The sequence below is a fragment of the Dyella koreensis genome (genome assembly GCF_044904565.1).
Lineage (GTDB): Bacteria > Pseudomonadota > Gammaproteobacteria > Xanthomonadales > Rhodanobacteraceae > Dyella_D > Dyella_D koreensis.
On the sequence record NZ_JADIKD010000007.1, the window covers coordinates 112385 to 167596 of the forward strand.

The following is a 55212-nucleotide window of genomic DNA, read 5'->3' on the forward strand; positions in this document are numbered from 1 at the left end:
CGACTGGCGCCGTCGGAAAGGCGAAAACGCTGACGCACGATCTGGCCCAGCGAGATTTGCAGATCGCTACCCTGCACCGGCAAACTCATGCTCAGATGCAAGGGCAGACTCGCTTCCGCCGGCTTCTTCATCGGCGTCGGCGCATCCAGCGTCATGCCGGCAAGGGTCGAGTCGAGCGTCAGTGTCTGCGACGCATTCGCCACCGTTTCCGGACGCACGATGTCGAAGCCGACGGTGAAGTCGCTGCGTCCTGTTGCGATCTCCTTCAACCAGTCCAGCTCCGAGAAGCCCTGCACCAGCTCGGCCACGCCATAGCGGCCAGTGAGACGCGCGGAGAACATCGTGTCCGGCCGTCCCGTGGCACTCGCTATAGCGACATCCAGTTTGGACGGCTGTCCGCGAAAACCGGTATCGAGCGGGCCGGCATGGAAACCGTGCCCGTCGAACGCGGCCGGACCATTGATCTTATCCAGCTTGAGGTTCCAGTCGGGTGCGTTGAGATCGGCATCCTTGAGCTGTGCCGTGCCGGCCAGGGTGAAGTCCTTGGAGTCCTTCACCGGCAGCACCAGATGGAAATCGAAGTCGCCCGTGCCGCCCAGGCTCAGCTTGGCCAGCGCGTCAGCTTGATGGCTGCCGATCGGGCTGCGCCGCACGAATTCCATCAGGTTGGCACCGGCACCCGAACCGCGCACATTGAGATCGAGAGTGCTGTTGGCGAAATCGGGAATCAGCGCCACCGCCCGCTCCACCTTGACGCCCAGCGACTGGCCCCCGCTCGCCTCCACCAGCATGCCGTTGTTGACGAAGTTGGCGACCGCCGAGACACCTTCCGCGCGTGGCCAATCCTTGCCGTATTCCAGGATGAGATCACTGATCTCCGTGCGCGCCTCGAAACGGCCTTCGTTATGCAGGAAAGGCCAGTCCGCCAGATCGCCGTGCACCACCACCGAACCGTTATCGATCTTGCCCGCCACCAAGGCGCGATCCAGCCAATCGATCGCCGCCGGCGACATGGAGTCGATCGGCCAGAACAGCTTGGCTGCCTCCACGTCAGCGTGGCTCAACGCCGCATAGATATCGAGGAAGGGGCGCCCGCCGGCATCATGCAGCGCGATCTCGCCACGCACCTGGCCACCGTAACCGGCGCCCAGGAAGTCCAGCGGCGCGATGCCGATGTGCCAGTCGCCATCCGCATGCCAGAACGCGAACGTGCCGCCCAATTGCGACATCACGAACGGCTTGCGGAACGTGTGCGGGAAATTCAGCACCGTCGCCTGGGTGGGCAGCTCAAGCGAGAGTGCCTGCGTATCGCCGCGCAGTTCACCATCCAGCCGCTCGATGCCAGGCAGCTTGCCGGCCGCGTCGATACCGAGACCACTGAAGCCCGCATCGATGAATTCAATACCCTGCGCCCGCGTCCAGCGCAGTGCCGCATGGCTCAGCTTGCCGCGCGGCTTGCCGGCACCGACCCATTGCGCCAGTCCCGGCGAAAGCTGTGGCTTGAGCGCCAGCCAAGGCAACAGCGGCTCCAGTTGCAGATCGCGCGCGGCAACATCGACCCGCGCCTGCTCACCACTCAACTGATGCAGATCGGCGGCAAGGGCGCTGCCGTCATCCGTCGCCCAACGCAACTGGAAGCCATCCTGTCCTTTGCGCATTTCGGCGAGCGTATGCAGCGATGACACATGCGCCTTGTTGCCCTCCGGGCTGACCAGCACCACGTCGCTCAGATCGAAACGTGTCAGGCTGCGCACCACCCTCGCATCGCGCCAGTCCAGCCAGCTGGCGAAACTACCGTGTCCGCTTTCGGCCGCATAGCCGCCCATATCGACACCGGCGGTCAAGCTATGCAGATCGATGTTGTTGCCCGCCAGCCACAGGCGACCATCCGCGCCGTCCTCGCGGAAACTGCCTGCACCGCGCAGCTCGCCGGCTACGCCCTCGCGTTGCAGGATGGCGCCGACGCGGATGCGTCCGCCCTGCTTGCTCATACGCAATTGCCTGGCGAGCAGCGAGTAATGTTTGTCGACACGCGCGTCGGTGATGTCCAGCCGCAGGTCGCTCAGCCGCAGCTCCACCGACAGCCCGCGGAAGGAAGCGCTCTGCCGATCCTGGCCGCCGGCCACGCCGATGCCATTGATATGCCAGGTGCCATCGGCATCACGGCTCAGGTCCAGCTGGAGGCCGCGCGCACGCAGATTGAGCAGATGACGCGACGGCAGCAGCCAGCCACCCAAGTCCAGCTTGAGCTCGGTCTCGGGAATATGCAGCGGGCTGCCCGACTCGCCCGGACCGATGGTGACGTCGCGCATGACGAACAGCGGGCCGGAAGCCTCCCAGCGCCCTTCCATCGAGGCGAATGATACCGGCCGGTGCAACTGCTGACTAAGTTGCGCGGCGACCCATTGCGGATGATTGGCCAGTGTCGGCAGCACTAGCTGGATCAGGCCCGCCAGCACCGCGAGGCTGATCAAGGCCACGCCCGCGATCCAGCCCGCCGCGCGGACAATAAAGTGCATGCGCTGGCGCCAAACCACCTTCACTGGCAGCTCGCGCCGCGCAGCGAATCACAAAAGAACGACATCGAACTGTTCCTGCGAATAATGCTCTTCGGCCTGAAAGCGTATGCTTTTGGAGATGAACTCTTCCAATTCCGCCACCGCGGTGGACTCCTCCTCCAGGATGCGCCCCACCACTTTCGGGCTGGCCATCACCAACAACTTCTCCGCATTGAACTGACGCACCGCTCGGGTGATCTCGCGGAAGATTTCGTAGGTCACCGTTTCGGCCGTTTTTACGGCGCCACGGCCGGCGCAGGCCGGACAGGGTTCGCACAACTGGCGCTCCAGGCTTTCGGTGGTGCGCTTGCGCGTCATCTCCACCAGCCCCAGGGCCGACATCGGGTACACCGTGGTCTTGGCGTGATCGCGCAGCAGGCCTTTCTCCAGCATGCGCAGGACCTGGCGCTTGTGCTCTTCGTCCGTCATGTCGATGAAGTCGATGATCACAATGCCGCCGAGATTGCGCAGCCGCAGCTGCCGCGCCGCTGCCTGTGCCGCTTCCAGATTGGTGCGGTAAACGGTTTCCTCGAGATTGCGTGTACCCAGATAGCCACCGGTGTTGACGTCAATGGTGGTCATCGCCTCGGTCTGGTCGACGATCAGGTAGCCGCCGGACTTGAGTGGCACTTCCTTCTTCAGCGCGCGCTGGATTTCGTCCTCGACGCCGTACAGATCGAAGATCGGTCGCTCACCGGCATAGTGCTCGATGCGGTCGTCCAGGCTGGGCATGAACTTGTGCACGAACTTGACGACCTTCTCGTAGGTCTCGCGCGAATCCACCCGCACTTTTTCGATATCGTCGTTGAGCATGTCGCGCAGACTGCGCAGCGGCAGCGAGAGTTCCTCGTACACGCGTTCGCCGACCTTGGCTTTGGCGATGTTTTCCTGCACCACGCGCCATACTTTACTGAGATACGTCACGTCGAAGGCGAGCGATTCCGCGGTCTGCTCTTCCGCGTTGGTGCGCACGATGTAACCCAGCGGGATGTTGCCGGTAACGTCCGCGCCGATGAGCGAGGTCATCACCTCTTTCAGGCGCTGGCGTTCGGCCTCGTCCTCGATGCGCGCGGAAATGCCCAGCGTGCGCGCGTGCGGCAGCAACACCAGGTAGCGCGAAGGAATCGACAGGTGCGTGGACAAGCGCGCGCCCTTGGTACCGATCGGGTCCTTCACCACCTGCACCACAATCTCCTGGCCCTCGTGCACCAGTTCGCTGATCGACGGGGTGTTGCCATTGCCGGCCGGCACCACTTCGGCACCATCCATCGATGCCGGCAGCGTGGGACGCACGATGTCCGAGGCGTGCAGGAACGCTGCGCGCTCCAGTCCGATCTCCACGAAGACCGCTTGCATGCCCGGCATCACGCGCTGCACGCGGCCTTTGTATACGTTGCCCACATAGCCGCGGCGGGAGGCTCGCTCGACATGCACTTCCTGCAGCATGCCGTTTTCCACCACGCCGACGCGGGTTTCGCGCGGCGTTACGTTGATCAGGATCTCTTCACTCACCGAACACTCCCCTTACGAAAAGTCTTTATAGCGGCTGCGGACGCGGGCGTCGATGCGCCAGTACACAGCCCAAGCAACCGCTCAGCCGGGTCCGTTAAGCTGGGGCTTTGAGACGCGACGGAGGTGCCATGAAGTTGCTGCTGGTGGAGGACTCCGAGCGTCTGCGGCAAACCCTGAGACATGGCCTGCAGGGCGCAGGTTTCACCGTGGACGCGGCACAGGACGGCGTGGAAGCCAAGGGCTTCCTGAGCAGCTACGACTATGAGCTGGTGGTGCTGGACCTGATGCTGCCGCGGCTTGATGGCATTGCTGTACTGCGCAGTCTGCCATCCGGCGGTCGGCGTCCCCGCGTGCTGGTGCTGTCCGCGCGCGATCAGGTGGCCGACCGCATCGAGGCGCTGAACGCTGGCGCCGACGACTATCTGGTCAAGCCGTTTGCCTTCGATGAACTGGTGGCTCGCCTGCACGCGCTGTCGCGCCGGCCGCAGCAGGCGCAGCCGGTGGTGCTGACCCATGGCGCGTTGTCCTGGGATCCGCTGTCGCAAAGCGCCACAGTGGACGGTCACCCGCTGGGGCTGACGCCGCGTGAATTCGCGGTACTGGGCCTGTTGCTGCGCCACCGCGGCCGCGCCTTCACCCGCCTGGAAATTCTGGAACGCACCGCCGGCAGCGACACCGAGGTCTCCGACCGCAGCGTGGAGGTGCTGGTCTTCGGCCTGCGCCGCAAGCTCGACGCCACCGGGCTGCAGGGCATGATCGAAACCCGCCGCGGGGCCGGCTACCTGATTCCATGAAACCGGCCTCGCTCTCCGCCCGCATCACCCTGCTGTTACTGGTGACCAGCCTGGCCGTACTGGGCGGCGGAGCCATGGTGATGGACTGGCGCATCGACCGCGAAATGGAAGCGCGCTACCGGCAGACCCTGCTGACCCAGGCGCGCGCCGTGGCGGCGATGACCGAGCTGGAGCAGGACACCCCGAACGCCCCCGATGTGTCGTTCCTGCAGGCTGGCCTGTTCGGCGGCGAGGGCCCCGTGTACTACGAACTGCGCTGCGCCGGCATGCCTCCCCTGCGCAGTGATCCACCGCCGCCCGTCGCGCCGCCGGGCTGGCCGGCGGCGGCCGGCATGGAGCCCCAGTACAGCCGCCTCAAGTTTCACGGCAAGCGGATGGGCACGGTCATGTTCGCTTTCCGCGCCACGGCTGGCGAAGCGCGGGCGGCGGGAGATGGCGCGCCCCCCCCATCGGCGGGCAACGCACGCGACTGTGTGCTGTTCTTCCAGCAGGACCGGCGCCCGTTCGAGCAGATCCTGCTCGCCATGGACTGGATCCTGGCGCTGGGCCCCCTCCTTGCGCTTGCCATTGCCCTGGTCGCCGTGCCGCTGATCGTGCGCCGCGGCCTGCGCCCGGTACGCTTCCTAGTCGCCCGCATGGGCGACATTGGCCCCAATGCCCCGGGCGAGCGCCTGGACCCCAGCGGCCTGCGCGAGCTCGACCCGCTGATCCGCCGCTTCAACGGCGTGCTCGACCGCATGGACGAAGGCCTGGCCCGCGAGCGCCAGTTCGCCAGCGGCCTGGCCCACGAAACCCGCACGCGCCTGGCCGAACTGCGCGCCCTGGCCGAAGTCGAGGCCCGCTACCCCAGCGGCCGCAGCCTGCCGCAGCTGATGGGTGAGGTCGGCAGCATCAGCGCGGAACTGGAAGGCACGGTCACCGCCCTGCTGTTGCTGACCCGCCTGCAGGGCGGCCTGGAGCATCCACAACCCCAGCCGCTGGCTCTGGGACCCTGGCTGGAGAAAACCGCGCAGCGCTTTCGCTACAACGCCAGTGAGCGGCATGTAGCCCTTGAACTGCACAGCGGTGGCGACACCGTGCTCCATACTGACCCGGCCCTGCTCGAAGTGGTGATCGGCAATCTGCTGGGCAACGCGTGCGCTTACGCACCCGCTGGCGACACCGTGCATGTAGCTATCGAAACCCACGCCGTTCATATCCATAACGCGGCCCCCAACCTCCACCCCGACGACCTCCCCCGCCTGGGCCAACGCTTCTGGCGCAAACAGACCGAGCACGCGGGACATGCGGGACTGGGCCTGGCACTGGCCTATGCCGCTGCCGCCGCGCTGGACATGAAGCTCGAACACCGTCTCGACGATGCGCGCCGATTGCATGCGCGGCTGACGTGGCCATCCAAAGTCGGGTGAGCCAATGACGCGTCCGGACTGCACCGGAACGAAAATCACGCTACGCCTTCGTGCGCAGCGTGCTCCAGCCGCATCACTGGCAGGCACTCCGGATATTCCCGCTGCACGAACCCGATCAGTCCTTCGCGAACGCGACATCGCAAATCCCAGCCTTGCCCAGAATCCGCCGAGCTGACCAGCGCACGCAGTTGCATGGCGCGCTCACCCGCCTCTACCACCTGCAAGACACAAACCCGCCCATCCCATTCCGGTGCCTCTCGGCATAGCCGCTCCAGTTCGGTACGCAGTGGCGCCAGCGGCAGCCGGTAATCCACCCAGAGGAACACCGTGCCGATCAGCCGGGCGGTACGCCGCGTCCAGTTCTCGAACGGGTTCTCAATGAAGTAATTCAGCGGCACCACCAGTCGCCGCTCGTCCCAGATACGCACTACTACATAGGTACCGGTGATCTCTTCGATGCGGCCCCATTCGCCTTTGATGATCACCACATCGTCCAGCCGGATCGGCTGCGTCAGTGCGATCTGCAGACCGGCGATCAGATTGCTCAGCACCGGCTTGGCAGCGATACCGATGGCAAGTCCCGCCAGACCAGCCGAAGCCAACAGGCTGGCACCGAACTGGCGCACACCCGGGATCGTCATCAGCACCGCCGCCAGGCCGGCAAGTACCACGATGACCATCCCGGTGCGGCTGAGCACTCGCACCTGAGTCACGACGCTGCGGGCACGCAGATTGTCGGCGCCGTCGATCGGATACAGGCGCATGGCCAGATCCTCCAGCGCGCCAATGCAGCGCAGCGCCAGCCACGTGCATACGGCGATCAGAGCCACCAGCAACAGGTGATTGAAGCTCTCCTGCCCGCGTAGTGATTCCAGGTCCGGCACCACGCGCAGCGCGATAGCTACGGTGAGCAATGGCATCAGCCATTCCATGGGCGCATTCGCCCGGCTGAGCATGCTGGTGATCACCGGATGGCCGCGCGCAAGCCGGCGCATCGCGACGTAGGCGGTGCAGCGGAGGATGAAAGCGACGCCGAGGGCAACGGCGACGGTCAGCGCCCATCGCCCCCAAGGGTGATCGCTCCAGAAACTGGCGAAATCAGTAAACATGGCCGGCCACATCGACAATGCGGCCTACCCTGCCGCACGTGATGTCCATGCCACGTGGTCATTGCATGAACTTCGCTTAAAGTAAGCCCATGCAACCTGTCCCGATCCTGCTGGCGTGGAGTGGTGGCAAGGACTGTCTGATGGCGCTGCAGCATCTGCTGCACGATCCGCGCTGGCAGCCTGTGGGCCTGCTCACCACGGTCAATCGCACCTATCAGCGCGTCGCCATGCATGGCACGCGGCAAGAGGTGCTGCAGGCGCAGGCTGATACCCTCGGATTGCCATTGCTCGAAGTGACACTCGACTGGCCTGGCGGTAATGAGGCCTATGAGGAAGCGCATGCCCTCGCTCTGGCTGAGGCGCGCATGCGCTGGCCGGGCCTGCGTCATTGCGCGTTCGGTGACCTGTTTCTGGAGGATGTGCGCGATTACCGCGTGCGCCAGCTCGGCCGCGAAGGCTGGCGGGCGGTGTTTCCATTGTGGGGCGAAGATACGGCGGTGCTGGCGCGACGCTTTGTTGGCGAAGGCCATCGCGCCGTGCTGTGTTGCGTCGATACGCAGCAACTCGACGCCAGCTATTGCGGCCGCCCCTTCGACAACGCCTTGCTCGATGGATTGCCTACTGGCGTCGACCCCTGCGGTGAACGCGGCGAGTTTCACACACTGTGCCACGCTGGCCCGTTGTTCCGGCGGCCGCTTGCGCTACGCCGCGGCGAATCGACTTTGCGCGATGGCCGCTTCCAGTACACCGATTTTCTGCTGAGCCGCGATGCTGTCTGAACTGCCGCACATCCTTCCCGATGTTCTGCAGCCCGGCCTCTCGCTGGTGTTTTGCGGCACAGCGGCTGGTAAGCGCTCTGCCGCCGAGCGCGCCTATTACGCGCATCCGGGCAACATGTTCTGGCGCGCATTGCATGCATCCGGACTGACGCCGCGCCTGCTCGCACCGACTGAATTCCCACTACTCCTTCAATACGGTATCGGCCTCACCGATCTGGCCAAACGACACTCGGGCAATGATGACGAACTGCCCCGCGATGCATTCGACGTGCCCGCGCTGCAGGAAAAACTCGAACGCTTCAAACCGGGCCTGATTGCCTTCACCAGCAAAACCGCAGCGCGCGCAGCTTTAGGCTACGCGGCGGATTACGGCCTTCAAGCCGCACCGATCGATCAGACCCGGGTCTACGTGTTGCCATCACCGTCGGGACAGGCTCGCGGGCATTGGAACCTGGCGCCGTGGCAGGCGCTTGCTAACGATGTCATGTCGGAGCATCGAAATCGCAACGCACTATGATGTCCCGTCTATCCGTGTCGCTACTGGAGTAAGGCCCATGCTCAAGGGAAGTTGCCATTGCGGCCAGATCACCTTCGAGGTGGAAGGCGCGCCATCGCAAGTCATCGAATGCAATTGCTCGCATTGCAGCCGCAAGGGTTATCTGTTGTGGTTTGTGCCGCGCGGGCAGCTGCAGCTCCATGCCGACCCGGCAGCGCTATCGACCTACCACTTCAACAAGCATGTCATCGATCATCACTTCTGCGCGCGGTGTGGATGCGCTCCCCTCGGTTTCGGCACGGGCCCGGACGGCACGGCCATGGCAGCGGTAAATGTGCGTTGTTTGGAAGACATCGATCTGGCCACGATCAAACGCATTCCGTACGACGGCCGTACCCGCTGAATGGATCGCGTCAGGTGATCCGCCTGAGCGAATCGGCGCCGTCCCTGCTGGACCGGCGCGCACTCAACCGCGCCACGCTCGCACGCCAGCTGTTGCTGCGCCGCGATGAGCGAAGTGCATTGCAAGCTATCGAACACCTGGCAGGCCTGCAGGCGCAGGCACCCAATCCGCCGTACATCGGCTTGTGGACGCGGCTGCGGGATTTTCGCTTCGATGCACTCACCGGACATATCTGCGAGCGTCAGGTGGTGCGCTGTGCCGCCATGCGCTCGACTCTGCATTTGCTATCCGCCGCAGACTTGCTTGCGTTTCGTCCTCTGTTGCAACCCGTGCATGCACGAGGCGTGCAAGCAGCTTACGGACGCCAACTGGCTGGGGTAGATCTGGCATCGTTGGCGAGCGCCGGGCGCAACCTGCTTGATGCGCAGCCGTTGACGAGTGCCGAACTGGGCCGCCGCCTGGCCGAACGCTGGCCTGACCACGACCCGCAGGCGCTCGCGCAAGCCGTACGCGCGCAGGTGGCGTTGATCCACATTCCGCCAGCAGGCACCTGGGACTCGCATCGCCCGGCGGCGCTGGCGACAGCCGCGCACTGGCTGGGATCGCCGGGCATCGAAGCCGCTACGCCGGAGGTGCTGATTCGCCGTTACCTGGCTGCGTTCGGTCCTGCCAGTGCCAAAGATGTATCGGTGTGGTCCGGCCTGACCGGTCTTGCCGGCACCTTGAAACAGATGCCCGATCTGATCACGTTTTCGGACGAGGACGGCGCGGTGCTGTTCGATCTGTCCGAAGCGCCACGACCCGGGCCCGATGTACCGGCTCCACCGCGCCTGCTGCCCGAGTACGACAATCTTCTGCTTGCTCATGCCGATCGCCGGCGCATGATCGCGGACGCGCATCGGGCGAAGGTCTATACCAACAACGGCATCATCCGCGCCTGTGTACTCATCGACGGCTTTGTCGCCGGCATCTGGAAGCTGTTCTCCACGGACGCCGTCGCCCAGGTGCGTATCGAACTCTTCCATGACGATGTGCGGAAAAAAGATCGCCTCGATCTGGAGACCGAGGCGATGTCCTTGCTGATGGCGGCATCACCCTCCGCGAAAACACGCGAAGTGGTGTTCGGCACGTTGTCGTCGTAGAGCTGCCCGGGCGTAACCGCCGCGCGCGTCCGCCGCGACGCGTCAGTTGACCGGTGTCTGGCGATATTTGATAACGTCGCGCTCCTGCACCAGCGGCGCCTTGTTGCCCCAGGCCTGGCGGATATAAGTAACCACCGCAGCGACATCGCTGTCGCTGAGCTGTTGCGCGAAGGGCGGCATCGAATAGGGACGCGGATTGCCCTTGGTTGCGGGAGGAAAGCCGCCGAGCAACACCACGCGGATGGCGTTGATACCGGTGGGTTCATTGACCGATGAATTGCCGTTGAGTGGCGGATAGACACCGGCCACGCCATTGCCGTCCTTGCCGTGGCAACCAGCACAACGATCCGCGTACGTCTTCGCACCCTGATTGACCATGCTGGTGATGTCGAGTGGCGACTTCTCCAACGCCACCTGCGGACGGGCCGGCAACGACTGCAGATACGTCGCAATGGCCTGCAGATCGTCATCGGTCATGTGCTGCGTGCTTTGCGCCACGACCTCAGCCATCGGACCGAAGGCCGTACCCTTGGCGGAATGACCGGTCTTGAGCAGCTCGACAATGTCCTGCCCGGTCCAGCCTTCCAGACCACCGTTGGCCTGCGTGCTAAGATCCGGTGCGTACCAGTTCTGCACCGGAATCTGCCCGCCGGACAACGCCTGGTCGCTGCGCATGCCCCCCAGCGAATCGCGCGCGATATGGCACTCATTGCAGTGACCAAGGCCTTGCACGAGATAGGCACCACGGTTCCATGCCGCCGACTTGGCCGGGTCCGCTTGATACTCGCCTTCCTTGAAGTACAGCGCGCGCCACGCCTTCAGGCTGTTGCGCACGTTGTAGGGAAACTCCAGACCCAGCGGTTTTGACGTCTGGTGCACCGGCGCCAAGGATTGCAGGTAAGCGAAGATCGCCAATGCATCGTCGCGGCTGACCTTGGTGTACGAGGTGTAGGAGAACGCGGGATAGAGCAGCTCACCCTGGCGGCCGATACCTGCATGCAATGCCTGCCAAAAGGCTTCGAAGCTCCAATCGCCCAATCCTGTCTCGCGATCCGGCGTGAGGTTGGGCGCAGGGATATCACCGAATGGCGTGCCCACCACGCGGCCACCCGCGAAATGCGCACCGCCTTGCGCGGTATGGCAGGACGCACAGTCGCCCACGGTGGTCAGGTACTGGCCTTTGGCGATCAGCACGGGATCTTTCAGCGAGGCCGCATCGACCTTGCTCGCCTCGCGCGACACCGGCGGCGTTCCGTTGCTGCGCAGGAACAGCCAGGCACCCAACGCAATGCCAAGCAACACCACGACTATCACGACACGACGCAGCTTCTTCATGCGCCATCTCCCGTGGCGCCAAGTACGCCGCAATGCATGGGCGGCGTAATGGAACCGGCAGATTGCGCGTGCATATCCGAAGGCAATTCACGCCCCGCCAGCCACGCGGACACCGCACTGATGTCCGATGCGCTGAGGCGATTGGCGATCTCTGCCATGCAATCGGGCGCCACCGTGGCACGCGTCTTGGTGCGCCAGGAGCCGAGCTGCGAACTGAGATAGTCATACGGCAGACCGACCAGGCCGGGGACGTTCGGCTGCACACCTGTCAGCTGGGTACCGTGGCAGGCAATGCAGGCGGGAACTTCGCGTGACGGATCGCCCTTGGTGGCCAGTTCTTCGCCGCGCTTGAGCGCTTCAGGCGAAACGCGCGGCAGGGGTGAGCGTGCGTACGGCACCTCCTGGGCGGCGAAGTAGTCGGCGATCTCGTGCATGTATTCCGGGCTCAGATGACGCACGGTGTATTCCATCGGGCCGTACTTGCGCAGGCCGTCCTGGAAGTCCTTCAACTGACGCGCCAGATAACCGGCCGGCTTGCCAGCCAGGCGCGGGAAGAAGCCGCTTTCGGGAGTGCCCTCGCCGTGCACGCCATGGCAAGCGGCGCAGGAAGCGATACGTTGCTGAAGGGTGTCAGGCACCTTCAGCGCGCCGGCTTCCTGGGCGCGCGCCGCGCCGCCAGCTGTAATGAGAGCGAACAACAGGACGGCGGAAAACACACGCCTGGCCTGGCACAGCTTGGCTATCGTATCCATCCCGGGATTATAGGCGCGCCCCTGCTTCACGCCGATGTGGAAGCGGCTAAGCTGCGGCTTCGCGACATCATGCCGCACGCCTCCGGAGACCCTCGTGAATCGCCTGCCGCTCTCGCTCTCCCTGCTCGCCATCGCCTTGTTCGCCAGCACGGCCTTGCCCGCCAAGGACACTGATCCGGCGCTGGCCTGGGCCTCGATCAAGGATATCCACCAGCGCATGGATGCCGGTCAGCTCACCAGCGAAACGCTGGCCCGGCAGTTCCTTGAACGGATCCGGCAGATCGATCAGTCGGGGCCGAGTTTGAAGGCCGTCCTCGAAACCAATCCCGACGTGTTGAAGCTCGCCACCGAGCTGGACCGCAAGCATGCCGGCGGTGCACTGCATGGCATTCCGGTGTTGCTGAAAGACAACATCGACACCGGTGATCGCATGCTCACGACGGCCGGCTCCCTGGCTCTTGCCGATGCACCGCCTGCGCCGCGGGACGCCGGCCTGGTCGCGCGCCTGCGTAAAAGCGGCGCACTGATACTCGGCAAGACCAACCTCAGCGAGTGGGCCAATATGCGCTCCAATCACGCCAGCAGCGGGTGGAGCGCACGTGGCGGGCAGACACGTAATCCGTATGTGCTTGATCGCAATCCTTGCGGCTCCAGCGCCGGCTCCGGCGCCGCCGTGGCTGCCGGTCTCGCCACCGTGGCGATCGGCTCGGAAACCGACGGCTCCATTATTTGCCCGGCCGCAGCCAATGGCATTGTCGGCATCAAGCCCACGCTGGGCCTGGTCAGTCGCAGCGGCATGGTGCCGATCAGTCACAACCAGGACACCGCCGGCCCGATGGCACGCAACGTCGCCGACGCCGCCACCGTACTCAGTGTGATCGCTGGCAGCGACCCGCGCGACCCGGCCACAGTCGACGCCGACAAGCACGCCACCGACTACACGCGCTTTCTCGATCCGAATGGACTCAAGGGCAAGCGCATCGGCGTTGTGCGCCAGCTGGCTGGCGCGGAACCGAACGCTGATCGGGTGCTGGAACAATCAATCGCGCTGATGAAAGCGCAAGGCGCCATCATCGTGGACCCGGTGGAGATCCCGCATTTGAAAGAGCTTGGCGATGTGGAGCTGACCGTGCTGCTCTACGACCTCAAGCACGACATGCAGGCTTACCTCGCCACGCGCCCCGGTTCGAAGATGAAAACGCTGGCCGACTTGATTGCTTTCAACCGACGCGAAGCGCAACGCGAAATGCCGTGGTTCGGGCAGGAGTTGTTTGAGCAGGCCGAGGCCAAGGGCCCACTGACCGATAAGGCGTATGTGGAAGCGCAGGCGAAAGCCAAGCGCCTGGCCGGCCCCGAAGGCATCGACGCGGCACTGGCCAAGCAGCATCTGGATGCGTTGCTTTCGCCGTCCTGGGGGCCCACTTTCGTCACCGATCTGGTGCTTGGCGATCATGTGGTCAGCGGCGATCCGACGGTAGGCGGCGCATCGCAACCGGCGGCGGTGGCCGGCTATCCGTCGATCACGGTACCTGCGGGTTTTGCACACGATCTGCCGGTAGGCATTGTGCTGTTCGGCGCGAAATGGAGCGAACCTACGCTGATTTCCATCGCCTATGGCTTCGAGCAGCACGCGAAGGCATGGCAGCCACCGTCGTTCCTGGAGACAGTCGGCGGAAAGCCGGTACCGGCTTCGCCTTGAGTAACGACTGATGCGACACGGGATGAGCACACGCTCATCCCGTGCAAGCCTTATCCCTGACCGCCCACCGATTTGCGCACGATCAGCATCGCCAGCTCGAGCGACTGCTCATAGTTGAGGCGCGGATCCACCATCGACTTGTACGCGCGGTCGAGATCGGCTTCGCTGAGGTCGCGCGCACCGCCCATGCATTCCGTGACGTCTTCGCCGGTGAGCTCGAGATGCACGCCACCGAGGCGCGTGCCGGCGGCGGCGTGGATGTCAAAGGCCTGATCCAGCTCGCCGCGGATATTGTCGAAGCGGCGAGTCTTGTAGCCGTTGGAGGTGCTTTCGGTATTGCCGTGCATCGGATCGGCGACCCACAGCACGCGGCGCCCTTCACGCTTCACGGCTTCAAGCAGCGGCGGCAGTGCCGTACCGATCTGACTGTTCCCCATGCGATGGATCAGCGTGAGGCGGCCCGGTTCGTCCTGCGGGTTCAGCGCTTCGATCAACGGCAATAGCTGATCCGGCTTGACCGAGGGACCGACCTTGACGGCGATGGGATTGCGGATGCCGCGGAAGTACTCCACATGCGCGCCGTCCAATGCAGCGGTGCGCATGCCGATCCATGGGAAATGCGTGGACAGGTTGAACCAGCCACGATGGCGCGGCACCTGGCGGGTCAGCGCTTCCTCGTAATGCAACAGCAGGGCTTCGTGCGAGGTGAAGAAGTCCACTCGGGTGAAGCCTGCAATCGGGCCAGCCAGCGTTTCCATAAAGCGCAGCGAGTCACCGATGCCGGCGACCATGCGACGGTACTCGGCCGCCAATGGCGAGTGTTCTACCCAGGCCAGATCCCAATACTCGGGATGGTGCAGATCGGCAAAACCACCGTCGATCAGGGCGCGCACGAAGTTCATGGTCAACGCGGAATGCGCGTGCGCCTGGATCAGCCGTTGTGGATCGGCGCGCCGTGCTTCCGGCGTGAATGCCGGTCCGTTGACCACATCGCCACGGAAGCTCGGCAATGTCACGCCATCGCGTGTTTCAGTGTCGGCCGAACGCGGCTTGGCGTACTGGCCAGCGAAACGGCCCACGCGCAGTACAGGTTTCTTCAGCCCGTGCACCAGCACCAGGCTCATCTGCAGCAGCACCTTGAGCCGGTTGGAAATGATGGGGCTGGTGCAGTCGGCGAAACTCTCCGCGCAATCGCCACCCTGCAGCAAGAAGCGCTGCCCTTCCTGGGCCTCGGCCAGCGCCTGCTTCAGCGCCAGCACCTCCCAGGACGTAACCAGCGGGGGCAACTGGGCAAGATGCGTGGTGGTCCGGGCCAGTTCTTCGCTGTTCTCGTACAGCGGCTGCTGCAGCGCGGTGCGTTGCTGCCAGGAGCCGGGCGTCCAGTTGGCGGATTCAACAGGCATGGAAGCGTTGGCGTTCATAGTGACGGCACCCCATCGGGCCGTGAGTGTTCCCGTGGTCATCCGGACTCAGCTCCGTCGACTGGCTGCGGCGCGGATCGCCAGCACGGCCAGCAGCACGAACCACAACAAGGTCCAGGCCGGCATCGGCAAGCCCAGGATCGGCTCGAGCTTGGCGCACTCACCAGAGCCGGTGAAGACCATCTTGAGTACCTTCGCCATCGGGAAGGCATCCATCATGTAACCAAGATTGGGGCCGCAAGAGGGCACCTGATCGGCCGGCAAGGTTTGCAGCCACAAGTGGCGCGCCGCCGTCGCCATACCCGCCAGCGCCCCCAGAACCACCCCGGATGCATAGAACCAACGGCCGCCTTTGCCACGGGGACCATGGATCGCGCCGACCAGGAAGAACACCGCCATAAACAGGAACGCGATGCGCTGGAAGATGCACAGCGGGCAAGGAATCATCGCAAGCACGTGCTCGGCATATAGCGCGAAGCCCAACAGACCTACGCAGATCAGGAAGCCGACGAGATAGGTGACTCGGTATGACCAACGGAAAGGGTTCATGGCTCGGTTGTTGCGTTGCGGAACCGGGACATTACCCGCTCGCGGGGGGCGCTGTCAGCACGCGGCAGGTTGCCGCGGCCTGTTTCGGGAAAAATGGAGAAGTGCCCAATCGATCCAGTCGCGACGGCTACCGACACCTCCTGAAAAACAAAACCCCAGCAGGTTGCCCGGCCGGGGTTTCGTGTTTCAGCGGAACTGACGCTTATTCGGCGTCGACAGCTTCAACCTGCGGGCGATCCACCAGCTCGACATAAGCCATCGGGGCGTTGTCGCCCGGACGGAAGCCACACTTGAGGATGCGCAGGTAACCGCCGGGACGCTCGCGGTAACGCGGGCCCAGCTCGACGAATAGCTTGCCCACGGCCTGCTTGTCGCGCAGACGCGCAAACGCGAGGCGGCGGTTGGCAACGCCATCGGTCTTGGCGAGCGTGATCAGCGGCTCGGCGACGCGACGGAGTTCCTTGGCCTTGGGCAACGTGGTACGGATCAGCTCATGCTTGATCAGCGACGCAGCCATGTTCTTGAACATCGCTTCGCGATGGCTGCTCGTGCGGTTGAGCTTGCGACCGGATTTCTGGTGGCGCATGGTAATTACTCTCTAGTCTGTTGTTATGAAAAGCCGGTCACTTTGATCCGACTTCCCGCGGTTGCCCGCTATTCAAGGCTCTAAGAACGCCTTGTTATAAGAGTGCGGCCTCTACGAACCGCATCTACCAACCAGAGGAAATGCATTGCATTTCCTCCAGGTTATTCAGCGTAGAGGGCGATCGAAACCGATCGCCCTCTTGTACATCAGCCCAGCTGCATGCCGTGCGAGAGGCCCGGCGGCGGCCAGTTTTCAAGCTTCATGCCGAGTGCGAGACCACGCCCGCCCAGGACATCCTTGATTTCGGTCAGCGACTTCTTGCCCAGGTTCGGGGTCTTGAGCAGCTCGACTTCGGTCTTCTGCACCAGATCGCCGATGTAGTAGATGCTCTCGGCCTTCAGGCAGTTCGCCGAACGCACGGTGAGCTCAAGATCGTCGATCGGACGCAGCAGCAGCGGGTCGAAACCGCCCTTCTCCGCCTTGTCGGTAGCGCTCTCGCGACGCGAGAAGTCACCAAACACCGACAGCTGGTCGTTGAGGATCTCGGCGGCCTTGCGGACCGCGTCTTCCGCACCGATGGTGCCGTTGGTCTCGATGTCGAGCACGAGCTTGTCGAGGTTGGTGCGCTGCTCGACACGAGCTGCGTCCACTTCGTAAGCCACGCGCAGCACCGGCGCGAACGAGGCATCGAGCTGCAGGCGACCGATCGGACGAGCTTCCTCGTCCGGATGCTGGCGCGAACTGGCCGGCTGGTAGCCGACACCGCGACGCACCTTCAGGCGCATGTTGAGCGCGATGTCCTTGGTCAGGTGGCAGATCACATGCTCGGGGTTGATGATTTCCACCGAGTGGTCGACGGCGATGTCGCCGGCGGTGACCACGCCCTTACCCTTCTTGGACAAGGTCAGGGTGACTTCATCACCCGTGTGCTGACGAATCGCCACATCCTTGAGGTTGAGCAGGACTTCAATCACGTCCTCCTGCAGACCTTCCAGAGTGGTGTACTCATGAAGCACGCCATCGATCTCGACCTCGACGATGGCACTGCCGGGGATCGAGGAGAGCAGCACGCGGCGCAGCGCGTTGCCCAGGGTGTGGCCGAAACCACGCTCGAGCGGCTCCACCACCACTTTGGCGCGGTTGGATCCGAGCTGCTCGACGCTGAGGCCGCGAGGCCGCAGCACGCTAGTTGACGAAACTGCCATGCAGGGCTCCGGTAGATTACTTCGAGTAAAGCTCGACGATCAGGCTCTCATTGATATCGGACGGCAGATCACCGCGATCCGGCACCGACTTGAACGTACCTTCGAACTTCTTGGCATCGACTTCCACCCACTGCGGGCGAAGGTCCATGGTGTCGAACACAGTCGCCGCTTCCTGCACACGGAGCTGGGTGCGGGCGCGCTCGGTCAAGGCAATCGCGTCGCCCGGACGAACCTGGTACGACGGAATGTTCACTTTCTTGCCGTTGACCAGCACAGCCTTGTGGCTGACCAGCTGACGGGCCTGGGCGCGGGTCACCGCAAAACCCATGCGATAGACGACGTTGTCCAAACGGCTTTCGAGCAGGCGCAGCAAGTTCTCGCCGGTGTTGCCCTTGAGGGTCGACGCCTTGGCGTAGTAGTTGCTGAACTGACGCTCGAGCACGCCGTAGATGCGCTTCACCTTCTGCTTTTCACGCAGCTGGTTGGCGTAATCGGACATGCGCATGCGCTTGTTGGCGCCATGCTGGCCGGGCTTGTTTTCCAGCTTGCACTTCGAGTCGATGGCGCGAGCCGGACTCTTCAGGCTGAGGTCTGCACCCTCACGACGGGCGAGTTTGCAGGTAGCTCCACGATAACGGGCCATGGGTATGCTCCTTAGACTCGACGCTTCTTGGGGGGACGGCAGCCGTTATGCGGAATCGGCGTGACGTCGATGATGTTGAGCACCTTGTAGCCCAGCGCGTTCAACGAACGCACAGCGGACTCACGACCCGGACCCGGGCCCTTGATGCGCACTTCCACGGTCTTCACACCGTAGTCGCCAGCGGCACGACCAGCCTTCTCGGCGGCAACCTGTGCAGCGAATGGCGTGGACTTGCGCGAACCGCGGAAACCCGCGCCGCCTGCAGTCGCCCACGACAGAGCATTGCCCTGACGATCGGTGATGGTGACGATGGTGTTGTTGAAGGAGGCCTGCACGTGGGCCACGGCATCCGTGACAACGCGCTTGATCTTCTTCTTGGTCTTAACCGGCTTAGCCATAAGTGGAATCCGTTACTTCTTGATCGCGCGACGGGGACCCTTGCGGGTACGTGCGTTGGTACGCGTGCGCTGGCCGCGCACCGGCAGGCCACGGCGGTGGCGCAGACCGCGGTAGCAACCCAGATCCATCAGACGCTTGATGGCGATACCGACTTCACGGCGCAGGTCGCCTTCGACGACATACTTGCCGATCTCGTGGCGGAGCTTCTCCACCTCGCCTTCACTGAGGGACTTGATCTGGGTGGTGGGAACCACGCCAGCGTCCGCACAGACCTTCTTGGCCCGGCTGCGACCGATACCGTAAATGCTTTGCAGGCCAACCCAGACATGCTTCTGGACCGGCAAATTGACACCCGCGATGCGCGCCATGATGTTCTTTCTCCGATGCGTTTCGTGCGCGGTAAACGCGCAATTTTAACCTGAATTATCCCAACAGGAAAGCCCTGCGGCACCTTGTGCCGCCCGCCCTCCAATCCAAAGACCCTTCCCCAGCGCCCCAGCAGCCATCAGTTGCGGCGGAGATTGGCCTTTTTGAGCAGACTTTCATATTGGTGACTGACCAGGTGCGCTTGCACTTGGGCAGTGAAGTCCATCACCACGACCACCACGATCAGCAGAGAGGTGCCGCCGAAGTAGAACGGTACATGCCAAGCTTTTTGCATGAACGACGGCACCAGACAGACCAGCACCAGGTACAGCGCACCGACACCGGTCAACCGGGTCATCACACTGTCGATGTAGTCAGCCGTCGAACGGCCCGGACGAATACCCGGAATCAGGGCACCCGACCGCTTGAGGTTGTCCGCAGTTTCCTGCGAGTTGAACACAATCGCCGTGTAGAAGAAGGCGAAGGTGATCACCAGCACCGCGAACACGATGTCGTACAGCGGCTCGCCGGGCGTCAGCGCCTGGGTGAGCTCCTGCAGCCAGCGCGACTGGTGACCGGCGGTGAACCAAGTCGCAGCCGTCGCCGGGAACATCAGCAGACTGGAGGCAAAGATCGGCGGGATCACGCCCGACATGTTGATCTTCAGCGGCAGATGCGAGGTCTGGTTCATATAGGCCCGCTGCCCACCGGAACGCCGTGCGTAGTTCACGGTAATGCGCCGCTGGGCGCGCTCCATGAAGACCACGAACGCCGTCACCGCCAGGATCAGGCCCACCACCATGATCATCTTGATCACGCTGAGCTCGCCATTGCTGGCCATGGTCAGCGTGTGAGCCACCGCGCCCGGCAAACCGGCCACGATACCCGCGAAGATCAGCAGCGAAATACCGTTGCCGATACCACGCTCAGTGATCTGCTCGCCCAACCACATCAGGAACATCGTGCCGGCGGTGAGGCCAACGATCGATGCCATGACGAAGCCCATACCCGGCGTATAAACCACCGGTGCGCCACCTGCAGCGACCTGCTTCTGCAGGGCTACGGCGATGCCAAAGGCCTGGAAAGCAGCGAGACCTACCGTGCCGAAGCGGGTGTAGGTAGTCATCTTGCGACGACCTGCCTCACCTTCCTTGCGCAGTGCCTGCAGGCTCGGAATCACCGCGCCCATCATCTGCACCACGATCGATGCGGAGATATAAGGCACTACGCCAAGCGCGAACACTGAGAAACGAGCCAGCGAACCACCCGAGAACATGTTGAACATGTTCATCAGGCCACCACCCTGCTCGATCAGGCTGGTCATCGCTTCCGGGTTAACGCCCGGAACCGGGATGAAGGAACCGAGACGAAAGACAATCAGCGCACCAATGACAAAGAAGATGCGCTGACGCAGTTCCGTCAGCTTGCCGAGCGATCCGAGCGATGGGCCCTGGGCTGCCGCCACGTGATTACTCCACGCTTCCGCCGGCAGCTTCGATCGCTGCCTTGGCGCCGGCCGTAGCCAACAGGCCCGACAGCTTCACCGCGCGGCCGATCTCGCCCTTGGCGACGACCTTGACCTTCTTGGCGCGACTGTCGATCAGACCCGCCTGATGCAGAGCGATCGCATCGATCACGTCCACCTTCAGGTTGGCCAGCTGGTACAGGAATACTTCCTGGCTCTCGGCCTTCTTCAGCGAGCGGAAGCCAACCTTCGGCAGGCGACGCTGCAGCGGCATCTGACCGCCCTCAAAACCGAACTTGTGGGTGCCGCCCGCGCGAGCGTGCTGACCCTTGTGACCGCGACCCGCAGTCTTGCCCAGGCCCGAGCCGATACCGCGACCGACGCGAAGGCGCGTCTTGCGCGAACCAGCGGCTGGCTTGATGTCGTTAAGACGCATGATGCTTACTCCTCAACCCGCACGAGGTAATAGACCGTGTTGATCAAGCCACGCACCTGCGGGCTGTCCTTCAATTCACGGACGTCGTTGAGCTTGTTCAGGCCGAGCGCCTTCACGCTCAGGCGATGACGGCTCTGCACACCACGCAGGCCTTTGACCAGGCGAACGCGGACAGTCTTTTCGTTGTTAGCCATTGCCCAGCACCTCTTCCACGGTCTTGCCACGCTTGGCAGCGATCTGCTTCGGCGAAGCGACAGCCTGCAGGCCCTTAATGGTGGCGCGAACCAGGTTGATGGGGTTGCGCGAACCGACGGCCTTGGCCAGCACGTTCTTCACGCCAACCACTTCCAGCACAGCGCGCATCGCGCCGCCGGCAATCACGCCGGTACCTTCGGAAGCGGGCTGCATGAACACGCGGGCAGCACCGTGGTTGGCCTTGATGGCGTACCACAGGGTGCCGTTGTTCAAGTCGATGCTCACCATGTTACGGCGGGCGCGTTCCATGGCCTTGGAGATGGCGACCGGCACTTCACGCGCCTTGCCATAACCGAAGCCCACGCGGCCTTCGCCGTCACCGACCACGGTCAGTGCGGTGAAGCTCATCTGGCGGCCACCCTTCACGGTCTTGGCCACGCGGTTGACGGCAATCAGCTTCTCGAGCAGGCCGTCTGAATTTTCGCGATCGGTAGAAGACATGTTCTTTTCCGTATGCCCGGACTATCCGGGACTTTGCTTGCGGCTAAGCCGCTTGGAGTTGTAGGTGCCACATATGGAATCAAGGGCGGGCAACCCTGCCCTTGATTCCTTCGGCCTTAGAACTTCAGGCCAGCTTCGCGAGCTGCATCAGCCAGAGCCTTGATGCGACCGTGGTAGCGGAAACCCGAGCGGTCGAACGCGACCGCCTCGATACCCGCGGCCTTGGCGCGCTCGGCGATGGCCTTGCCGACGGCTGCAGCCGCCTCGAGGTTCTTGGTGCCCTTCAGACCTTCGGCGATCGACTTCTGAACGGTGGAAGCCGCAGCCACCACGTTCGTGCCGGAAGCGTCGAACACCTGCGCGTACAGGTGCTGACCGGTGCGATGCACCGACAAGCGGGCCACGGCCAGCTTGCGAATGTGGGCACGGGTCGACTTGGCGCGGCGCAGGCGGGATTCGTTCTTGTTCATCGTGTTCTCTCCAGGAAGCGGATAGGCCGATTAGGCCTTCTTGGCTTCCTTCAACGTGATCTTCTCGCCGGAGTAACGCACGCCCTTGCCCTTGTAGGGCTCCGGCGGACGATAGCCACGGATCTTGGCGGCAACCTCACCCACGAGCTGCTTGTCCGACCCCTTCACCAGGATCTCGGTCTGCGTCGGAGTTTCAAGGCTGATGCCTTCCGGCGCATTGAAGACCACCGGATGGGAGAAACCTAGGCTCAGGTTCAGCGCCTTGCCGGCCATGGAAGCGCGATAACCCACGCCAACCAGCTCCAGCTTGCGCTCGTAACCCTCGGAAACACCCTTGACCATATTGGCGAGCAGCGCACGGGCGGTGCCACCAAACTTGTGGTCGGCGCCTTCGGCCAGCTGAATGTTCGCAACGCCGTTGTCCACGACAACGGAAACACCCGGCAGATGGTGCGTGGACAGCGCGCCCTTCGGACCCTTCACGGAAATACCGTTGTCGTCCGACTTCAGCTCCACGCCCTTCGGCAAGGTAATCAATTTCTTGGCTACACGGGACATCGTCGGCTCCTTATGCCACTTGGCCGATGACTTCGCCGCCCAGACCCTTGGCACGGGCCTGCGCGTCGGTCAGCAGACCGGCGGAAGTCGAGATGATCGAGATACCCAGGCCACCCAGGACCTTCGGCAGCTCGTCCTTGCCGCGATAGACGCGGAGACCGGAACGGCTGACACGGGAAATGCTCTCGATGGCCGGACGGCCTTCGAAATACTTGAGCTTGATCTCGAGCACCGGCTTGCCCTCCTGGGTGGAGGTCTTGGCGTCGAGGATATAGCCCTCGTTCTTGAGAAGGTTGGCGATTGCCACCTTCAGCTTCGACGACGGCATGCTTACGGCCTGCTTGCCCGTGAGCTGGGCATTGCGGACGCGCGTAAACAGATCGGCGATGGGATCAGTCATGCTCATGAAAACATCCTTCAGAGTGCACCGATATCCGATAAAACCGGAAATCAATTAGATTGTGAGCCGGCATAACCACCGGCCTGCTTTGCGCAGACCGCCGACTATAGCAGCTTTTTCCAGCTTTGCGAATATCGATACGTGCTTCGCATCGGCGGCGGCAGGTTCCCTACCCCCGGGACGGACAAACCGCCGGACCACGGTCCGGCGGTTGCCTTGTACTCGGTCTTACCAGCTGGCCTTGCGCAGGCCCGGCACGTCACCACGCATGGTGGCTTCGCGCAGCTTGTTGCGGCCGAGGCCGAACTTCGCGTACACGGCGCGCGGACGACCGGTCAGCGCGCAGCGCGTACGCTGACGGCTCGGGCTCGCATCGCGCGGCAGCTTCTGCAGCTTGGTCTGAGCGTCCATCTTCTCCTCGTAGGAGGACTTGGGGCTCAGCACGATCGCCTTCAGTTCAGCGCGCTTGGCAGCGTACTTCTTGACGAGCTTGGTCCGCTTGATATCGCGGTTAACCATTGAGGTCTTAGCCATGGATTCTCTCGCGTATCAGTTACGGAACGGGAAGCTGAAGGCTTCCAGCAGCGCCTTGGCTTCTTCGTCGGTCTTGGCGGTGGTGGTGATGGAGATATCCATACCACGCATTGCGTCGATCGCGTCAAAGTCGATTTCCGGGAAGATGATCTGCTCTTTGATGCCGAAGTTGTAGTTACCACGGCCATCGAAAGCACGACCCGACACACCACGGAAGTCGCGCGTACGCGGCAGCGAGATGTTGATCAGGCGATCAAGGAATTCCCACATCTGAGCGCGGCGCAGGGTGACCTTGCAGCCGATCGGCCAGCCGTCGCGGATCTTGAACGAGGCAACGGACACGCGCGCCTTGGTCTGGATCGGCTTCTGGCCGGAGATCTTGGCCATGTCGGCCACGGCGTTCTCGAGCACTTTCTTATTGCCCGCAGCTTCGCCCACGCCCATGTTCAGCGTGATCTTAGTGATGCGGGGAACCTGCATCACGTTCTGGTAACCAAAACGCTCGGTGAGCTTTTTGATGACCTGCTCTTTATAAAAGGTTTCAAGGCGCGTCATGACTTGTGTTCCTTACGCGTCCACGACCTCGCCCGACGAGCGGAACACGCGCACCTTACGCCCATCTTCGAGCGTCTTGGTGCCAACGCGTTCACCCTTGTTCGTGGCGGGGTTGAACAGCTGCACATTGGAGATATGGATCGAAGCCTCACGCTCGACGATGCCGCCGGCCTGGTTGGCCTGAGGATTCGGCTTGGTGTGACGCTTGATCAGATTCACGTTGGAGACGAACACGCGATCGCCATCAACGCGCAGCACGTCGCCGCGCTGACCTTTGTTCTTGCCGGTGATCACGAGGACCTGATCACCCTTGCGGATACGGTTCATGGTCTGGACTCCGCTCAGAGCACTTCGGGCGCGAGCGAGACGATCTTCATGAACTTCTCGCTGCGCAGCTCGCGGGTAACCGGCCCGAAAATACGGGTACCGATCGGCTCGAGCTTGTTGTTGAGGAGCACCGCTGCATTGCCGTCGAAACGGATCAGCGAGCCATCGGGACGACGCACGCCCTTGGCGGTACGCACCACCACGGCATTGTAAACCTCGCCCTTCTTCACCTTACCGCGCGGAATGGCATCCTTCACGGTGACCTTGATCACGTCACCGATCGCGGCGTAACGACGCTTGGAGCCGCCGAGCACCTTGATGCACATCAATTCCTTCGCGCCGCTGTTATCCGCTGCGGAAAGCGTGCTTTGCATCTGGATCATGTCTGCACCCTCCCTTTAGCCGTTGGCGCGCGTGACGATTTCGACCACGCGGTGATGTTTGGTCTTGGACAGCGGGCGGCACTCCGCGATGCGCACGAGGTCACCCTCGTTGGCACCCACGTCGTTCTGCGCGTGCAGCTTGGTCGACCGGCGAATGATCTTGCCCAGCAGGCCGTGCTGCACCTGGCGCTCGATCAGGACGGTGACCGTCTTGTCCATCTTGTTGCTGATGACGCGGCCCTCAAGGGTACGCGCCTGCTTCTGGTTGTCGCTCATATCCGCCGTCCTTACTTCTTGCCGCCGAGCACGAATTTCGTGCGGGCGATGTCGCGCCGAACGCGGCGCAGCTGGTGCGGCTGGTTGAGCTGGCCGGTGCCCTTCTGCATGCGCAGGTTGAACTGCTCCTTGCGCAGGTCCAGCAGATGCTGCTTCAGCTCGTCGGCCGTTTTGGTATTTAGATCTTTCATGGCCATCACATCACCGCTCGGGAAACGAACTGGGTCTGCACCGACAGCTTGGCAGCGGCCAGGCGGAACGCCTCGCGTGCCGTTGCTTCGTCGACGCCCTCGATTTCATAGAGCATGCGGCCGGGCTGGATCGGGGCGACCCAGAACTCGACGCCACCCTTACCGGCGCCCATTCGGACTTCGATCGGCTTCTTGGTGATCGGCTTGTCCGGGAACACGCGGATCCACAACTTGCCGCCGCGCTTCACGAAACGGGTGATGCAACGACGTGCGGCTTCGATCTGGCGAGCGGTCAGCGCGCCGTGAGTGGTGGCCTTGAGGCCGTACTCACCGAAGCTCACGAGGTTGGAGCTGAAAGCCAAGCCGTCATTACGGCCCTTGAACTGCTTACGGAATTTGGTTCGCTTGGGTTGCAACATGGCAACTCTCCTTACTTCGCCGTCCGCTCGCGACGGCCTTCGCCATCACGACGCGATTCACGATCACGACGACCCTCGCCACCTTCGCGGCGCGGCTGCGACGACTGCTCTTCCTTCGACTCCTGGCCGATCTGGGTCAGGTCGAAGATTTCGCCCTTGTAGACCCACACCTTGATGCCAATGATGCCGTAGGTGGTCTTCGCTTCGGCAAAGCCGTAGTCGATATCCGCGCGAAGGGTGTGCAGCGGCACGCGACCTTCACGGCTCCATTCGGAGCGAGCAATCTCGGCGCCGTTCAAGCGGCCGGAGACGTTGATCTTGATACCCAGGGCGCCGAGACGCATCGCATTGCCCACCGAGCGCTTCATCGCGCGACGGAACATGATGCGGCGCTCGAGCTGCTGCGCGATCGACTCGGCAACCAGCTGCGCGTCGAGCTCAGGCTTACGCACTTCGCTGACGTTGATGTGCGCCGGAACGCCCATCAGCTTGCTGACTTCCTTACGCAGCTTCTCGATATCCTCGCCCTTCTTGCCGATCACCACGCCCGGACGGGCAGTGTGGATCGTCACGCGAGCGGTCTTAGCCGGACGCTCGATCTGGATCTTCGAGATGCCGGCAGCTGCCAGCTTCTTGCGCAGCATCTCACGGACCTTCAGATCAGCCGCAAGGTACTGAGCGTACTCGCCCTTATTGGCGTACCACTTCGAGTTCCAGTCCTTGGCAATGCCGAGGCGGATACCGGTGGGATGAACTTTATGACCCATCGTCTATATCCCCAGTCAGTTGCCAACGACCACAGTGATGTGGCTGGTGCGCTTCAGGATGCGCGAACCGCGGCCTTTGGCGCGGGCATACATACGCTTCATCGCCGGACCTTCATCCACGAAGATGCTCGAGACCTTCAGCTCGTCGACATCAGCGCCGAGATTGTTCTCGGCATTGGCGACGGCCGACAGCAGCACCTTGCGGACAAGGGCCGCGGCCTTCTTGTTGGTGAACTGGAGCACGTCGCTGGCTCGGCCCACGGGCATGCCGCGGACCAGGTCAGCCACCAGGCGTGCCTTCTGCGCCGAAATGCGGGCGCTGCGCAGGATCGCTTTGGCTTCAGTGCTCATCACTTGCCCTTCTTATCGCCGCCATGGCCCTTGAAGGTGCGGGTCACCGCGAACTCGCCGAGCTTGTGCCCGACCATGTTCTCGTTGACGAGCACCGGCACGTGCTGGCGACCGTTGTGGATGGCGATGGTCAATCCCACCATTTCCGGCAGGATCATGGAGCGACGCGACCAAGTCTTGATCGGGCGCTTGTTATTGGCGGAAACCGCAGCTTCCACCTTCTTCACGAGGTGAAGGTCGACAAAAGGACCTTTCTTCAATGAACGCGGCATGACGGTTTCCTGTTACTTGCGACGACGCACGATGAACTGCTGCGTGCGCTTGTTGTTGCGGGTCTTGTAACCCTTGGCCGGCGTACCCCACGGGCTGACCGGATGACGGCCACCGGAGGTCTTACCCTCACCACCACCATGCGGATGGTCGACCGGGTTCATCGCCACACCGCGGACGGTCGGACGAATACCCTGCCAACGCTTGGCACCGGCCTTGCCCAGCTTCTTCAAGCTGTGCTCGCCGTTGCCGACTTCGCCGATGGTGGCGCGGCAGTCGACCGGCACGCGACGCATTTCGCCGGAGCGCAAACGCAACGTGGCGTAACCAGACTCGCGGGCAACCAGCTGGACCGAGGCGCCGGCACTACGAGCGATCTGAGCGCCCTTGCCGGGCTTCATCTCGATGCAATGCACGGTCGAACCGACGGGGATGTTGCGCAGCGGCAGACTGTTGCCAGCCTTGATCGGCGCGTCGTGACCCGACACCAGACGATCACCCGCCTGGACGCCCTTAGGCGCGATGATGTAGCGGCGCTCACCATCGGCATAGCAAAGCAATGCGATGTGCGCGGTACGGTTCGGATCGTATTCAATACGCTCGACCTTGGCGGCAATGCCTTCCTTGTCGCGCTTGAAGTCGATGATGCGGTAACGCTGCTTGTGACCGCCACCTTGGTGACGAACGGTGATGCGACCGTAATGGTTGCGACCGCCAGTCTTGGACTGCGCCTCGGTCAACGCCGCGTACGGCGCGCCCTTGTGCAGGCCCGGGGTCCGCACGCTGACTGCGTCGCGGCGCCCTGCGGAGGTCGGCTTGTGAGTGATCAGTGCCATCTCAATTCAACTCCTGGCTCAGGCCTTGGCCGACACGTCGATGGTTTGGCCATCGGCGAGGCGTACATAGGCCTTGCGCTTGCCCTGGCGGCTGCCAGCGCGGAAACGGAAGGACTTGACCTTGCCCTTGGCGTTGACGAGGTTCACCTGCTCGACCTTCACGTCGAACATCTGTTCCACCGCAGCGCGGACATCGGCCTTGGTTGCCTCGGGGGCAACTACGAAAACGTACTGGTTGCGCTCAGCGAGACGGGCCGCCTTCTCGGAGATATGCGGCGCGCGCAGCGTATTCAGGATGCGTTCGTTGCTCATGCCAGCCACTCCTCGATCTTCTTCACCGCATCGACGGTCATGACGATGTGGTCCGAACCGACCAGGCTGACCGGATTCAGCGCCAGCACGTCCACGACATGGATGTACGGGATATTGCGTGCCGCCAGGAAGGTGGCTTCGTTGGCGTCTTCCGACACCAGCAGCACACGACCGGACACCTGCAGCTCGGCCAGCTTGGCGACCATTGCCTTGGTCTTCGGGGTGTCGATGCCGAAGCTTTCGACGACCTTCAGACGGTCCTGACGAATCAGCTCCGACAGGATCGAGCGAATGGCAACGCGATACGACTTGCGGTTGACCTTCTGCTCGAAGCTGCGCGGCTTGGCAGCGAACGTACGGCCACCACCGACGAAAATCGGCGCACGGTAATCACCGTGACGAGCACCGCCGCCCTTCTGCTTCTTGAATTTCTTGGTGGTACCCGACAGCTCACCGCGCGACAGCTGTGCCTTGGTACCGGCACGACCACCCGCCTGATAAGCAACGACGACCTGGTGAATTAGGGCCTGCTTGAGCTCACCGCCGAACACCTCGTCCGACACGTTGAGCGGCTTGGCGCCAATGACATTAAGTTCCATGGCGTTCTCCTCAACCCTTGGTCGTCGGACGGATCACGACGTCGCCACCGGTAGCACCCGGCACAGCGCCCTTCACCGCGATCAGATGACGCTCGGCGTCGACCTTGACCACTTCCAGGCCCTGCTGCGTACGGTTCACCGCACCCATATGGCCGGACATCTTCTTGCCGGGGAACACACGACCCGGAGTCTGACGCTGACCGATAGAACCCGGCGAGCGATGTGACAGCGAGTTACCGTGGGTGGCATCACCCATCGTGAAGTTGTGGCGCTTGATGGTGCCCTGGAAGCCCTTGCCCTTCGACACACCGGCAACGTCAACGATCTGACCCACCTGGAATACGTCGTCGGCCTTGATCTCGGCGCCCACGCTGTACTTGCCGAGATCTTCGGCAGACACGCGGAACTCCCACAGACCACGGCCCGGCTCAACCTTCGCCTTGGCGTAGTGACCCTTCAGCGGCTGGGTCAGCAGGCTGGCGCGCTTGACGCCCGCCGCGACCTGCACAGCGCTGTAACCATCATTATCTTCCGTCTTCAGCTGGGTAACGCGATTCGGGGTGGCTTCAATAAGCGTCACCGGAATCGAGCGTCCATCTTCAGTGAAGAGTCGGCTCATGCCGCACTTGCGGCCAACCAGTCCGATACTCATCTTCGTATCCTGTCTATCGCTCAACCGAGCTTGATCTGAACGTCAACGCCAGCGGCGAGATCAAGCTTCATGAGCGCGTCCACGGTCTTGTCGTTGGGGTCAACGATATCGAGCACACGCTTGTGAGTACGGGTCTCGTACTGGTCGCGGGCATCTTTGTCGACGTGCGGCGACACCAGAATGGTGTAGCGCTCGATCTTGGTCGGGAGCGGAATCGGACCGAGAACCGTAGCGCCGGTGCGCTTGGCCGTCTCGACGATTTCGCTGGCCGAACGGTCGATCAGACGATGATCGAACGCCTTGAGCCGAATGCGAATCTTTTGGTTCGCCATAACCGTGTCCTGTTATCTAAAGAACAAAACTGTGAATCGAGGTGGCTTCTCACCGCCTCGCACAACCCATTTCCACTACTACTTGGTACCACTCGGGCTGGCCGCATCGGGCAGTAACTCGCACCGGAACCAGACCCTAAAAGACCGGGCAGACCGACGGTATCGGCCTGCCCAGACGAAAAAGTATAAAACGCGTAAATGCAAAGATCAACAGAGCTTACGCCCCGTCTCCGTGCACTCCCGCCACCATCCATGTGAGCGAACTCGAAGCACGTCCTGCGCCTCATTTCGCGGTAGGTTGCTCAGCATCATAACCAAGCAACAGGGATAACTTGTCGACTATAGCCGAGCAACAAAAAAAAAGAAAGCCTTTTCCGAAAAAATTCTCAGGCAGCGCCCATTTCCCTACTCGAGCAAAACAAAGGGCGGAAGCTCACGCTTCCGCCCTTGTCTCAATCTAGCTTTCGCGCCCCGGAAGGGCTGCTACTTACTTGATGATCTTGGCGACGACGCCGGCGCCGACGGTACGGCCGCCTTCGCGGATCGCGAAACGCAGACCTTCGTCCATCGCGATCGGGTGGATCAGCGTGGCCTTGATCTTAATGTTGTCGCCCGGCATCACCATCTCGACGCCTTCCGGCAGCTCGATCGCACCGGTCACGTCGGTGGTGCGGAAGTAGAACTGCGGACGATAGCCCTTGAAGAACGGGGTATGACGGCCACCCTCATCCTTCGACAGCACGTAGATCTCGCCCTCGAACTCGGTGTGCGGGGTGATCGAACCCGGCTTGGCCAGCACCTGGCCACGCTCCACGTCGTCACGCTTCAGACCACGCAGCAGCAGACCCGCGTTGTCACCGGCCTGACCCTGGTCCAGCAGCTTGCGGAACATTTCCACGCCGGTCACGGTGGTCTTCTGGGTCGGACGGATACCGACCACTTCGATTTCGTCACCGACCTTGATCACGCCGCGCTCGATACGACCGGTCACCACGGTGCCGCGGCCCGAGATCGAGAACACGTCTTCCACCGGCATCAGGAACGGCTTGTCGATCGCACGCTCCGGCTGCGGAATCCAGGAATCCAGCGCCTCAACCAGCGCGATGATCGCCGGCACGCCGATTTCCGACTGGTCGCCTTCCAGCGCCTTACGGGCCGAACCCTTGATGATCGGGGTGTCGTCGCCCGGGAACTCGTACTTGGAGAGCAGCTCGCGCACTTCCATCTCCACCAGCTCGAGCAGCTCGGCGTCGTCCACCAGGTCGGCCTTGTTCAGGAACACGACGATGTACGGCACGCCCACCTGGCGCGACAGCAAGATGTGTTCGCGCGTCTGCGGCATCGGGCCGTCAGCGGCCGAGCACACCAGGATCGCGCCGTCCATCTGCGCCGCACCCGTGATCATGTTCTTCACGTAGTCGGCGTGGCCCGGGCAGTCCACGTGGGCATAGTGGCGGGTCGGCGATTCGTATTCGACGTGCGCGGTCGAGATCGTGATACCACGGGCCTTCTCTTCCGGCGCCGCGTCGATCGCGTCATATGCCTTGAATTCACCACCGAAACGCTCTGCACCGACCTTCGTCAGCGCGGCCGTCAGCGTCGTCTTGCCGTGGTCCACGTGACCGATCGTGCCGACGTTGACGTGCGGCTTGGTGCGCTCGAATTTACCCTTTGCCATGACTCAAAACCTCTAAAAGAACTGTGTTATTGGGAACGAAGAGAGCCTTATCAGGCCTTCTTCATGACCTGCTCGGCGATATTGTTCGGCGCTTCAGCGTAATGGTCGAACTCCATCGTGAAGGTGGCGCGACCCTGGGTCAGCGAACGAATCGTCGTCGCGTAACCGAACATCTCGCCCAGCGGGACCATCGCATTAATGGTCTTGCCCGACGGCGTATCGTCCTGGCCCTGCAGCAGGCCGCGACGACGGCTCATGTCGCCCATGACGTCACCGACGTAATCTTCCGGCGTCACCACCTCGACCTTCATGATCGGCTCGAGCAGCACCGGCGACGCCTTAGCGAAGCCCTGCTTGAACGCCATCGATGCGGCGAGCTTGAACGCCATTTCGGACGAGTCGACATCGTGGTAGGAGCCGAACACCAGCTTCACCTTCACGTTGACCACCGGGAAGCCAGCCAGCGGACCGCTGGTGATGGTTTCGCGCAGACCCTTCTCAACCGACGGAATGAATTCCTTCGGAATCACGCCACCCGTGATGTCGTTGATGAAGAGGAAGTCGTCCTTGATCGTCGCGGCGAGCTTCTCGTCCGCACGATCCGCCTCGCTGATCGGCGACAGCTCGATCACAACGTGACCGTACTGACCCTTACCACCCGACTGCTTGGCGTGCTTGTAGTCCGACTTGACGTCCGACGAGCGAATCGTCTCGCGGTAAGCCACCTGCGGCTTGCCGACGTTGGCCTCGACGTTGAACTCGCGCTTCATGCGATCCACCAGGATATCCAGGTGAAGCTCGCCCATGCCCGAGATGATCGTCTGGCCCGACTCTTCGTCCGTACGCACGCGGAATGACGGATCTTCCGCAGCCAGACGGCCGAGAGCGATGCCCATCTTTTCCTGGTCCGACTTGGTCTTCGGCTCGACCGCCATCGAGATCACCGGCTCCGGGAACGTCATGCGCTCCAGAGTGATGATGTGATCCTGCGCGCACAGCGTGTCACCGGTCGTCACGTCCTTCAGGCCGACCGCTGCGGCGATGTCGCCGGCACGGACTTCCTTCAGTTCCTGACGCTCGTTCGCGTGCATCTGCAGGATGCGGCCGATGCGCTCTTTCTTACTCTTGACCGGGTTATAGACGGCATCACCGGAATTCAACGTGCCCGAGTAGACACGGAAGAACGTCAGCGAACCGACGAACGGGTCGGTCATGATCTTGAACGCGAGCGCGGAGAACGGAGCACCATCGTCTGCCTTGCGGGTATCCGGCTTGTCGTTGTCGTCCACGCCTTCGACTGGCGGACGATCGATCGGCGATGGCAGCAGATTGACGACCGCGTCGAGCATCGCCTGAACGCCCTTGTTCTTGAACGCCGTGCCGCAGAAGACCGGAATGATCTCGCTGCGCAGCGTACGCTGACGCAGGCCCTCGATGATCTCGGCCTCCGACAGCTCTTCGCCGCCCAGGTACTTGTCCATCAGTTCTTCGGTGGCTTCCGCCGCGGCCTCAACCATCGCCGTGCGAGCAGCCGCAGCCTTCTCAGCAAGGTTCGCCGGGATATCCTGGTACTCGAACTTCATGCCCTGGGACTCCATGTCCCAGATGATCGATTTCATCTTGAGGAGGTCAACGACGCCCTCGAAATTGTCTTCGGCACCGATCGGAACCTGCATTTCGACCGGGGTTGCGCCGAGACGAGCCTTCAGCTGCTCAACGACTTTGTAGAAGTTCGCACCAGTGCGGTCCATCTTGTTGACGAACGCAAGGCGCGGCACTTTGTACTTGTTGGCCTGACGCCACACGGTTTCCGACTGCGGCTGCACGCCACCCACGGCGCAGAGCACGAACACCGCACCGTCGAGCACGCGCAGCGAACGCTCCACCTCAATGGTGAAGTCCACGTGTCCGGGGGTGTCGATGATGTTGAAGCGGTGCTCGGGCAGGGAGCGATCCATGCCCTTCCAGAACGCGGTGGTTGCCGCCGACGTAATGGTGATGCCGCGCTCCTGCTCCTGCTCCATCCAGTCCATCGTTGCAGCACCGTCATGCACCTCGCCAATCTTGTGACTGACGCCGGTGTAGAACAGGATGCGCTCCGTGGTGGTGGTCTTGCCGGCATCGATGTGAGCCATGATGCCGAAGTTGCGGTAGCGCTCGATGGGAGTGGTGCGTGCCACGGTAGTAACCTCGAAAATTACTTTCTACGGGAATCCATTCCCGGGAAAAGCGGCCATCCTGGCCGCGGGGAATCCTTGCTTACCAGCGGTAATGCGAGAAGGCCTTGTTGGCTTCCGCCATGCGATGGGTTTCTTCGCGCTTCTTGATCGCGCCACCGCGATTCTCGGACGCCTCAAGCAGCTCGGCGGCCAGCTTGCGCGGCATCGAGGTCTCGCCACGCTTGCGGGCGGACTCGATCGCCCAGCGCATGGCCAGCGCCATACGACGACCCGAACGCACTTCAACCGGCACCTGATAGGTAGCACCACCGACGCGGCGAGACTTCACCTCGACGGCCGGAGCAATGTTATTCAGGGCCTTCTCAACCAGAGCCACTGGCTCGGCATTCTTTTCGCCCAGATGATCCAGGGCACCGTAGACGATGCTCTCGGCAACGGACTTCTTGCCACTCTTCATCACCATATTGATGAAGCGGGCGATCAGCTGGCTGCCATGCTTGGGGTCCGGCAGAACCAGACGGGCGGGATGTGAACCTTTACGCGACATGTTTCGTGTCCTTTAGCTCTTAGCTCTTCGGGCGCTTGGCGCCGTACTTCGAGCGCGACTGACGGCGCTTGGTGACACCGGCGCAGTCGAGGCTGCCGCGCACCGTGTGGTAACGCACACCCGGCAGATCCTTGACGCGACCGCCACGGATCAGCACTACCGAGTGCTCCTGCAGGTTGTGACCTTCGCCACCGATGTAGCTGATGACCTCATAGCCGTTGGTGAGGCGCACTTTGGCAACCTTACGCAGGGCCGAGTTCGGCTTTTTCGGGGTGGTCGTATAGACGCGCGTGCAGACGCCGCGACGCTGCGGGCTGTTCTGCAGAGCCGGGGAAGCGCTCTTATAGCTCTTCGGGCTGCGGGACTTGCGCACCAACTGGTTGATAGTCGACATGCGAAACTTTTCCTGAGAAACATAAAGGCAGACCGAATCAGCTCGGTCTGCCAAGAAGCGGGAATTTAACATGGGCAGCTTGTCACAGACAAGCTGACGCCCTGCCCTCCTTGACTCGAACACGAGGCGCAATCCTTGCGCCTCATTTCGTATGTTAGCGAGCAGTCCGCGGGACGGACTTACTCCACACCATTGTCGCTACCGACGGTGGCTTCCGCGAAGGAGACCGAGGCGGAACCGGAAAGGGTCTCCAGCTCCGAGGCGGTCAGACCGCCCTGGCGACGACGCTGTGCGTGGTACGCCAGACCCGTACCTGCCGGGATGAGACGGCCGACGATAACATTTTCCTTCAGGCCACGCAAGGTATCGCGTGTGCCACGAACCGCCGCTTCGGTAAGGACGCGGGTGGTTTCCTGGAACGAGGCCGCCGAGATGAACGACTCGGTAGCCAGCGAGGCCTTGGTGATACCCAGCAGCACCGACTGGTACTCCGCCGGGCGCTCGTTGCGGCTAACCGCACGATCGTTTTCGGCGTTGATACGCACGCGCTCGACCTGTTCACCGCGCAGATAATGGCTTTCGCCCGGCTCGGTGATTTCGACCTTGCGCAGCATCTGGCGAATGATCGCTTCGATGTGCTTATCGTTGATCTTCACGCCCTGCAGACGGTAGACGTCCTGGATTTCCTTGACCAGGTACGAAGCCAGCGGCTCGACACCCAGCAGGCGCAGGATGTCGTGCGGGCTCGGCTCGCCGTCCACCACGGTCTCGCCCTTCTCCACGTGCTCGCCTTCGAACACGATGACCTGACGCCACTTCGGAATCAGCTCCTCGTGCTCGTTGCCGTCCACGTCCTTGATGATCAGGCGCTGCTTGCCCTTGGTGTCCTTGCCGAAGCTGATCACACCCGAACGCTCGGCGAGAATGGCCGGCTCCTTCGGCTTGCGGGCTTCGAACAAATCCGCCACGCGCGGCAGACCACCGGTGATATCGCGGGTCTTCGACGTTTCCTGCGGGATACGGGCGACCACGTCACCCACGCCCACTTCCACGCCGTTCTGGATCGACACGATCGCGCCAGCCGGCAGCATGTACTGAGCCGGCACGTCGGTACCCGGCAGCTTGAGCTCACGGCCCTTGCTGTCTTCCAGGCGCACGATCGGGCGCAAATCCTTGGCCGCGGTACCGCGACGCTTCGGATCGGTCACCACCGCCGACTCGAGGCCGGTCAGTTCGTCGGTCTGGCTCTGCACGGTGACGCCATCGATGAAGTCGATGAAGCGCACGGTACCGGCCACTTCCGACACGATCGGATGGGTATGCGGATCCCAGTTGGCCACGGTCTGGCCAGCCTTGACTGCCGCGCCATCCTTGACCGCGATGGTGGCGCCGTAAGGCACCTTGTAACGCTCGCGCTCACGGCCATTGGCGTCGATCACCGACACTTCGCCGGAACGCGACACCGCAACCAGGTGACCCTGGGCGTGCTGCACGGTCTTGAGGTTGTTGAACTTCAGCGTGCCGGTGGTCTTCACCGTCACGTTGTCCACGGCGGCCGCACGGGAAGCCGCGCCACCGATATGGAACGTACGCATGGTCAGCTGGGTACCCGGCTCACCGATCGACTGCGCAGCGACCACACCCACGGCCTCACCCATGTTGACCAGGTGGCCACGGGCCAGATCTCGGCCATAGCAGAGCGCGCACACGCCATGGCTGGCCTGGCAGGTGATCGGCGAACGCACCTTGATCGACTGCACGCCGGCCTTGTCGAGCTTCTCGACCAGAGCTTCGTCCAGCAGAGTGTCGCGGGTGACAATCGCCTGATCGTCGTTGCCCGGGCCATAGACGTCCTCGACCACCACGCGACCGAGCACACGCTCGCGCAACGGCTCGACCACGTCGCCGCCTTCCACGATCGGCTGCATGATCACGCCGTCTTCGGTGCCGCAATCGTGCGAGGTGATGACCACGTCCTGCGCCACGTCGACAAGACGACGGGTCAGGTAACCAGAGTTAGCGGTCTTCAGCGCCGTATCCGCGAGACCCTTACGGGCACCGTGGGTGGAGTTGAAGTACTGCAGCACGTTCAGGCCTTCGCGGAAGTTGGCCTTGATCGGGGTCTCGATGATCGAGCCATCCGGACGGGCCATCAGGCCGCGCATACCAGCCAGCTGACGAATCTGCGCCACCGAACCACGAGCGCCGGAGTCGGCCATGATGTACAGCGAGTTCATCGACTTCTGGTTGACCGTCTTGCCTTCGGAGTCAGTGACCTTCTCGGTACCGATACCGTCGATCATCGCCTTGGCGACGAGCTCGTTGGTGCGCGACCAGATGTCGACCACCTTGTTGTAACGCTCGCCGGCAGTGACCAGACCCGACTGATACTGCTCCTGGATCTCGACCACTTCCTTCTCGGCCTCTTCCAGGATCGGCTTCTTCTGATCGGGGATGATCATGTCATCGATGCCGATCGAGATACCCGCGCGGGTAGCAAAGCGGAAGCCGGTGTACATCAGCTTGTCCGCGAACACCACGGTCTCCTTCAGACCGAGCAAGCGGTAGCTGGAGTTGATCAGGCGCGAGATAGCCTTCTTGGTCAGCTCGGTATTGGCCAGCGCGAACGGCAGGCCTTCCGGCAGGATTTCGGCCAGCAGCGTGCGACCCACGGTGGTTTCCACCAGAGACACGGAGCTCGTACGCTCGCCGTTTTCATCGACGTGCACCTGCTTCAGGCGCACCTTGATCTTGGCGTGCAGCTCGACGGCGCGGTTGTCGTACGCACGACGCACCTCGCTGATGCCGGAGAACACCATGCCGGTGCCCTTCGCGTTCACCAGCTCGCGGGTCATGTAGTACAGGCCCAGCACCACGTCCTGGGTCGGCACGATGATCGGTTCACCGTTGGCCGGCGACAGGATGTTGTTCGACGACATCATCAGGGCACGCGCTTCGAGCTGCGCCTCGATAGACAGCGGCACGTGCACGGCCATCTGATCGCCGTCGAAGTCGGCGTTGAACGCGGTACAGACCAGCGGATGCAACTGGATGGCCTTGCCTTCGATCAGCACCGGCTCGAACGCCTGGATGCCGAGGCGATGCAGCGTCGGCGCACGGTTCAGCAGCACAGGATGCTCGCGGATCACGTCCTCGAGGATGTCCCACACCTGGCCTTCTTCGCGCTCGACGAGTTTCTTGGCAGCCTTGATGGTGGTGGCTTCGCCGCGGGCCTGCAGCTTGGCGAAGATGAAGGGCTTGAACAGCTCAAGCGCCATCTTCTTCGGCAGGCCGCACTGGTGCAGGCGCAGGGTCGGACCGACCACGATCACCGAACGACCGGAGTAGTCCACGCGCTTGCCGAGCAGGTTCTGGCGGAAGCGGCCCTGCTTGCCCTTGATCATGTCGGCCAGCGACTTCAGCGCGCGCTTGTTCGTGCCGGTAATGGCACGGCCGCGGCGGCCGTTGTCGAGCAGCGCATCGACCGATTCCTGCAGCATGCGCTTCTCGTTGCGCACGATGATGTCGGGCGCATTGAGTTCAAGCAGACGCTTCAGACGGTTGTTGCGGTTGATGACGCGACGGTACAGATCGTTGAGGTCGGAGGTCGCAAAGCGGCCACCGTCCAGCGGCACCAGCGGACGCAGGTCCGGCGGCAGTACCGGCAGCACAGTGAGAACCATCCACTCCGGCTTGTTGCCGGACTCGAGGAACGCCTCGATCAGCTTGACACGCTTGGTGAGGCGCTTGAGCTTGGTCTCGGAATTGGTCGAGCCGATCTCTTCCTTCAGGCGCACGACTTCGCCCGGCAGATCGAGCGACTTCAGCAACTCGTAGACGGCCTCGGCACCCATGCGGGCATCGAATTCATCGCCGTGCTCTTCAACGGCTTCGAGGTACTGATCTTCGCTCAGCAGCTGGCCGCGCTCGAGCGCAGTCAAACCTGGATCGATCACCACGAAGGCTTCGAAATACAGGATGCGCTCGATGTCGCGCAGGGTCATATCCAGCATCAGGCCGATGCGCGACGGCAGCGACTTGAGGAACCAGATGTGCGCGGTGGGGCTGGCCAGCTCGATGTGGCCCATGCGCTCGCGACGCACCTTGGCCAGGGTGACCTCAGTGCCGCACTTCTCGCAGACCACGCCACGATGCTTCATGCGCTTGTACTTGCCGCACAGGCACTCGTAGTCCTTCACCGGGCCGAAGATGGCGGCGCAGAACAGGCCATCACGCTCAGGCTTGAAGGTGCGGTAGTTGATCGTCTCGGGCTTCTTCACCTCGCCGTACGACCACGAGCGGATCAGCTCGGGCGACGCCAGCGCGATCTTGATCGAATCAAAATCGGGCGTGGTGCGCTGCTGATTGAACAGATTGAGCAAATCTTTCATTGCATAAGCTCCTGTAACCCGCTGGTTACTTGATCTCTTCCAGGTCGATGTCGATACCGAGCGAGCGGATTTCCTTCACCAACACGTTGAAGGATTCCGGCATGCCAGCCGCCATCTCGTGGTTGCCGTCGACAATGTTCTTGTACATCTGGTTGCGGCCCTGCACGTCGTCGGACTTCACCGTCAGCATTTCCTGCAGGGTGTAGGCCGCGCCGTAGGCTTCCAGCGCCCAGACTTCCATTTCGCCGAAGCGCTGACCGCCGAACTGCGCCTTGCCGCCCAGCGGCTGCTGGGTGACGAGCGAGTACGGACCGGTCGAACGCGCGTGCATCTTGTCGTCGACAAGGTGGTTCAGCTTCAGGTAGTGCATGTAGCCCACGGTGACCGGGCGATCGAACGCCTCGCCGGTACGGCCGTCGAATAGCGTGGTCTGACCCGACTCGGGCAGATCCGCCAGCTTCAGCATCGCCTTGATCTCTTGCTCTTCAGCACCGTCGAACACCGGCGTAGCCATCGGCACGCCTTCCTGCAGGTTGGTCGCCAGGGTCAGGATTTCCTGATCGGTGAGCGACTTCAGGTCAACATGCTGCACGGCACCAGCGACGTGATGGTTGTAGATCTGGTCAAGGAACTCGCGGATCTTCGCGACCTTCTCCTGCGCCTCGATCATCTTCTGGATCTTCTTGCCCAGGCCCTTGGCGGCCCAGCCCAAGTGGACTTCCAGAATCTGACCGATGTTCATACGCGAAGGCACGCCCAGCGGGTTCAGCACGATGTCGACCGGCGTACCGTCAGCAGAGAACGGCATGTCCTCCACCGGCACCACGTTGGACACCACACCCTTGTTACCGTGGCGACCAGCCATCTTGTCGCCCGGCTGGATGCGGCGCTTCACGGCCAGGAACACCTTGACCATCTTGAGCACGCCCGGGGCAAGGTCGTCACCCTGGGTGATCTTGCCCTGCTTCTCCTTGAAGCGCTTGTCGAACTCTTCCTTGTGACGCTTGATCTGGTCAGCCGCGCGCTCGAGGAACTCGGTGACGTCCTCGTCCTTCACGTTGACCTTGAACCAGTCGTCCTTCTTCAGGCCGTCCAGGTAGGCGTCCGTGATTTCCACACCACGCTTCAGACCGCCCGGACCGCTCATCGCGCTCTTGCCGACGAGCTGAGTGCGCATACGGTTGTAGATCGCTCCCTCCAGGATGCGGAACTGGTCATCAAGATCCTTACGGATACGCTTGACTTCCATTTCCTCGATCTGCTTCGCGCGCTTGTCCTTCTCGATGCCGTCGCGGGTGAAGACCTGCACGTCGATGACGGTGCCGTCCATACCCGGCGGCACGCGCAGCGAGCTGTCCTTCACATCCGACGCCTTCTCACCGAAGATCGCACGCAGCAACTTCTCCTCCGGCGTCAGCTGGCTCTCGCCCTTCGGCGTGACCTTGCCGACCATGATGTCGCCGGCCTTCACCTCGGCACCGATGTACACGATGCCCGACTCGTCCAGACGCGCCAGCGCCTGTTCGCCCACGTTCGGGATGTCGGCGGTGATTTCCTCGGCGCCCAGCTTGGTGTCACGGGCAATGCAGGACAGCTCCTCGATATGGATCGAGGTGTAGCGGTCTTCCTGCACGACGCGCTCGGAGAGCAGGATCGAGTCTTCGAAGTTGTAGCCGTTCCACGGCATGAAGGCGATCAGCATGTTCTGGCCGAGCGCGAGCTCACCCAGGTCGGTCGACGAACCATCGGCCAGCGTGTCGCCCTTTGCCACCACGTCACCTACGTTCACCAGCGGACGCTGGTTGAGGTTGGTGTTCTGGTTGGAACGGGTGTACTTGGTCAGCGTGTAGATATCGACGCCGGCGTCGTTATCGCCGACTTCTTCCTCGTTCACGCGCACCACGATACGGCCAGCGTCGACCTGGTCGATCACGCCACCGCGCTTGGCGCTGACGATGACGCCCGAGTCACGCGCCACGGCGCGCTCGATGCCGGTACCCACCAGCGGAGTCTGCGAACGGAGGGTCGGCACGGCCTGACGCTGCATGTTCGCGCCCATCAGTGCGCGGTTCGCGTCATCGTGCTCGAGGAACGGGACTAGTGCCGCCGCGACCGACACGGTCTGCATGGGCGAGACGTCCATGTAGCCAACTTCAGCCGACGGACGCAGCTCGGACTCGCCGCGGAAACGGCAGGACACGAAGTCCTCGACGAAGCTGCCGTCCTTGTTGAGCGGCGAGTTCGCCTGCGCGATTACGTGATCGCCCTCTTCGATGGCCGACAGGTAATCCACCTTGTCGGTCACCTTGCCGTTCACGACCTTGCGGTACGGCGTCTCGAGGAAGCCGTACGTATTGGTGCGCGCATACACGGCGAGCGAGTTGATCAGGCCGATGTTCGGGCCTTCAGGCGTTTCGATGGTGCAAACGCGTCCGTAATGGGTCGGATGCACGTCGCGCACTTCGAAGCCGGCGCGTTCGCGGGTCAGACCGCCCGGGCCGAGAGCCGAGACGCGACGCTTGTGCGTCACTTCCGACAGCGGGTTGTTCTGGTCCATGAACTGGCTAAGCTGCGAGGAGCCGAAGAACTCCTTCACCGCAGCCGCGACCGGCTTGGCGTTGATCAGCTCCTGCGGGGTCAGTCCCTCGGACTCGGCCAGCGACAGGCGCTCGCGCACCGCACGCTCAACACGCACCAGACCGATGCGGAAGGTGTTCTCGGCCATTTCGCCGACCGAACGCACGCGACGGTTGCCGAGATGGTCGATGTCATCAACGGTGCCATGACCGTTCTTGATGTCGATCAGCACCTTCAGCACGTCAAGGATGTCGGAGGTATCGCCCTGCGACTTCACCAGCGCCTGCGAATCCTCTTCCTTGCGATCCTGGAAGTATTTATGGTCGTACAGCACGCCCGGGCCAAGGATGTCCTGGCGGCCGACACGACGGTTGAACTTCATGCGGCCGACGGCCGACAGGTCGTAGCGGTCGAAGGTGAAGAACAGATTGAAGAACAGGTTCTGCGCGGCATCCTTCGTCGGCGGCTCGCCCGGACGCATCATGCGGTAGATTTCCACCAGCGCTTCGAGCTGCGTCTTGGTGTTATCGATGCGCAAGGTGTTTGAGACGTAAGCGCCACGATCAAGGTCATTGACGTACAGCGTCGGTACGGTCTCGATGCCCGTCTTGCGGAAGGCTTCGAGCTGCTCGGCGGTGATTTCGTCGTTGGCCGAAGCCAGCAACTCGCCGGTCTTGCTGTCAACAATGTCGGTGGCCAGGATGCGGCCGACCGGGTAGTCGTCCGGCACTTCCAGCGCGGTGATGTTTTCAGCGGCCAGCTGGCGCACGTGACGCGCAGTGATGCGCTTGCCGGCTTCCACCAGCACCTTGTCACCGATCGTCAGATCGAACGTCAGCGTTTCGCCGCGCAGACGCTCGGCCACCAGCTCAAGCGTGGTACCACCCTTCTTGCCCAGGTGAAACACGTTGTGCTCGAAGAAGATGTCCAGCATCTCGACGTTGCTGTAGCCCAGCGCACGCAGCAGCACCGTCACCGGCAGCTTGCGGCGACGGTCGATACGGGTGAACAGCGCGTCCTTCGGGTCGAACTCGAAGTCCAGCCAGGAGCCGCGGTAAGGAATCACGCGAGCCGAGAACAGCAGCTTGCCCGAGCTGTGCGTCTTGCCACGGTCGTGATCGAAGAACACGCCAGGCGAACGATGCAGCTGCGAGACGATGACGCGCTCGGTGCCGTTGATGATGAAGGTGCCGGTGTCGGTCATGAGCGGAATTTCGCCCATGTAGACCTCTTGCTCCTTCACATACTTCACGGCTTTCTTCGATGCCGGGCTGTCCTTGTCATAGATGACCAGGCGCACGGTCACACGCAGCGGCGCGCCGAAGGTCATGCCGCGGTTGCGGCACTCGCGCTCGTCGAATGCAGGTTCGCCGAGGCGATAGTCGACATACTCAAGCGCTGCATTGCCGGAATAGCTGGAGATCGGGAAAACCGACTTCAGCGCGGCATGTAGACCCTTGTCGTCGCGCTGCTTGGGCGCGACATGCTCCTGCAGGAACTCCCTATAGGAATCGGTCTGGATGGTCAGCAGGTTCGGCACGCCCAATACAGGGGGACGCTTGCCGAAATCCTTGCGGATGCGCTTCTTCTCGGTAAACGAGTAGGTCATGGTGGGTACCGCCTCGGTTCGCAGTGACGCCGGTGGTGCACACACCGGCTGAATTGTGAAAGCTGTGTCTGCGGTCGACGGCCAGGGTGTGCTGCCCTACCAGTCGATGCGCCAAAAAGGCATAAATCAAAGGTCGGCGATGGGTTGCTGGCCTTTCAGTGCTGTCTTCCCGACGCGTAAAACACGAACCCAAAGATGACGCTTGGTCGCTACAGGCCGCGTGATCCCACGCGAAATTCCGTAACAGGCAAAGCCCGGGGACTTACGTCCCCAGGCTTGCTTGACGCTAGATCAAACTGACGGCGCGCAAGAGCGCCGATTACTTCAGTTCGACCGTGGCGCCGGCAGCTTCGAGGTCCTTCTTGAACTTCGCAGCGTCGTCCTTCGAAGCGGCTTCCTTCACGACGCCACCGGCCTCGGTCAGGTCCTTCGCTTCCTTCAGGCCCAGGCCGGTGATGGCGCGGACGGCCTTGATCACGTCGACCTTCTTCTCGCCGGCGCTCTTCAGGATCACGTCGAACTCGGTCTGCTCTTCAGCAGCCGGGCCGGCAGCGGCCGGGCCAGCAGCAACCATCACCGGAGCGGCGGCGGTCACGCCAAACTTCTCTTCGATGGCCTTCACCAGGTCCATCACTTCCATCAGCGACTTGGCGGCAACGGCTTCAACGATCTGTTCGTTGGTCAGGGACATTTTGATTTACCTCTGGAAATTGATTCGATTTAAGTAGACGGCGTACTTAGGCGGGCTCGGCTTCAGCCGGGGCTTCGGCGGCGACTTCGCCACCACCCTGCTTGTCGGCCACAGCCTTGACGACGCGGGCGAACATGGCAGCCGGTTCGGCCAGCACACGAGCCAGCATGGACAGTGCCTGTTCGCGGGTCGGCAGCGAGGCCAGCACTTCTACGTGCGCGGCCGGCAACAGCTTGCCTTCCACCGAGACGACTTTCGCCTTCAGCTTGTCGTTGGTCTTGGCGAATTCCTTGATCAGGCGCCCGGCAGCACCGGGTTCCTCAGTCGAGAACGCGTACAGCAGCGGACCGGTCAGAGCGTCTTTGACGACCTCGAACTCGGTGCCGACCACGGCGCGCGAAGCAAGCGTGTTCTTGACAACTTTCAGGAACACGCCGGATTCACGGGCTTTCTTGCGCATCGCGGTCATCTGTTCGACCGTGGTGCCCGCGTACTCGGCTGCGACCAAGGAGTGAGCCTTAGCAGCAACTTCTGCCAGTTCGGCGACTACTTCTTGCTTCTGAGAGAGATTCAGAGCCATTTTTCACTCCTCTTATGAACTCCGCTTACGGCTCCTGCCGCGCGCGGTCCTGAGCGACGCCATCCATGACGTCGGGGACGCAAGGTCCCGGGTGGTGGCCTTTCCAGAACACATCGAACATTCCAGAAGGGGCAGCACCATCTACGCAGGCCGGATTCACCAGACATCCGATTAAGCGATCCCGCTGGCGGCGACGGCGTTTCCTTGCCAAATACGAGCTCCCTGCTCGTCGTCGTCGCGCGCTGATCGCGCCTGCGGTCTTTGACGGCGGCTCCGGCTAGACGCCAGGGCTGCCCTCAAAAACTTGCCTGCGCCGACCGGAGTCGACGCAGGACTTGAAGTCTTACTTGGTCGAGATCGTCAGGGACGACGTATCGACCGGCACGCCCACGCCCATGGTGCTGGACAGAGCGACCTTCTGCAGATACTGGCCCTTGGCCGTGGCCGGCTTGGCCTTCAGCAGGTCGGCAACCAGAGCGTTCAGGTTGTCGGCGAGCTGGGCAGCCTCGAAGCTGGCCTTGCCGATGGTGGCGTGGATGATGCCCGCCTTGTCGTTGCGGAACTTCACCTGGCCGGCCTTGGCATTCTTCACAGCCGTGGCGACGTCAGCGGTGACCGAACCATCCTTCGGGTTCGGCATCAGGCCGCGCGGACCGAGCAGCTGGCCGAGCTTACCGACCACGCGCATCGCGTCCGGGGTAGCGATCACGCGACCGAAGTCGAGATCGCCCGCCTGCATACGCTCGGCCAGGTCGTCCATACCGACGGCGTCGGCACCGGCAGCCTTGGCGGCCTCGGCCTTCTCACCGGCAGGCACGAACACGGCGACCTTGACGGTCTTGCCGGTGCCGTGCGGCAGCAGCGACGAGCCACGCACGCCCTGGTCCGACTTCTTGGCGTCGATGCCGAGGCGCACGGCCACGTCAACGGACTCCGAGAACTTCGCCTTGGCGTTGTTCTTGACGATATTCAGGGCTTCTTCCAGGCCATAGAACTTGCCCGGCTGCACTGCGGCCTGAGCCGCCTTCATACGCTTCGTGAGCTTTGCCATGTCTTAGCCCTCCACCACCAAGCCCATGCTGCGCGCGCTACCGGCGATGGTGCGCACTGCAGCGTCCAGATCAGCAGCCGTGAGATCCGGCTCCTTCTGCTTCGCAACGTCTTCCAACTGCTTGCGGGTGATCTTGCCGACCTTGTCGGTATTCGGCTTGGACGAACCCTTGGCGACGCCGGTGGCCTTCTTGATGAGGACCGTGGCGGGCGGGGTCTTGGTGATAAAGGTGAAGCTGCGGTCCGAGTAGGCGGTGATGATCACCGGGATCGGCAGACCCGGCTCCATCTTCTGCGTGGCGGCATTGAACGCCTTGCAGAATTCCATAATGTTCAGGCCGCGCTGACCGAGGGCGGGACCCACCGGCGGCGACGGGTTGGCCTGACCGGCCTTGACCTGCAGCTTGATGTAACCGACGACTTTCTTTGCCATTGGATTTTCCTCGCGAGTTCAAGCGCCTTGCGGCTCCTCGCAGTACATCGTTCCCTGGATGGAGGGAGGCCCGCGCTCCTGCGAACCCCGAAAACACGGACACGCCGAGCGAATGCCCCGGCGTGAACCGCATAGTGTAAAGATTGACCAGTTTTTAAGCAAGCCCCGTGCCGGGGCCAGGATCAGGCCTTCTCGACCTGACCAAACTCCAGCTCGACCGGGGTCGAGCGACCGAAGATCAGCACCGCGACGCGCAGGCGACTCTTCTCGTAGTTGACTTCCTCGACCACGCCATTGAAGTCGTTGAACGGACCCTCGGTGACGCGAACCATCTCACCCGGCTCGAACAAGACCTTCGGCTTGGGCTTTTCGACACCCTCGCGCACACGACTCAGGATGGCGTCAGCCTCGCTGTCGCGGATGGGCAGCGGACGGTCGGCGGTACCGCCGATGAAACCCATGACTTTCGGGGTTTCCTTCACCAGATGCCAGCACTCGTCGTCAATGCGCGGCGCCTTGCCCTCGGTGTCGGTTTCGATCTGGACCAGCACGTACCCCGGGAAGAACTTGCGATCGCTGCGGCGCTTCTGGCCACCACGCATCTCAATCACTTCTTCGGTCGGCACCAGTACTTCGCCGAACCTCTCTTCCATACCAGCACGTGCGATGCGCTCAACGAGCGACCGCTTCACCTGGTTCTCGAAGCCCGAATAGGCGTGCACTACATACCAACGCTTGCTCATGCTCTTTACCTCACGACCCCAGCTTGAGCAGCCAGTCGAGCACGACCGACTTGAGAATGAGATCGATCAGGCCCAACAGCAGCGAGAGAACGATCACGACGACAATAATGATACCGGTGGTCTTGAGCGTCTCGTCACGTGTCGGCCATACGACCTTCCGCATTTCGAACTGCGATTCGACCAGAAACCCGCGGACGCGGCGCCCGAGCGACGTAGTCGCCGCGATAGCCAGTGCGACCACCAGAGCCACCAGCACACCAATCAGGCGCACAGAAGCGGGAATATTGGCGTCGGTACTGAACCAGGAATAGGCAAAGATGCCGCCGGCCAGCACCAGCACGGCAAGCACCAGCTTGCCGACATCGGCCGCGTTCACGCTCTTGGGCTGTTCTGCCTTGGTATTCATGCGCAGCGATCGGATGAGAGCCGACACCCAGGGCAACACGCCCTCGATGCCACCCGCCACCCGTCATCGATCCTCGGGAAGGTGGCACGCCAGGAGGGACTCGAACCCCCAACCTGCGGTTTTGGAGACCGCTGCTCTGCCAATTGAGCTACTGGCGTACGTTCTGAAATCAGTGAAGTCGCGCGCTCCGCCTGCTGTAAAGCCGCACCGCCGAGGGCGCCGCAAAGGGTGAGGCGCCAGGCACCCACCCTTCACTCTTTACAGCCCGCGTCGCGGGCGACTTCCCATATTACAACTTACTTGATGATCTTGGCGACGACGCCGGCGCCGACGGTACGGCCGCCTTCGCGGATCGCGAAACGCAGACCTTCGTCCATCGCGATCGGGTGGATCAGCGTGGCCTTGATCTTAATGTTGTCGCCCGGCATCACCATCTCGACGCCTTCCGGCAGCTCGATCGCACCGGTCACGTCGGTGGTGCGGAAGTAGAACTGCGGACGATAGCCCTTGAAGAACGGGGTATGACGGCCACCCTCATCCTTCGACAGCACGTAGATCTCGCCCTCGAACTCGGTGTGCGGGGTGATCGAACCCGGCTTGGCCAGCACCTGGCCACGCTCCACGTCGTCACGCTTCAGACCACGCAGCAGCAGACCCGCGTTGTCACCGGCCTGACCCTGGTCCAGCAGCTTGCGGAACATTTCCACGCCGGTCACGGTGGTCTTCTGGGTCGGACGGATACCGACCACTTCGATTTCGTCACCGACCTTGATCACGCCGCGCTCGATACGACCGGTCACCACGGTGCCGCGGCCCGAGATCGAGAACACGTCTTCCACCGGCATCAGGAACGGCTTGTCGATCGCACGCTCCGGCTGCGGAATCCAGGAATCCAGCGCCTCAACCAGCGCGATGATCGCCGGCACGCCGATTTCCGACTGGTCGCCTTCCAGCGCCTTACGGGCCGAACCCTTGATGATCGGGGTGTCGTCGCCCGGGAACTCGTACTTGGAGAGCAGCTCGCGCACTTCCATCTCCACCAGCTCGAGCAGCTCGGCGTCGTCCACCAGGTCGGCCTTGTTCAGGAACACGACGATGTACGGCACGCCCACCTGGCGCGACAGCAAGATGTGTTCGCGCGTCTGCGGCATCGGGCCGTCAGCGGCCGAGCACACCAGGATCGCGCCGTCCATCTGCGCCGCACCCGTGATCATGTTCTTCACGTAGTCGGCGTGGCCCGGGCAGTCCACGTGGGCATAGTGGCGGGTCGGCGATTCGTATTCGACGTGCGCGGTCGAGATCGTGATACCACGGGCCTTCTCTTCCGGCGCCGCGTCGATCGCGTCATATGCCTTGAATTCACCACCGAAACGCTCTGCACCGACCTTCGTCAGCGCGGCCGTCAGCGTCGTCTTGCCGTGGTCCACGTGACCGATCGTGCCGACGTTGACGTGCGGCTTGGTGCGCTCGAATTTACCCTTTGCCATACGCGTTAAACCCCGATGGAGTCAAAAACAAGAAAAGTGGAATGCGATAACCGCAGCGACCAGCGAAATGGTGCTCATGACTGGAATCGAACCAGCGACCTCTTCCTTACCAAGGAAGTGCTCTACCGACTGAGCTACATGAGCACGAAAACATCCAGACCGAGATCAATGGAGCGGGAGACGGGAATCGAACCCGCACCATCAGCTTGGAAGGCTGAGGTTCTACCATTGAACTACTCCCGCCCTACGCGGAACTCGTCTGGTGGAGGGAGGTGGATTCGAACCACCGAAGGCGTAAGCCAGCAGATTTACAGTCTGCCCCCGTTGGCCGCTTGGGTATCCCTCCAACAAAGAACGGCTATTGTGTGGATCAGGCCTCAGCCTGTCAACACCTGAACACCGGAAATTTGCATGCAGCGACGATGATTTTTGCCTCGTCGGCGCCAGCAATCACCTGTCAGCGACAGCCCGCGTATCGATCAACTGCTCCATCTCCTTGGAGAGATCCATTAACCGACGGGCCTGCGCTTGCAACTGGCGCTCATTGTCATCGCGCGGCTCCCAGGTCGGCACCGGCGTCGGCTTGCCGTCGGGACTGTCCAGCGCCACGAACACCATCACGCAACTGGTCGCCAGACGGTGCTCGTCCTTGCGCAGATCACGCGCCAGCACATCCACCGCCATATGCATACTCGAACGCCCGGTATGGATCAGGCGTGCCCGCACCGTTACCAAATCACCGATAAGAATCGGCGCCACGAACTGGATCCCGCTGACCGATGCCGTCACGCAGTAGGCGCCACTCCATGCCACGGCGCAGGCGTATCCCGCCTGGTCAATCCACTTCATGACCATGCCGCCGTGCACCTTGCCGCCGAAGTTCACATCGGTGGGCTGGGCCAAAAAACGGAAACTTACTTCGTGCTGCTTGCCTGACATGCGGACTCCGACGGGCGGGACCAATAAAAGGTGCGCCATTATGCCCGCTTGCGCGATGCCTTCGGCGCAGCATCCAGCTCCAGCACCATCGGTGTGCTGACCACACCCTTGGGCGAGCGCCCTTCCGGCCCGGCTTTGGCAAAGCCCAGACGCAGGTACACCGGAACCGCACAACGGGACGAATTGAGCGTGAAGCGGCGCGTACCTGCACGCCGCACGGCATCAAGCATTGTCCTTTGCCATAACCGGCGAGCAATACCTCGCCCCTGATAGCGAGTGCCGACAAAAAAATTCACCAGATGGCTCTCGTCTCGCATCGCCGACACACCAACCAACACATCCCCCAGATAGGCCAGGTGGAAGCGATGCCCTTCGAGCAATCTCTCGCGAATGACCCGAGCGCTGAAACGCGCCAACAAGGCAGCCCCGACATCCGGCGGTTGATCGGGCAAAACCCAGCGCCGCGCCACCCGTCGCAGGAGGATGCCGATGGCACGAGCGTCGTCAGGACGCCCAAGACGCAAGCGCAACGCGAGTGAAGGCATGTCACACCAGAAGTTGTCTGCCGTGCGACAGTTTGACAAGAAGCACACCGAAAAAGAAAAGCCCCGCCAAAGCGGGGCTTTTCGGAACGCGATGAACGCGCGACTCAGACGTTGAACAGGAAGTGCAGAACGTCGCCGTCCTTGACGATGTAGTCCTTGCCTTCCTTGCGCAGGCGACCCGCCGCTGCCGCGCCAGACTCACCCTTGTACTGGATGAAATCGTCATAGCCGACGGTTTCCGCACGAATGAAGCCACGCTCGAAATCCGTGTGAATCACACCGGCAGCCTGCGGCGCCGTGGAACCACGCTTGATCGTCCAGGCGCGTACTTCCTTCACACCCGCCGTGAAGTAGGTCTGCAGATCGAGCAGCTTGTAGCCCGCACGGATCACGCGATTCAGACCCGGCTCTTCGAGGCCAAGATCCTTAAGGAACTCGTCGCGGTCGGCATCTTCCAGTTGCGACAGCTCTTCTTCGATCGCGGCGCACACCGGCACCACTTCCGCACCTTCGGTAATCGCACGCTGACGCACGGCATCGAGATGCGGGTTGTTCTCGAAACCGTCTTCGCGAACGTTGGCGATATACATCAGCGGCTTGAGCGTGAGCAGGAACAGGTCGCGCACCAGCGCCTTTTCCTCTTCATCCAGACCCAGGCTGCGCGCCGACTTACCCTCGTTGAGGCCAGCCGCCAGCTTTTGCAGCACCGGCTTCTTGGCCTGCGCCTCTTTGTCGTTCGCTTTGGCGGCGCGCTCGGCGCGGTTCAGCGCTTTTTCCACGGAGTCCAGATCGGCCAGCGCCAACTCGGTATCGATGGTTTCGATATCGGCAATCGGGTCCACTTTGCCGGCCACATGCACGATGTCGCTGTGCTCGAAGCAGCGCACCACATGGGCGATCGCATCGACCTCGCGGATATGCGACAGGAACTTGTTACCCAGTCCCTCACCCTTCGACGCACCAGCCACCAGGCCGGCAATGTCGACGAATTCCACCGCCGTCGGCACCACCTTCTGCGGATTGACGATGCCCGACAGCGCCTGCAGGCGCAGATCCGGCACCGGCACCACACCAACGTTCGGCTCGATGGTGCAGAACGGGAAGTTTGCCGCGGCGATACCCGCCTTGGTCAGCGCGTTGAACAGTGTGGACTTGCCGACGTTAGGCAGGCCGACGATGCCGCATTTGATGCCCATGGTTTGAATCCGGGAATGGAAAAGCGTGAATAGGGAATAGTAGGACGGACAGCGAACCGTTCAACGGCTTTCGCTAAAGACTCACGGCGAACTGGCGGTATGCAGCTGCTGCATCGCCTTGTCGAACTGTCCGTCGACCGCCAGCGGCAATACGTCGAGCGCACGGCCTATGCCGCCCAGGATGGCGTCCTCGTCATTGGCGGAGGGACGGCCCAGCACCCACGGCGTGACCCTGTCCTTGTGGCCTGGATGGCCAATGCCAACGCGCAGACGATGAAACTTCGCATGCCCGAGATGCGCCACGATGTCGCGCAAACCGTTCTGGCCGCCATGGCCGCCATCGAACTTCAAGCGCACAGTACCGGCGTCCAGATCCAGCTCGTCATGCGCCACCAGGCACTCATCAGGCTCGATCTTGTAATAGCGCAGCGCCGAAACCACGGCGATGCCACTCTTGTTCATGAAGGTGGCTGGCTTGAGGAGCCATACCGGCTCGCCACCGATGCGGACCTTGCAGGTCTCGCCATGCAGCTTCCCATCGAAGCCCCAGCGCTCGCCCTGCCCCGCCGCAAGGGCGTCAACAAACCAGAACCCGGCGTTGTGCCGGGTTCTGAGATATTCGGCGCCGGGATTACCCAGCCCGACAATGAGGCGTAAACCCGCCATGCAAGGCAAGCAAGCACATCGACAGTCCGCGCACCGCTGGCGCGCGGACTGTCATGCGACTTACTTCTTGGCGTCCTTGCTGGCGTCGGCGGCCGGAGCGGCCTCGCCTTCGGCAGCCGGAGCTTCCTCGGCCTCTTCCTTCACCGTGTTGGCGGTGACGACAGCGATGTCGTGGTCCGCACCCAGGTGCAGCGCCAGGATTTCCACGCCAGCCGGCAGCTTGATCTGCGACAGGTGAACGATCTCGCCCGGCTTCAGATCCGACAGATCCACTTCCAGGAACTCCGGCAGGTTCTTCGGCAGGCAGGAGACTTCCACTTCAGTCAGGTTATGCGAGATCACCACGCCCGAGGTCTTGCCGGCGGGGGACTTCTCCTGATTGAGGAAGTGCAGCGGCACGTTCACGCGAACCGCTTCGTTCTCGTTGATGCGCAGGAAGTCCATGTGCAGCATCTGCTGCTTGAACGGATGCTTCTGCCAGTCGCGCACCAGCACCTTCTGCACCTTGCCATCGACGTTCAGGTCGAGGACGGACGAGAAGAACCACTCGTGCTTGGCAGCGAGCAAGATGGTGTTGTGCTCGATCTGGATGCTCTGCGGCGCCTGGCCGGCACCGTAAACAACGGCAGGCACGAAGTCCGCACGACGCAGGCGGCGGCTCGCACCTTTCCCCTCGTCGTTACGGCTCTGCGCCTTGATTTCATGAGTCTGGGCCATGTTGGCATTACCTACTTCAGTAGTGATCCGCCTCGCGGCGGTTTGGTGACTCCCCCGCGACCAGGAGAGCCGAGCTGGGCGTTAGCCCTTAATCGATATAGAGCGAGCTGACCGATTCGCCGAACGCAATGCGGCGGATCGTTTCCGCCAGCAGCTCGGCGACCGAGAGCTGACGGATCTTGGCGCAGGCCTGGGCTTCCGGGCGCAGCGGCAAGGTATTGGTAACCACCAGCTGGTCGAGCTGGGAACCTTCGATGTTGCTGATCGCCGCACCCGACAACACCGGATGCACGCAATACGCCACCACCTTGCGGGCACCGCGCTCCTTCAGAGCCGCAGCAGCCGCGCACAGGGTGCCGGCGGTATCCACGATGTCATCGACCAGCACGCAGGTCTTGCCGTCGACATCGCCGATGATGTTCATCACCGTCGCCACGTTGGCCTTCGGGCGACGCTTGTCGATGATCGCCAGATCCGCATCGTCCAGACGCTTGGCCAGCGCGCGGGCGCGCACCACACCGCCAACGTCCGGACTCACCACGATCAGGTTGTCCATCGAGTGGTTGCGCCAGATGTCCGCCAGCAGCAGCGGCGAGGCATAGACGTTGTCCACCGGAATGTCGAAAAAGCCCTGAATCTGGTCCGCGTGCAGGTCCACCGTTAGCACGCGATCCACACCGACGGTGCCGATCATCTTGGCCACCATCTTCGCCGTGATCGGTACGCGCGCCGAACGCGGGCGACGATCCTGGCGGGCATAGCCGAAATACGGCATCACCGCGGTGACGCTGGCCGCCGAGGCGCGCTTGAGCGCATCCACCAGGGTCAGCAGCTCGAACAGGTTCTCCGCGCTCGGTGCGCCCGTAGGCTGCAACACGAACACTTCCTGGCGGCGGACGTTTTCCTCGATCTCGATCTGCGTCTCGCCGTCACTGAAGCGACCCACCAGTGCCTTGCCGAGCGGCACACCCAGTCGCTGAGCCACGTCCTCGGCGAGGGCACGATGCGCATTGCCGGCAAAGAGCATCGGGCTGGAGGTATCCACGGTCATTGCTAAGAACCTTTGGCCATATTGAATGGCTGGGGCGGCAGGATTCGAACCTGCGCATGCGGGAATCAAAATCCCGTGCCTTAACCAGCTTGGCGACGCCCCAGTATTACTTTCATTCCGCTACGCACCCGGGTTCTGGCGCCCGGCTGCCTTACCTCTCGACCCGGGCGCCGCCGCGATGGCGCGCCAAAGTCTGTTGCAAGGGCGAAACATTCACACCCATGGCCACTCGGGCCGTGAATGCCGGCGGACATTGCCCGACCACGAACTCTGCCCGCTCCTGCGACTTGGTCTCCAGGAACACGCAACCGCCGCTGCCGGAGAGCCGTCCAGTGCCGTAATCGCGGAGCCAGTCCTGCGCAGCCGCCACCCGCGGGTGACGCGCACGCACAACCGGCTCGAACGCGTTTCCAGCCGTTTCGCCCGAAACAAAGGATGAAATTGTGGCTGGCGGAGCATTTCGTGTCAATTCAGACGCTTGAAAAAGCGCTGCGGTGGGCACGTGTTCGTGGGGGTCAAGCACCGCGTACCAACGCCTGGGAAGTGAGATGGGCTCCAGTTTCTCGCCCACGCCTTCGGCCCAGGCCGAGCGCCCGCGCACGAATACCGGCACATCGGCGCCCAACTGCCGGCCCAGCTCGGCTAAGGCATCTTCGTCCAGACCAGCGCCCCAGAGATGGTTCAGCGCCACCAGCACGGTGGCCCCATCCGAACTGCCGCCACCCAGGCCACCACCCATCGGGATGCGCTTTTCCAGCTCGATATCCACGCCGGCATCGCTTGCGGCATGCAGTTGCAACAGCCGCGCCGCGCGCACCATCAGATCACTCTCTTCCGGCACGCCAGGCACGTCGGTGAGGCGCCTGACCTGCCCGTCCCGCCGCAACCGCAAACGGACTTCATCGCCCCAATCCAGCAGGCGGAATACGGTCTGCAGCTCGTGATAACCGTCCGGACGGCGCCCCGTAATGCGCAGGAACAGATTCAGCTTGGCCGGCGCCGGCCATACCGTCCAATCGTCAGCCGCAGAAGGCATCAGGGTGCGGCTCATGAAGACTCGCAAATCGTCGGGGAACCCATTTTCCTGATCCCGCTCGCGGGCGAAGGCGAAGATCGGGTCGTTCTTGTCGACCTGGACAAAGCCATGCCGGGCATAGAACGGGCCGTTCCAAGGCACATCAGCCAAGGTGCCGAGATCCACCCGGCGATAACCCGCCGCACGCGCCCAGGCACAAGCATGTTCGAGCAGGTCGGCGCCGATACCGCGCCGCCCCCAGTCGGGCAGCACATCGATTTCGGCTATGCCGACGCTCTGGCCGCCCTCTTCCGTATCCAGCCACACAAAG

The 55212-nt window shown here is 62.5% G+C and carries 61 protein-coding genes and 5 tRNA genes (2 of these 66 only partly in view); 7 read left to right on the plus strand and 59 right to left on the minus strand.

The genetic code is table 11. From position 1 onward, the window contains the following. On the minus strand, positions 1 to 2519 hold the 5' portion of the coding sequence (locus ISS97_RS04225; RefSeq protein ID WP_379986228.1) for a YhdP family protein. The gene continues 1312 nt to the left of window position 1, outside the view; only the first 2519 of its 3831 coding nucleotides appear in the window; the start codon lies at positions 2517 to 2519; its stop codon lies beyond the left edge, outside the window. 48 nt (positions 2520 to 2567) lie between these two features. Continuing rightward, a complete protein-coding gene (gene rng / locus ISS97_RS04230) occupies positions 2568 to 4070 on the minus strand; it encodes a ribonuclease G (RefSeq protein WP_379986226.1) in 1503 nt (500 codons plus the stop codon). A 128-nt stretch (positions 4071 to 4198) separates the two neighbouring features. On the opposite strand from rng, the gene ISS97_RS04235 reads away from it, so the two are divergent. Both ISS97_RS04235 and ISS97_RS04240 read left to right on the plus strand, forming a co-directional pair. Continuing rightward, positions 4199 to 4864 (plus strand): response regulator transcription factor, encoded by a 666-nt coding sequence (locus tag ISS97_RS04235; RefSeq protein WP_379986224.1) that lies wholly within the window; start codon positions 4199 to 4201, stop codon positions 4862 to 4864. Next, on the plus strand, positions 4861 to 6273 hold the full coding sequence (locus ISS97_RS04240; RefSeq protein WP_379986222.1) for a sensor histidine kinase: 1413 nt from the start codon (positions 4861 to 4863) through the stop codon (positions 6271 to 6273). The genes ISS97_RS04235 and ISS97_RS04240 overlap by 4 nt, the downstream gene beginning before the upstream one ends. A 35-nt stretch (positions 6274 to 6308) precedes the next feature. Here ISS97_RS04240 and ISS97_RS04245 read toward each other — a convergent pair whose 3' ends face one another. Next, positions 6309 to 7382 carry a mechanosensitive ion channel family protein gene (locus tag ISS97_RS04245; protein WP_379986220.1) on the minus strand — a complete coding sequence of 358 codons (1074 nt, stop codon included), beginning with the start codon at positions 7380 to 7382 and terminating at the stop codon, positions 6309 to 6311. A gap of 89 nt (positions 7383 to 7471) precedes the next feature. Between ISS97_RS04245 and ISS97_RS04250 the strand changes: the two genes are divergently transcribed. The 4 genes from ISS97_RS04250 to ISS97_RS04265 are packed head-to-tail and all read left to right on the plus strand — an operon-like array spanning position 7472 to position 10202. Continuing rightward, positions 7472 to 8161: a Dph6-related ATP pyrophosphatase gene (locus ISS97_RS04250; protein WP_379986218.1), complete on the plus strand. Its 690-nt coding sequence runs from the start codon at positions 7472 to 7474 to the stop codon at positions 8159 to 8161. Then, a complete protein-coding gene (locus ISS97_RS04255) occupies positions 8151 to 8678 on the plus strand; it encodes a mismatch-specific DNA-glycosylase (protein WP_379986216.1) in 528 nt (175 codons plus the stop codon). The genes ISS97_RS04250 and ISS97_RS04255 overlap by 11 nt, the downstream gene beginning before the upstream one ends. A 37-nt stretch (positions 8679 to 8715) precedes the next feature. Beyond that, the gene (locus ISS97_RS04260) at positions 8716 to 9060 is read left to right on the plus strand and encodes a GFA family protein (protein WP_379986214.1); all 345 of its coding nucleotides are present in this window, start codon (positions 8716 to 8718) and stop codon (positions 9058 to 9060) included. Positions 9061 to 9074: 14 nt separating this feature from the next. Next, positions 9075 to 10202 carry a winged helix DNA-binding domain-containing protein gene (locus ISS97_RS04265; RefSeq protein ID WP_379986212.1) on the plus strand — a complete coding sequence of 376 codons (1128 nt, stop codon included), beginning with the start codon at positions 9075 to 9077 and terminating at the stop codon, positions 10200 to 10202. Between the two features lie 42 nt (positions 10203 to 10244). Here the strand turns inward: ISS97_RS04265 and ISS97_RS04270 are convergent, their stop codons facing one another. Both ISS97_RS04270 and ISS97_RS04275 read right to left on the minus strand, forming a co-directional pair. Next, positions 10245 to 11537 (minus strand): c-type cytochrome, encoded by a 1293-nt coding sequence (locus ISS97_RS04270; RefSeq protein ID WP_379986210.1) that lies wholly within the window; start codon positions 11535 to 11537, stop codon positions 10245 to 10247. Further along, positions 11534 to 12289 (minus strand): c-type cytochrome, encoded by a 756-nt coding sequence (locus ISS97_RS04275; RefSeq protein ID WP_379986209.1) that lies wholly within the window; start codon positions 12287 to 12289, stop codon positions 11534 to 11536. The genes ISS97_RS04270 and ISS97_RS04275 overlap by 4 nt, the downstream gene beginning before the upstream one ends. A gap of 94 nt (positions 12290 to 12383) precedes the next feature. On the opposite strand from ISS97_RS04275, the gene ISS97_RS04280 reads away from it, so the two are divergent. Next, positions 12384 to 13988, plus strand: a complete 1605-nt coding sequence (locus ISS97_RS04280; RefSeq protein ID WP_379986208.1) for an amidase — start codon at positions 12384 to 12386, stop codon at positions 13986 to 13988. A 50-nt stretch (positions 13989 to 14038) separates the two neighbouring features. On the opposite strand, the gene ISS97_RS04285 is transcribed toward ISS97_RS04280, so the two are convergent. From ISS97_RS04285 to ispE, 54 genes are all read right to left on the minus strand, one after another. Next, on the minus strand, positions 14039 to 15409 hold the full coding sequence (locus ISS97_RS04285) for a class II 3-deoxy-7-phosphoheptulonate synthase (RefSeq protein WP_379986207.1): 1371 nt from the start codon (positions 15407 to 15409) through the stop codon (positions 14039 to 14041). A gap of 48 nt (positions 15410 to 15457) precedes the next feature. Continuing rightward, positions 15458 to 15958 (minus strand): disulfide bond formation protein B, encoded by a 501-nt coding sequence (locus ISS97_RS04290; protein WP_379986205.1) that lies wholly within the window; start codon positions 15956 to 15958, stop codon positions 15458 to 15460. 202 nt (positions 15959 to 16160) lie between these two features. Further along, positions 16161 to 16544 (minus strand): 50S ribosomal protein L17, encoded by a 384-nt coding sequence (gene rplQ, locus ISS97_RS04295; protein WP_090454272.1) that lies wholly within the window; start codon positions 16542 to 16544, stop codon positions 16161 to 16163. Positions 16545 to 16750: 206 nt separating this feature from the next. Then, the gene (locus ISS97_RS04300; protein WP_090454270.1) at positions 16751 to 17749 is read right to left on the minus strand and encodes a DNA-directed RNA polymerase subunit alpha; all 999 of its coding nucleotides are present in this window, start codon (positions 17747 to 17749) and stop codon (positions 16751 to 16753) included. Positions 17750 to 17765: 16 nt separating this feature from the next. Beyond that, positions 17766 to 18392 (minus strand): 30S ribosomal protein S4, encoded by a 627-nt coding sequence (gene rpsD, locus ISS97_RS04305; protein ID WP_090454268.1) that lies wholly within the window; start codon positions 18390 to 18392, stop codon positions 17766 to 17768. 11 nt (positions 18393 to 18403) lie between these two features. Then, positions 18404 to 18790: a 30S ribosomal protein S11 gene (gene rpsK, locus ISS97_RS04310; protein WP_007513384.1), complete on the minus strand. Its 387-nt coding sequence runs from the start codon at positions 18788 to 18790 to the stop codon at positions 18404 to 18406. Positions 18791 to 18802: 12 nt separating this feature from the next. Continuing rightward, positions 18803 to 19159, minus strand: coding sequence for a 30S ribosomal protein S13 (rpsM, locus tag ISS97_RS04315; protein WP_019464879.1), 357 nt, complete (start codon positions 19157 to 19159; stop codon positions 18803 to 18805). 137 nt (positions 19160 to 19296) lie between these two features. Next, complete coding sequence (secY, locus tag ISS97_RS04320; protein ID WP_379986202.1) at positions 19297 to 20622, minus strand: preprotein translocase subunit SecY; 1326 nt, start codon at positions 20620 to 20622, stop codon at positions 19297 to 19299. Between the two features lie 4 nt (positions 20623 to 20626). Next, complete coding sequence (rplO, locus tag ISS97_RS04325) at positions 20627 to 21058, minus strand: 50S ribosomal protein L15 (RefSeq protein WP_379986201.1); 432 nt, start codon at positions 21056 to 21058, stop codon at positions 20627 to 20629. Positions 21059 to 21063: 5 nt separating this feature from the next. Next, complete coding sequence (gene rpmD, locus ISS97_RS04330; RefSeq protein WP_026635849.1) at positions 21064 to 21252, minus strand: 50S ribosomal protein L30; 189 nt, start codon at positions 21250 to 21252, stop codon at positions 21064 to 21066. Beyond that, the gene (gene rpsE / locus ISS97_RS04335; RefSeq protein ID WP_379986200.1) at positions 21245 to 21754 is read right to left on the minus strand and encodes a 30S ribosomal protein S5; all 510 of its coding nucleotides are present in this window, start codon (positions 21752 to 21754) and stop codon (positions 21245 to 21247) included. Before rpsE ends, rpmD begins: the two co-directional genes overlap by 8 nt. A gap of 116 nt (positions 21755 to 21870) precedes the next feature. Continuing rightward, the gene (rplR, locus tag ISS97_RS04340) at positions 21871 to 22224 is read right to left on the minus strand and encodes a 50S ribosomal protein L18 (RefSeq protein WP_379986199.1); all 354 of its coding nucleotides are present in this window, start codon (positions 22222 to 22224) and stop codon (positions 21871 to 21873) included. Positions 22225 to 22254: 30 nt separating this feature from the next. Next, entirely contained in the window at positions 22255 to 22782 is a 528-nt protein-coding gene (rplF, locus tag ISS97_RS04345) for a 50S ribosomal protein L6 (protein WP_379986197.1), read from the minus strand. Positions 22783 to 22792: 10 nt separating this feature from the next. Continuing rightward, entirely contained in the window at positions 22793 to 23188 is a 396-nt protein-coding gene (gene rpsH, locus ISS97_RS04350) for a 30S ribosomal protein S8 (protein ID WP_379986195.1), read from the minus strand. 222 nt (positions 23189 to 23410) lie between these two features. Beyond that, on the minus strand, positions 23411 to 23716 hold the full coding sequence (gene rpsN, locus ISS97_RS04355; protein ID WP_379986194.1) for a 30S ribosomal protein S14: 306 nt from the start codon (positions 23714 to 23716) through the stop codon (positions 23411 to 23413). Between the two features lie 15 nt (positions 23717 to 23731). After that, on the minus strand, positions 23732 to 24271 hold the full coding sequence (gene rplE / locus ISS97_RS04360) for a 50S ribosomal protein L5 (RefSeq protein WP_379986192.1): 540 nt from the start codon (positions 24269 to 24271) through the stop codon (positions 23732 to 23734). Between the two features lie 12 nt (positions 24272 to 24283). Continuing rightward, positions 24284 to 24598 carry a 50S ribosomal protein L24 gene (gene rplX, locus ISS97_RS04365; RefSeq protein WP_379986191.1) on the minus strand — a complete coding sequence of 105 codons (315 nt, stop codon included), beginning with the start codon at positions 24596 to 24598 and terminating at the stop codon, positions 24284 to 24286. A 14-nt stretch (positions 24599 to 24612) separates the two neighbouring features. After that, positions 24613 to 24981, minus strand: coding sequence for a 50S ribosomal protein L14 (gene rplN, locus ISS97_RS04370; RefSeq protein ID WP_007513359.1), 369 nt, complete (start codon positions 24979 to 24981; stop codon positions 24613 to 24615). 15 nt (positions 24982 to 24996) lie between these two features. Further along, positions 24997 to 25257 carry a 30S ribosomal protein S17 gene (gene rpsQ, locus ISS97_RS04375; RefSeq protein WP_379986189.1) on the minus strand — a complete coding sequence of 87 codons (261 nt, stop codon included), beginning with the start codon at positions 25255 to 25257 and terminating at the stop codon, positions 24997 to 24999. A gap of 11 nt (positions 25258 to 25268) precedes the next feature. Further along, positions 25269 to 25454, minus strand: coding sequence for a 50S ribosomal protein L29 (gene rpmC / locus ISS97_RS04380; protein WP_379986187.1), 186 nt, complete (start codon positions 25452 to 25454; stop codon positions 25269 to 25271). After that, positions 25454 to 25867 carry a 50S ribosomal protein L16 gene (rplP, locus tag ISS97_RS04385; protein WP_090454240.1) on the minus strand — a complete coding sequence of 138 codons (414 nt, stop codon included), beginning with the start codon at positions 25865 to 25867 and terminating at the stop codon, positions 25454 to 25456. Before rplP ends, rpmC begins: the two co-directional genes overlap by 1 nt. 11 nt (positions 25868 to 25878) lie before the next feature. Further along, positions 25879 to 26634, minus strand: coding sequence for a 30S ribosomal protein S3 (gene rpsC / locus ISS97_RS04390; RefSeq protein WP_379986186.1), 756 nt, complete (start codon positions 26632 to 26634; stop codon positions 25879 to 25881). A 15-nt stretch (positions 26635 to 26649) separates the two neighbouring features. Next, positions 26650 to 26985, minus strand: coding sequence for a 50S ribosomal protein L22 (gene rplV, locus ISS97_RS04395; RefSeq protein WP_379986184.1), 336 nt, complete (start codon positions 26983 to 26985; stop codon positions 26650 to 26652). Continuing rightward, positions 26985 to 27257 (minus strand): 30S ribosomal protein S19, encoded by a 273-nt coding sequence (gene rpsS, locus ISS97_RS04400; protein WP_017461870.1) that lies wholly within the window; start codon positions 27255 to 27257, stop codon positions 26985 to 26987. The genes rplV and rpsS overlap by 1 nt, the downstream gene beginning before the upstream one ends. A gap of 12 nt (positions 27258 to 27269) precedes the next feature. Then, complete coding sequence (gene rplB, locus ISS97_RS04405; protein WP_379986182.1) at positions 27270 to 28091, minus strand: 50S ribosomal protein L2; 822 nt, start codon at positions 28089 to 28091, stop codon at positions 27270 to 27272. A gap of 18 nt (positions 28092 to 28109) precedes the next feature. Continuing rightward, positions 28110 to 28403, minus strand: coding sequence for a 50S ribosomal protein L23 (gene rplW, locus ISS97_RS04410; protein ID WP_379986181.1), 294 nt, complete (start codon positions 28401 to 28403; stop codon positions 28110 to 28112). Then, complete coding sequence (gene rplD / locus ISS97_RS04415; protein ID WP_379986180.1) at positions 28400 to 29002, minus strand: 50S ribosomal protein L4; 603 nt, start codon at positions 29000 to 29002, stop codon at positions 28400 to 28402. The genes rplW and rplD overlap by 4 nt, the downstream gene beginning before the upstream one ends. A gap of 10 nt (positions 29003 to 29012) precedes the next feature. After that, a complete protein-coding gene (gene rplC / locus ISS97_RS04420) occupies positions 29013 to 29654 on the minus strand; it encodes a 50S ribosomal protein L3 (RefSeq protein ID WP_090454227.1) in 642 nt (213 codons plus the stop codon). Between the two features lie 20 nt (positions 29655 to 29674). Further along, entirely contained in the window at positions 29675 to 29986 is a 312-nt protein-coding gene (rpsJ, locus tag ISS97_RS04425; protein WP_014402136.1) for a 30S ribosomal protein S10, read from the minus strand. 487 nt (positions 29987 to 30473) lie between these two features. Then, positions 30474 to 31664, minus strand: a complete 1191-nt coding sequence (gene tuf, locus ISS97_RS04430) for an elongation factor Tu (RefSeq protein WP_404580012.1) — start codon at positions 31662 to 31664, stop codon at positions 30474 to 30476. Positions 31665 to 31714: 50 nt separating this feature from the next. Further along, entirely contained in the window at positions 31715 to 33844 is a 2130-nt protein-coding gene (fusA, locus tag ISS97_RS04435; protein ID WP_379986408.1) for an elongation factor G, read from the minus strand. 79 nt (positions 33845 to 33923) lie between these two features. Continuing rightward, positions 33924 to 34391 carry a 30S ribosomal protein S7 gene (gene rpsG, locus ISS97_RS04440; protein WP_379986407.1) on the minus strand — a complete coding sequence of 156 codons (468 nt, stop codon included), beginning with the start codon at positions 34389 to 34391 and terminating at the stop codon, positions 33924 to 33926. Between the two features lie 19 nt (positions 34392 to 34410). Beyond that, the gene (rpsL, locus tag ISS97_RS04445) at positions 34411 to 34785 is read right to left on the minus strand and encodes a 30S ribosomal protein S12 (RefSeq protein ID WP_026633431.1); all 375 of its coding nucleotides are present in this window, start codon (positions 34783 to 34785) and stop codon (positions 34411 to 34413) included. 179 nt (positions 34786 to 34964) lie between these two features. Continuing rightward, positions 34965 to 39176: a DNA-directed RNA polymerase subunit beta' gene (gene rpoC, locus ISS97_RS04450; RefSeq protein WP_379986405.1), complete on the minus strand. Its 4212-nt coding sequence runs from the start codon at positions 39174 to 39176 to the stop codon at positions 34965 to 34967. Positions 39177 to 39201: 25 nt separating this feature from the next. Further along, the gene (rpoB, locus tag ISS97_RS04455; RefSeq protein ID WP_379986404.1) at positions 39202 to 43362 is read right to left on the minus strand and encodes a DNA-directed RNA polymerase subunit beta; all 4161 of its coding nucleotides are present in this window, start codon (positions 43360 to 43362) and stop codon (positions 39202 to 39204) included. A gap of 319 nt (positions 43363 to 43681) precedes the next feature. Further along, positions 43682 to 44053, minus strand: coding sequence for a 50S ribosomal protein L7/L12 (gene rplL, locus ISS97_RS04460; RefSeq protein WP_090454778.1), 372 nt, complete (start codon positions 44051 to 44053; stop codon positions 43682 to 43684). A gap of 46 nt (positions 44054 to 44099) precedes the next feature. After that, positions 44100 to 44633 carry a 50S ribosomal protein L10 gene (gene rplJ, locus ISS97_RS04465; protein ID WP_379986401.1) on the minus strand — a complete coding sequence of 178 codons (534 nt, stop codon included), beginning with the start codon at positions 44631 to 44633 and terminating at the stop codon, positions 44100 to 44102. Between the two features lie 343 nt (positions 44634 to 44976). Then, a complete protein-coding gene (rplA, locus tag ISS97_RS04470; RefSeq protein ID WP_379986400.1) occupies positions 44977 to 45684 on the minus strand; it encodes a 50S ribosomal protein L1 in 708 nt (235 codons plus the stop codon). 3 nt (positions 45685 to 45687) lie between these two features. Continuing rightward, entirely contained in the window at positions 45688 to 46116 is a 429-nt protein-coding gene (gene rplK, locus ISS97_RS04475) for a 50S ribosomal protein L11 (RefSeq protein WP_192165969.1), read from the minus strand. A 182-nt stretch (positions 46117 to 46298) separates the two neighbouring features. Further along, positions 46299 to 46859 (minus strand): transcription termination/antitermination protein NusG, encoded by a 561-nt coding sequence (gene nusG, locus ISS97_RS04480; RefSeq protein WP_090454767.1) that lies wholly within the window; start codon positions 46857 to 46859, stop codon positions 46299 to 46301. Between the two features lie 10 nt (positions 46860 to 46869). Then, positions 46870 to 47265: a preprotein translocase subunit SecE gene (gene secE / locus ISS97_RS04485; protein WP_379986399.1), complete on the minus strand. Its 396-nt coding sequence runs from the start codon at positions 47263 to 47265 to the stop codon at positions 46870 to 46872. 82 nt (positions 47266 to 47347) lie between these two features. After that, positions 47348 to 47423: transfer RNA gene (locus ISS97_RS04490), tRNA-Trp, on the minus strand. Positions 47424 to 47561: 138 nt separating this feature from the next. Next, complete coding sequence (gene tuf / locus ISS97_RS04495) at positions 47562 to 48752, minus strand: elongation factor Tu (RefSeq protein WP_404580012.1); 1191 nt, start codon at positions 48750 to 48752, stop codon at positions 47562 to 47564. A 68-nt stretch (positions 48753 to 48820) separates the two neighbouring features. Then, positions 48821 to 48896 (minus strand) — tRNA-Thr (locus ISS97_RS04500). A 25-nt stretch (positions 48897 to 48921) separates the two neighbouring features. Further along, a tRNA-Gly gene (locus ISS97_RS04505) sits at positions 48922 to 48995 on the minus strand. A 17-nt stretch (positions 48996 to 49012) separates the two neighbouring features. After that, a tRNA-Tyr gene (locus ISS97_RS04510) sits at positions 49013 to 49098 on the minus strand. Between the two features lie 104 nt (positions 49099 to 49202). Next, the gene (locus ISS97_RS04515; RefSeq protein WP_379985882.1) at positions 49203 to 49691 is read right to left on the minus strand and encodes an acyl-CoA thioesterase; all 489 of its coding nucleotides are present in this window, start codon (positions 49689 to 49691) and stop codon (positions 49203 to 49205) included. A gap of 38 nt (positions 49692 to 49729) precedes the next feature. Beyond that, positions 49730 to 50236: a GNAT family N-acetyltransferase gene (locus tag ISS97_RS04520; protein WP_379985883.1), complete on the minus strand. Its 507-nt coding sequence runs from the start codon at positions 50234 to 50236 to the stop codon at positions 49730 to 49732. Between the two features lie 104 nt (positions 50237 to 50340). Next, on the minus strand, positions 50341 to 51432 hold the full coding sequence (gene ychF / locus ISS97_RS04525) for a redox-regulated ATPase YchF (RefSeq protein ID WP_379985884.1): 1092 nt from the start codon (positions 51430 to 51432) through the stop codon (positions 50341 to 50343). An 81-nt stretch (positions 51433 to 51513) separates the two neighbouring features. Beyond that, a complete protein-coding gene (pth, locus tag ISS97_RS04530) occupies positions 51514 to 52098 on the minus strand; it encodes an aminoacyl-tRNA hydrolase (protein WP_379985885.1) in 585 nt (194 codons plus the stop codon). Between the two features lie 60 nt (positions 52099 to 52158). Next, positions 52159 to 52815, minus strand: coding sequence for a 50S ribosomal protein L25/general stress protein Ctc (locus ISS97_RS04535; RefSeq protein WP_379985886.1), 657 nt, complete (start codon positions 52813 to 52815; stop codon positions 52159 to 52161). 88 nt (positions 52816 to 52903) lie between these two features. Next, the gene (locus ISS97_RS04540; protein WP_379986161.1) at positions 52904 to 53842 is read right to left on the minus strand and encodes a ribose-phosphate diphosphokinase; all 939 of its coding nucleotides are present in this window, start codon (positions 53840 to 53842) and stop codon (positions 52904 to 52906) included. Between the two features lie 50 nt (positions 53843 to 53892). Further along, a tRNA-Gln gene (locus tag ISS97_RS04545) sits at positions 53893 to 53969 on the minus strand. A gap of 48 nt (positions 53970 to 54017) precedes the next feature. Beyond that, positions 54018 to 55212 carry the 3' portion of a 4-(cytidine 5'-diphospho)-2-C-methyl-D-erythritol kinase gene (gene ispE, locus ISS97_RS04550; protein WP_379985887.1) on the minus strand. 203 nt of this gene lie beyond the right edge of the window, so only the last 1195 of its 1398 coding nucleotides appear in the window; its start codon lies beyond the right edge, outside the window; the stop codon is at positions 54018 to 54020.

What these genes read in the sequence shown, in the direction of transcription:
- rpsH (WP_379986195.1), bottom strand. Translation starts at nt 23,188, where the DNA reads ATGAGCATGACTGATCCCATCGCCGATCTGTTTACGCGCGTCCGCAAT.
- rpsS (WP_017461870.1), bottom strand. Translation starts at nt 27,257, where the DNA reads ATGCCGCGTTCATTGAAGAAAGGTCCTTTTGTCGACCTTCACCTCGTG.
- rpsD (WP_090454268.1), bottom strand. Translation starts at nt 18,392, where the DNA reads ATGGCCCGTTATCGTGGAGCTACCTGCAAACTCGCCCGTCGTGAGGGT.
- ISS97_RS04275 (WP_379986209.1), bottom strand. Translation starts at nt 12,289, where the DNA reads ATGGATACGATAGCCAAGCTGTGCCAGGCCAGGCGTGTGTTTTCCGCC.
- rpsG (WP_379986407.1), bottom strand. Translation starts at nt 34,391, where the DNA reads ATGTCGCGTAAAGGTTCACATCCCGCCCGTCTGGTTCTGCCGGACCCC.
- rplR (WP_379986199.1), bottom strand. Translation starts at nt 22,224, where the DNA reads ATGAACAAGAACGAATCCCGCCTGCGCCGCGCCAAGTCGACCCGTGCC.
- rplL (WP_090454778.1), bottom strand. Translation starts at nt 44,053, where the DNA reads ATGTCCCTGACCAACGAACAGATCGTTGAAGCCGTTGCCGCCAAGTCG.
- ISS97_RS04285 (WP_379986207.1), bottom strand. Translation starts at nt 15,409, where the DNA reads ATGAACGCCAACGCTTCCATGCCTGTTGAATCCGCCAACTGGACGCCC.
- tuf (WP_404580012.1), bottom strand. Translation starts at nt 48,752, where the DNA reads ATGGCAAAGGGTAAATTCGAGCGCACCAAGCCGCACGTCAACGTCGGC.
- tuf (WP_404580012.1), bottom strand. Translation starts at nt 31,664, where the DNA reads ATGGCAAAGGGTAAATTCGAGCGCACCAAGCCGCACGTCAACGTCGGC.
- rpsC (WP_379986186.1), bottom strand. Translation starts at nt 26,634, where the DNA reads ATGGGTCATAAAGTTCATCCCACCGGTATCCGCCTCGGCATTGCCAAG.
- rplB (WP_379986182.1), bottom strand. Translation starts at nt 28,091, where the DNA reads ATGGCACTGATCACTCACAAGCCGACCTCCGCAGGGCGCCGCGACGCA.
- ISS97_RS04245 (WP_379986220.1), bottom strand. Translation starts at nt 7,382, where the DNA reads ATGTTTACTGATTTCGCCAGTTTCTGGAGCGATCACCCTTGGGGGCGA.
- rplC (WP_090454227.1), bottom strand. Translation starts at nt 29,654, where the DNA reads ATGAGTATCGGACTGGTTGGCCGCAAGTGCGGCATGAGCCGACTCTTC.
- rpsK (WP_007513384.1), bottom strand. Translation starts at nt 18,790, where the DNA reads ATGGCTAAGCCGGTTAAGACCAAGAAGAAGATCAAGCGCGTTGTCACG.
- rpmC (WP_379986187.1), bottom strand. Translation starts at nt 25,454, where the DNA reads ATGGCCATGAAAGATCTAAATACCAAAACGGCCGACGAGCTGAAGCAG.
- ISS97_RS04290 (WP_379986205.1), bottom strand. Translation starts at nt 15,958, where the DNA reads ATGAACCCTTTCCGTTGGTCATACCGAGTCACCTATCTCGTCGGCTTC.
- rpsJ (WP_014402136.1), bottom strand. Translation starts at nt 29,986, where the DNA reads ATGGCGAACCAAAAGATTCGCATTCGGCTCAAGGCGTTCGATCATCGT.
- ISS97_RS04270 (WP_379986210.1), bottom strand. Translation starts at nt 11,537, where the DNA reads ATGAAGAAGCTGCGTCGTGTCGTGATAGTCGTGGTGTTGCTTGGCATT.
- rplF (WP_379986197.1), bottom strand. Translation starts at nt 22,782, where the DNA reads ATGTCCCGTGTAGCCAAGAAATTGATTACCTTGCCGAAGGGCGTGGAG.
- ychF (WP_379985884.1), bottom strand. Translation starts at nt 51,432, where the DNA reads ATGGGCATCAAATGCGGCATCGTCGGCCTGCCTAACGTCGGCAAGTCC.
- rplQ (WP_090454272.1), bottom strand. Translation starts at nt 16,544, where the DNA reads ATGCGCCACCAGAAATCCGGTCGCAAGCTCAACCGCACGAGCAGCCAT.
- ISS97_RS04540 (WP_379986161.1), bottom strand. Translation starts at nt 53,842, where the DNA reads ATGCTCTTTGCCGGCAATGCGCATCGTGCCCTCGCCGAGGACGTGGCT.
- rplJ (WP_379986401.1), bottom strand. Translation starts at nt 44,633, where the DNA reads ATGGCTCTGAATCTCTCTCAGAAGCAAGAAGTAGTCGCCGAACTGGCA.
- pth (WP_379985885.1), bottom strand. Translation starts at nt 52,098, where the DNA reads ATGGCGGGTTTACGCCTCATTGTCGGGCTGGGTAATCCCGGCGCCGAA.
- rplA (WP_379986400.1), bottom strand. Translation starts at nt 45,684, where the DNA reads ATGGCAAAGCTCACGAAGCGTATGAAGGCGGCTCAGGCCGCAGTGCAG.
- secE (WP_379986399.1), bottom strand. Translation starts at nt 47,265, where the DNA reads ATGAATACCAAGGCAGAACAGCCCAAGAGCGTGAACGCGGCCGATGTC.
- rplK (WP_192165969.1), bottom strand. Translation starts at nt 46,116, where the DNA reads ATGGCAAAGAAAGTCGTCGGTTACATCAAGCTGCAGGTCAAGGCCGGT.
- rplD (WP_379986180.1), bottom strand. Translation starts at nt 29,002, where the DNA reads ATGGAACTTAATGTCATTGGCGCCAAGCCGCTCAACGTGTCGGACGAG.
- rpoC (WP_379986405.1), bottom strand. Translation starts at nt 39,176, where the DNA reads ATGAAAGATTTGCTCAATCTGTTCAATCAGCAGCGCACCACGCCCGAT.
- ISS97_RS04250 (WP_379986218.1), top strand. Translation starts at nt 7,472, where the DNA reads ATGCAACCTGTCCCGATCCTGCTGGCGTGGAGTGGTGGCAAGGACTGT.
- rplO (WP_379986201.1), bottom strand. Translation starts at nt 21,058, where the DNA reads ATGCGTCTTAACGACATCAAGCCAGCCGCTGGTTCGCGCAAGACGCGC.
- rplV (WP_379986184.1), bottom strand. Translation starts at nt 26,985, where the DNA reads ATGAGCACTGAAGCCAAAGCGATCCTGCGCAGCGCCCGCATTTCGGCG.
- rpsN (WP_379986194.1), bottom strand. Translation starts at nt 23,716, where the DNA reads ATGGCTAAGACCTCAATGGTTAACCGCGATATCAAGCGGACCAAGCTC.
- ISS97_RS04515 (WP_379985882.1), bottom strand. Translation starts at nt 49,691, where the DNA reads ATGTCAGGCAAGCAGCACGAAGTAAGTTTCCGTTTTTTGGCCCAGCCC.
- rpsM (WP_019464879.1), bottom strand. Translation starts at nt 19,159, where the DNA reads ATGGCGCGCATCGCGGGTGTCAATTTGCCGGTCCAGAAGCATGTCTGG.
- rpmD (WP_026635849.1), bottom strand. Translation starts at nt 21,252, where the DNA reads ATGGCTAACAACGAAAAGACTGTCCGCGTTCGCCTGGTCAAAGGCCTG.
- ISS97_RS04240 (WP_379986222.1), top strand. Translation starts at nt 4,861, where the DNA reads ATGAAACCGGCCTCGCTCTCCGCCCGCATCACCCTGCTGTTACTGGTG.
- rpsE (WP_379986200.1), bottom strand. Translation starts at nt 21,754, where the DNA reads ATGTCTTCTACCGATCGCGAAAATTCAGACGGCCTGCTCGAGAAGCTG.
- rplX (WP_379986191.1), bottom strand. Translation starts at nt 24,598, where the DNA reads ATGAACCGTATCCGCAAGGGTGATCAGGTCCTCGTGATCACCGGCAAG.
- rplE (WP_379986192.1), bottom strand. Translation starts at nt 24,271, where the DNA reads ATGACGCGCCTTGAAACCTTTTATAAAGAGCAGGTCATCAAAAAGCTC.
- ISS97_RS04255 (WP_379986216.1), top strand. Translation starts at nt 8,151, where the DNA reads ATGCTGTCTGAACTGCCGCACATCCTTCCCGATGTTCTGCAGCCCGGC.
- nusG (WP_090454767.1), bottom strand. Translation starts at nt 46,859, where the DNA reads ATGAGCAAGCGTTGGTATGTAGTGCACGCCTATTCGGGCTTCGAGAAC.
- ISS97_RS04535 (WP_379985886.1), bottom strand. Translation starts at nt 52,815, where the DNA reads ATGGCCCAGACTCATGAAATCAAGGCGCAGAGCCGTAACGACGAGGGG.
- rpoB (WP_379986404.1), bottom strand. Translation starts at nt 43,362, where the DNA reads ATGACCTACTCGTTTACCGAGAAGAAGCGCATCCGCAAGGATTTCGGC.
- rplN (WP_007513359.1), bottom strand. Translation starts at nt 24,981, where the DNA reads ATGATCCAGATGCAAAGCACGCTTTCCGCAGCGGATAACAGCGGCGCG.
- rplW (WP_379986181.1), bottom strand. Translation starts at nt 28,403, where the DNA reads ATGAGCAACGAACGCATCCTGAATACGCTGCGCGCGCCGCATATCTCC.
- rplP (WP_090454240.1), bottom strand. Translation starts at nt 25,867, where the DNA reads ATGTTGCAACCCAAGCGAACCAAATTCCGTAAGCAGTTCAAGGGCCGT.
- ISS97_RS04260 (WP_379986214.1), top strand. Translation starts at nt 8,716, where the DNA reads ATGCTCAAGGGAAGTTGCCATTGCGGCCAGATCACCTTCGAGGTGGAA.
- ISS97_RS04300 (WP_090454270.1), bottom strand. Translation starts at nt 17,749, where the DNA reads ATGGCAGTTTCGTCAACTAGCGTGCTGCGGCCTCGCGGCCTCAGCGTC.
- ISS97_RS04235 (WP_379986224.1), top strand. Translation starts at nt 4,199, where the DNA reads ATGAAGTTGCTGCTGGTGGAGGACTCCGAGCGTCTGCGGCAAACCCTG.
- rpsQ (WP_379986189.1), bottom strand. Translation starts at nt 25,257, where the DNA reads ATGAGCGACAACCAGAAGCAGGCGCGTACCCTTGAGGGCCGCGTCATC.
- rpsL (WP_026633431.1), bottom strand. Translation starts at nt 34,785, where the DNA reads ATGTCGACTATCAACCAGTTGGTGCGCAAGTCCCGCAGCCCGAAGAGC.
- ISS97_RS04520 (WP_379985883.1), bottom strand. Translation starts at nt 50,236, where the DNA reads ATGCCTTCACTCGCGTTGCGCTTGCGTCTTGGGCGTCCTGACGACGCT.